Origin of the sequence: Brevundimonas sp. UBA7664, assembly GCF_002483305.1 — a bacterium.
Classification (GTDB): Bacteria; Pseudomonadota; Alphaproteobacteria; order Caulobacterales; family Caulobacteraceae; genus Brevundimonas.
In genome coordinates, this window is sequence record NZ_DLHQ01000063.1 from 1 (window position 1) to 45,595 (window position 45,595).

The 45,595-nt window shown below is 69.5% G+C and carries 42 protein-coding genes, 1 pseudogene and 1 riboswitch; of the genes and pseudogenes, 25 read left to right on the forward strand and 18 right to left on the reverse strand.

Going from position 1 to position 45,595, the window contains the following annotated elements; translation table 11 throughout:
* Positions 1–236: pseudogene (locus B2742_RS14630) on the reverse strand (hypothetical protein); the annotation flags it as partial.
* Between the two features lie 57 nt (positions 237–293).
* On the opposite strand from B2742_RS14630, the gene B2742_RS14635 reads away from it, so the two are divergent.
* The 3 genes from B2742_RS14635 to B2742_RS14645 all read left to right on the forward strand — a co-directional run bounded on the left by B2742_RS14635 (position 294) and on the right by B2742_RS14645 (position 2,898).
* On the forward strand, positions 294–641 hold the full coding sequence (locus B2742_RS14635; protein ID WP_292067726.1) for a DUF1491 family protein: 348 nt from the start codon (positions 294–296) through the stop codon (positions 639–641).
* Between the two features lie 232 nt (positions 642–873).
* Entirely contained in the window at positions 874–1,254 is a 381-nt protein-coding gene (locus B2742_RS14640) for a hypothetical protein (protein WP_292067729.1), read from the forward strand.
* 69 nt (positions 1,255–1,323) lie between these two features.
* Positions 1,324–2,898 (forward strand): tetratricopeptide repeat protein, encoded by a 1,575-nt coding sequence (locus B2742_RS14645; protein WP_292067731.1) that lies wholly within the window; start codon positions 1,324–1,326, stop codon positions 2,896–2,898.
* A 3-nt stretch (positions 2,899–2,901) separates the two neighbouring features.
* Here the strand turns inward: B2742_RS14645 and B2742_RS14650 are convergent, their stop codons facing one another.
* Positions 2,902–3,036, reverse strand: a complete 135-nt coding sequence (locus tag B2742_RS14650) for a hypothetical protein (RefSeq protein WP_292067734.1) — start codon at positions 3,034–3,036, stop codon at positions 2,902–2,904.
* Between the two features lie 160 nt (positions 3,037–3,196).
* Between B2742_RS14650 and B2742_RS14655 the strand changes: the two genes are divergently transcribed.
* The 3 genes from B2742_RS14655 (at position 3,197) to B2742_RS14665 (ending at position 6,617) form a co-directional block, all read left to right on the forward strand.
* Positions 3,197–4,828: a peptide chain release factor 3 gene (locus tag B2742_RS14655; protein WP_292067736.1), complete on the forward strand. Its 1,632-nt coding sequence runs from the start codon at positions 3,197–3,199 to the stop codon at positions 4,826–4,828.
* A 97-nt stretch (positions 4,829–4,925) separates the two neighbouring features.
* The gene (locus B2742_RS14660) at positions 4,926–5,267 is read left to right on the forward strand and encodes a hypothetical protein (protein WP_292067739.1); all 342 of its coding nucleotides are present in this window, start codon (positions 4,926–4,928) and stop codon (positions 5,265–5,267) included.
* Positions 5,268–5,375: 108 nt separating this feature from the next.
* On the forward strand, positions 5,376–6,617 hold the full coding sequence (locus B2742_RS14665; protein ID WP_292067742.1) for a hypothetical protein: 1,242 nt from the start codon (positions 5,376–5,378) through the stop codon (positions 6,615–6,617).
* A 3-nt stretch (positions 6,618–6,620) separates the two neighbouring features.
* Here the strand turns inward: B2742_RS14665 and cysQ are convergent, their stop codons facing one another.
* Positions 6,621–7,406, reverse strand: coding sequence for a 3'(2'),5'-bisphosphate nucleotidase CysQ (gene cysQ, locus B2742_RS14670; protein WP_292067744.1), 786 nt, complete (start codon positions 7,404–7,406; stop codon positions 6,621–6,623).
* A gap of 90 nt (positions 7,407–7,496) precedes the next feature.
* Here cysQ and chpT point away from each other — a divergent pair, with 90 nt between their 5' ends.
* The 5 genes from chpT (at position 7,497) to B2742_RS14695 (ending at position 11,870) form a co-directional block, all read left to right on the forward strand.
* Positions 7,497–8,150, forward strand: coding sequence for a histidine phosphotransferase ChpT (gene chpT, locus B2742_RS14675; RefSeq protein ID WP_292067746.1), 654 nt, complete (start codon positions 7,497–7,499; stop codon positions 8,148–8,150).
* A gap of 100 nt (positions 8,151–8,250) precedes the next feature.
* A complete protein-coding gene (locus tag B2742_RS14680; protein ID WP_292067749.1) occupies positions 8,251–8,622 on the forward strand; it encodes a response regulator in 372 nt (123 codons plus the stop codon).
* A gap of 4 nt (positions 8,623–8,626) precedes the next feature.
* The gene (locus B2742_RS14685) at positions 8,627–9,442 is read left to right on the forward strand and encodes a CheR family methyltransferase (RefSeq protein WP_292067751.1); all 816 of its coding nucleotides are present in this window, start codon (positions 8,627–8,629) and stop codon (positions 9,440–9,442) included.
* A gap of 98 nt (positions 9,443–9,540) precedes the next feature.
* Positions 9,541–11,421 carry a M20/M25/M40 family metallo-hydrolase gene (locus tag B2742_RS14690; protein ID WP_292067755.1) on the forward strand — a complete coding sequence of 627 codons (1,881 nt, stop codon included), beginning with the start codon at positions 9,541–9,543 and terminating at the stop codon, positions 11,419–11,421.
* 8 nt (positions 11,422–11,429) lie between these two features.
* Positions 11,430–11,870 carry a MaoC family dehydratase gene (locus B2742_RS14695; protein WP_292067756.1) on the forward strand — a complete coding sequence of 147 codons (441 nt, stop codon included), beginning with the start codon at positions 11,430–11,432 and terminating at the stop codon, positions 11,868–11,870.
* Positions 11,871–12,118: 248 nt separating this feature from the next.
* Here B2742_RS14695 and B2742_RS14700 read toward each other — a convergent pair whose 3' ends face one another.
* The 4 genes from B2742_RS14700 to B2742_RS14715 form a co-directional block, all read right to left on the reverse strand.
* Entirely contained in the window at positions 12,119–13,666 is a 1,548-nt protein-coding gene (locus B2742_RS14700; protein ID WP_292067760.1) for a bifunctional GNAT family N-acetyltransferase/carbon-nitrogen hydrolase family protein, read from the reverse strand.
* Positions 13,667–13,739: 73 nt separating this feature from the next.
* Positions 13,740–14,351: a DUF1190 domain-containing protein gene (locus B2742_RS14705; protein ID WP_292067762.1), complete on the reverse strand. Its 612-nt coding sequence runs from the start codon at positions 14,349–14,351 to the stop codon at positions 13,740–13,742.
* A gap of 4 nt (positions 14,352–14,355) precedes the next feature.
* Entirely contained in the window at positions 14,356–14,769 is a 414-nt protein-coding gene (locus B2742_RS14710; protein ID WP_292067764.1) for a DUF350 domain-containing protein, read from the reverse strand.
* 21 nt (positions 14,770–14,790) lie between these two features.
* Entirely contained in the window at positions 14,791–15,435 is a 645-nt protein-coding gene (locus B2742_RS14715) for a YjfK family protein (RefSeq protein WP_292067767.1), read from the reverse strand.
* Positions 15,436–15,581: 146 nt separating this feature from the next.
* On the opposite strand from B2742_RS14715, the gene B2742_RS14720 reads away from it, so the two are divergent.
* From B2742_RS14720 to recA, 4 genes are all read left to right on the forward strand, one after another.
* Positions 15,582–16,238: a YjfI family protein gene (locus tag B2742_RS14720; RefSeq protein ID WP_349681135.1), complete on the forward strand. Its 657-nt coding sequence runs from the start codon at positions 15,582–15,584 to the stop codon at positions 16,236–16,238.
* Positions 16,239–16,253: 15 nt separating this feature from the next.
* A complete protein-coding gene (locus B2742_RS14725) occupies positions 16,254–16,997 on the forward strand; it encodes a PspA/IM30 family protein (RefSeq protein ID WP_292067772.1) in 744 nt (247 codons plus the stop codon).
* A gap of 6 nt (positions 16,998–17,003) precedes the next feature.
* Entirely contained in the window at positions 17,004–18,167 is a 1,164-nt protein-coding gene (locus tag B2742_RS14730; protein ID WP_292067773.1) for a glutathionylspermidine synthase family protein, read from the forward strand.
* Between the two features lie 272 nt (positions 18,168–18,439).
* On the forward strand, positions 18,440–19,522 hold the full coding sequence (gene recA / locus B2742_RS14735; protein ID WP_292067774.1) for a recombinase RecA: 1,083 nt from the start codon (positions 18,440–18,442) through the stop codon (positions 19,520–19,522).
* A 269-nt stretch (positions 19,523–19,791) separates the two neighbouring features.
* Here the strand turns inward: recA and B2742_RS14740 are convergent, their stop codons facing one another.
* The gene (locus B2742_RS14740) at positions 19,792–20,139 is read right to left on the reverse strand and encodes a DUF393 domain-containing protein (protein ID WP_292067776.1); all 348 of its coding nucleotides are present in this window, start codon (positions 20,137–20,139) and stop codon (positions 19,792–19,794) included.
* Between the two features lie 165 nt (positions 20,140–20,304).
* Between B2742_RS14740 and alaS the strand changes: the two genes are divergently transcribed.
* The gene (gene alaS / locus B2742_RS14745; RefSeq protein ID WP_292067778.1) at positions 20,305–22,971 is read left to right on the forward strand and encodes an alanine--tRNA ligase; all 2,667 of its coding nucleotides are present in this window, start codon (positions 20,305–20,307) and stop codon (positions 22,969–22,971) included.
* On the opposite strand, the gene B2742_RS14750 is transcribed toward alaS, so the two are convergent.
* The 3 genes from B2742_RS14750 to B2742_RS14760 form a co-directional block, all read right to left on the reverse strand.
* Positions 22,968–23,528, reverse strand: coding sequence for a DUF2939 domain-containing protein (locus B2742_RS14750; RefSeq protein WP_292067780.1), 561 nt, complete (start codon positions 23,526–23,528; stop codon positions 22,968–22,970). The genes alaS and B2742_RS14750 overlap by 4 nt on opposite strands.
* 77 nt (positions 23,529–23,605) lie before the next feature.
* Positions 23,606–24,211 (reverse strand): DUF2939 domain-containing protein, encoded by a 606-nt coding sequence (locus B2742_RS14755; protein ID WP_292067782.1) that lies wholly within the window; start codon positions 24,209–24,211, stop codon positions 23,606–23,608.
* Positions 24,212–24,355: 144 nt separating this feature from the next.
* Positions 24,356–25,567: an NADP-dependent isocitrate dehydrogenase gene (locus B2742_RS14760; protein ID WP_292067784.1), complete on the reverse strand. Its 1,212-nt coding sequence runs from the start codon at positions 25,565–25,567 to the stop codon at positions 24,356–24,358.
* 414 nt (positions 25,568–25,981) lie between these two features.
* On the opposite strand from B2742_RS14760, the gene B2742_RS14765 reads away from it, so the two are divergent.
* The 3 genes from B2742_RS14765 to B2742_RS14775 all read left to right on the forward strand — a co-directional run bounded on the left by B2742_RS14765 (position 25,982) and on the right by B2742_RS14775 (position 29,364).
* A complete protein-coding gene (locus tag B2742_RS14765) occupies positions 25,982–27,064 on the forward strand; it encodes a DUF1176 domain-containing protein (protein ID WP_292067785.1) in 1,083 nt (360 codons plus the stop codon).
* A complete protein-coding gene (locus tag B2742_RS14770) occupies positions 27,061–27,972 on the forward strand; it encodes an NAD(P)/FAD-dependent oxidoreductase (protein ID WP_292067787.1) in 912 nt (303 codons plus the stop codon). Before B2742_RS14765 ends, B2742_RS14770 begins: the two co-directional genes overlap by 4 nt.
* 465 nt (positions 27,973–28,437) lie before the next feature.
* Positions 28,438–29,364, forward strand: coding sequence for a LysR substrate-binding domain-containing protein (locus tag B2742_RS14775; protein WP_292067789.1), 927 nt, complete (start codon positions 28,438–28,440; stop codon positions 29,362–29,364).
* Positions 29,365–29,376: 12 nt separating this feature from the next.
* Here B2742_RS14775 and B2742_RS14780 read toward each other — a convergent pair whose 3' ends face one another.
* The 6 genes from B2742_RS14780 to B2742_RS14805 form a co-directional block, all read right to left on the reverse strand.
* On the reverse strand, positions 29,377–31,218 hold the full coding sequence (locus B2742_RS14780; protein WP_292067791.1) for a M61 family metallopeptidase: 1,842 nt from the start codon (positions 31,216–31,218) through the stop codon (positions 29,377–29,379).
* Positions 31,219–31,293: 75 nt separating this feature from the next.
* Positions 31,294–33,348: a cell cycle histidine kinase CckA gene (gene cckA, locus B2742_RS14785; RefSeq protein ID WP_292067793.1), complete on the reverse strand. Its 2,055-nt coding sequence runs from the start codon at positions 33,346–33,348 to the stop codon at positions 31,294–31,296.
* 75 nt (positions 33,349–33,423) lie between these two features.
* A complete protein-coding gene (locus B2742_RS14790; protein ID WP_292067816.1) occupies positions 33,424–34,515 on the reverse strand; it encodes a Glu/Leu/Phe/Val family dehydrogenase in 1,092 nt (363 codons plus the stop codon).
* 104 nt (positions 34,516–34,619) lie between these two features.
* Positions 34,620–35,636 (reverse strand): alpha/beta fold hydrolase, encoded by a 1,017-nt coding sequence (locus B2742_RS14795; RefSeq protein ID WP_292067794.1) that lies wholly within the window; start codon positions 35,634–35,636, stop codon positions 34,620–34,622.
* Positions 35,636–36,238 carry a uracil-DNA glycosylase family protein gene (locus tag B2742_RS14800; protein ID WP_292067795.1) on the reverse strand — a complete coding sequence of 201 codons (603 nt, stop codon included), beginning with the start codon at positions 36,236–36,238 and terminating at the stop codon, positions 35,636–35,638. Before B2742_RS14800 ends, B2742_RS14795 begins: the two co-directional genes overlap by 1 nt.
* Positions 36,222–36,542 carry a DUF3253 domain-containing protein gene (locus tag B2742_RS14805; RefSeq protein ID WP_292067797.1) on the reverse strand — a complete coding sequence of 107 codons (321 nt, stop codon included), beginning with the start codon at positions 36,540–36,542 and terminating at the stop codon, positions 36,222–36,224. Before B2742_RS14805 ends, B2742_RS14800 begins: the two co-directional genes overlap by 17 nt.
* Before the next feature lie 47 nt (positions 36,543–36,589).
* Here B2742_RS14805 and B2742_RS14810 point away from each other — a divergent pair, with 47 nt between their 5' ends.
* On the forward strand, positions 36,590–37,024 hold the full coding sequence (locus B2742_RS14810; RefSeq protein WP_292067799.1) for a PaaI family thioesterase: 435 nt from the start codon (positions 36,590–36,592) through the stop codon (positions 37,022–37,024).
* A 3-nt stretch (positions 37,025–37,027) separates the two neighbouring features.
* Here B2742_RS14810 and B2742_RS14815 read toward each other — a convergent pair whose 3' ends face one another.
* Positions 37,028–37,597: a TetR/AcrR family transcriptional regulator gene (locus B2742_RS14815; protein WP_292067802.1), complete on the reverse strand. Its 570-nt coding sequence runs from the start codon at positions 37,595–37,597 to the stop codon at positions 37,028–37,030.
* A gap of 149 nt (positions 37,598–37,746) precedes the next feature.
* On the opposite strand from B2742_RS14815, the gene B2742_RS14820 reads away from it, so the two are divergent.
* The 5 genes from B2742_RS14820 to B2742_RS14840 form a co-directional block, all read left to right on the forward strand.
* Positions 37,747–38,946 carry an efflux RND transporter periplasmic adaptor subunit gene (locus B2742_RS14820; protein WP_292067804.1) on the forward strand — a complete coding sequence of 400 codons (1,200 nt, stop codon included), beginning with the start codon at positions 37,747–37,749 and terminating at the stop codon, positions 38,944–38,946.
* Positions 38,947–38,950: 4 nt separating this feature from the next.
* A complete protein-coding gene (locus tag B2742_RS14825) occupies positions 38,951–42,199 on the forward strand; it encodes an efflux RND transporter permease subunit (RefSeq protein WP_292067806.1) in 3,249 nt (1,082 codons plus the stop codon).
* Positions 42,199–43,629, forward strand: a complete 1,431-nt coding sequence (locus B2742_RS14830; RefSeq protein WP_292067808.1) for an efflux transporter outer membrane subunit — start codon at positions 42,199–42,201, stop codon at positions 43,627–43,629. Before B2742_RS14825 ends, B2742_RS14830 begins: the two co-directional genes overlap by 1 nt.
* A gap of 66 nt (positions 43,630–43,695) precedes the next feature.
* Positions 43,696–43,817, forward strand: a riboswitch (SAM riboswitch).
* A gap of 103 nt (positions 43,818–43,920) precedes the next feature.
* Entirely contained in the window at positions 43,921–44,907 is a 987-nt protein-coding gene (gene metX, locus B2742_RS14835) for a homoserine O-succinyltransferase MetX (protein ID WP_292067810.1), read from the forward strand.
* On the forward strand, positions 44,904–45,595 hold a 692-nt coding region (locus B2742_RS14840; RefSeq protein ID WP_292067812.1), incomplete at its 3' end, for a PLP-dependent transferase. The genes metX and B2742_RS14840, both read left to right, overlap by 4 nt.

Consider the following 45,595-nt stretch of genomic DNA (forward strand, 5'->3'; position numbering starts at 1 on the left):
AGATCGGCCGCGCCGGAGCCCGAGCGCAGGGCCGCGCCCCGGGCCTGGGCCGTGGCGGCCGCGAGGGCCGCCTCGATCTGCGGCGCGAACAGGTGGCAGCGGGCGTCGGCGGCGAGCACGAAGGCGCGCTCATAATAGGTGTCGGCGGCCTCGGCCCAGGCGACGTTCGGCACGACCAGCATGGCGGCGGCCAGCAGGCAGGCTTTGGTCTTCGAGGCGGTCTGGCCTATCGTCATGAGGCCGCACCTTACGCATCACGCGTTCCGGTCCGGTTTCCGAGCAGGGTTATCAAAGTGCTTCTGTCGAGCGACCTGTGGGTCTCCGCCCTGATCCGCCGCGCCGAGCTGGGCGGAGCCTTCGCCACCGTCGCGCGCAAGGGCGACGCGCGCGCCGGCACGGTCATCGTCAAGGCCTTCGACACGTCCAACCGCCGCGCCCGACTCTATAGTGAGGCCTTCGGACCCGACGGGGAGCGGCTGTGGATGCAGCCCGTCGAGAGCGAGTTCGAGAGCGAACTCGACGCCTATATCCAGCGTCAGATCGGCTACGACCCGGACCTGTGGGTGGTCGAGATCGAGGACAGGGAGGGGCGGCACTTTATAACGGAGAAGGTGGCGGGGGAGGGAGGCAACAGGCAGTAGGCAGCAGGCAGCAGGCAGCAGGCAGCAGGCAGCAGGTCGTTCGGCACCCTGCCCGCCAGCCCCAAGCTTGTCCGCTGCTGCCTGCTGCCTCCTCCTCCCTAACCACCTGTGACCACCCCCCGCCGCCAGTGCGAAATCCTTAACTGCGTTCGCACACGGAACCTCAAGCGCAGGCGCCTATGGTCAGCTTCAACGGGCCGCAATGAGCCCGGAGCGATGGTGGGTGTTGTCGATGCTCTTTCTTCTCAACGACGTGGTGTTCGACCTGGACGAGGCCTCCCCGGTCACGCCCGGCGACGCGCGCCGCTTTGAGAGCCTCGAGCTCGACTATGTACTGGAACTCGGTTGCGAACTGTTTTCCGAGGATCCGCTGCTGCACCTCAACGACCCGCAGCGCGCGCGCCGGCTGGCCTGGCTGATCCACGACCGCTCGCCGGAAGTGAACGCCGCCCTGTTCGCCGCCCCCGCCGCCGGCTGTGACCCGACCCTGGTCGAGCCGCAGTTCTGCGCCCTCCCCGACGCCATCATGCGCCAGCTCAAGACCCGCGCTGCCAAGGGCCGGCTGACGCCGCTCGCCGCCGATCGCGCGGTCTGGATGCGCATGGCCGCCTGAGAACGACCGTCGCTTGAAGTCGGGCGACACCCGACTGTAGGTTGTCCGGGTTGTCCCGGAGAAAACGTCATGTCGATCGGTTGGGTGCGTGCGCTGGCGGCGAGCCTGTCGCTGCTGGTTTTCAGCCTCGCTGGCGCGGCCAACGCCGAATGGCGGCGAGCCGAAAGCCCCAATTTCGTGGTCTATTCTCAGGGCAGCGAATCCGACCTGCGGCGCTACGTCCGCAATCTCGAAATCTACGACTTCACCCTGCGCGCCCGGATGGGGCTGCCAGCGGCCACGGCCGGTCGCAAGCTGCCGATCTATCTGGTCGGCAATCGGGCTGGCCTCGTCCAGATCAATCCGAACACCGGGCTGAACGTCGCGGGCACCTATTATCCCGCCGGCGAGGACATCTTCGCCGCCGCACTCCGGGACAGCGACGAGGACTATCTGCTCCACGAGTATTTCCATCACTTCAGCCTCCAGATCGAAGCGACGTCCGGCTACCCCGCCTGGTTGATCGAAGGGCTGGCCGAGTATTTCATGACGGCGGAAATCTCGGAGACGACCGTCAAGATCGGCGGCTACAACGAGGGGCGGGTCTACGGCCTGTTCAGCAACAGCTGGCTGCCTCTTGAAGACCTCGTGTCCAAGCGCTTCGGCGAAGTGCGCTCAGGCGCGCACCGGGACTCTTATTACCCGATCTCCTGGCTGCTGACGCATTGGTTCATGAGCGACGAAGTTCGCCGTCAGCAGCTGTCCGCCTACATCCGCGACATGCGGCAAGGCGAGGAGTCCGTTGTCGCAATGGAGCGCGCCACCGGCCTCACGATGGATCAGATCCGTCAGCAGTTGCGGAGCTATCGCCGGTTGACCGTCATTCACTATACGGCGGACTTCCCGGAGACGCCGATCACGGTCACGCGGCTGCCCCGGTCCGCCGACGACCTGCTGCTCATCGGCCAGCGCCTCAAGGTCGGCGTTGGGGATGACCAGCACGCTGAAACCGCCGCTCTCGTTCGCCGGCTCGCCGCCCGCCACCCCGATGACCCCTTCGCCATGCTCCAGCTTGGACATGCCGAACTGCATTTCGGCGACCCGGACGCGGGCGAAGCCATTCTGAATCGCCTGCTGGAGCGGGAGCCTGAAAACGTCGAGGCGCTGCAACTGATGGCCTCGCGCTTCATGCGACTCGCCCGGGACCAGCCCGACGAGGCCCTGCCGTTGATGCGCCGCGCACGCGGCTATCTCGGCCGGGCCTACCGGGCGGACCCGGCCCAGTACTATACGCTGCAGCTTCTGGCCCAGACCCGGGAGCTCGAAGCCGACTACCCCACGGAGAATGATCTGGTGACCTGGGACCAGGCCTCCCAGCTCGCCCCCCAACTCGCGTCCATACGCCTCGGATACGCCAACGCCCTGATGCGTGCGGAGGAGTTCGATGACGTTGCGGTCCTTCTTCGCCCGCTCGCCAACGCCGCGCACGGGGGCCAGGCGGCCGAGATCGCGACCGGATTGATGGAGAGGGCGAGAAATCGGCAGGGGCCGATGAGCGCCGAGGAGCTCGAGTCGGCGACCCAAGCGAGCCAGCCGGATGCGGATCCCTCCGGAAGCGAACCGTCCGCGCCGCCCGAACCGGAGGCCGCGACCGACGACTCCTGACCGTCAGATCAGCTTGTTGAACAGCCCGTGCACAATCATGGCGCCCAGCACGATCACGCCGAAACCGACGACCGGGCTGAGGGCGGGATGCGGGCCGTCGCGATGGGGCGGGGGCGTTTCAGGCAGATCGAGGGCCATGGCCGTTCCTTGCGTTTCCAAGGCGGCGCCCGATTGCGTGACCGGATCGTCTCGCCGGGCCGGGCGATGACTCCGATATCCCTTCATGCCCAGGGGCTATTCGCCGACGGGTGACTTTCGGCCCCGTCCGCGCTACCTCGCGCGGCCCAACGGATAGAACATGTCGAAACTTCCCCTCGAACAGGAGGCCCTGCGCCGCAGGACCTTCGCCATCATCGCGCACCCTGACGCCGGCAAGACCACCCTGACCGAGCACATCCTGCTGGCCGGCGGCGCCATCCGCGCGGCCGGAGCCGTGCGCGCCCGCGGCGAGAACCGGCGCACCCAGTCCGACTGGATGAAGATCGAGAAAGAACGCGGCATCTCGGTCAGCGCCTCCGTCATGACGTTCGAGCACGACGGCAAGATGTTCAACCTGCTCGACACGCCGGGCCACGAGGACTTTTCCGAAGACACCTACCGCACCCTGACCGCCGCCGACTGCGCCATCATGGTGCTGGACGCCGCCAAGGGCATCGAGCCGCAGACGCTGAAGCTGTTCGAGGTCTGCCGCCTGCGCGACATCCCGATCATCACCTTCATCAACAAGCTGGACCGCGAGGCCCAGGACCCCATGGCCCTGCTGGACGAGATCGCCTCGCGCCTGCAGCTCGACCCCGCCCCGATCTGGTGGCCGGCGCAGAGCGGCAACCGCCTGCGCGGCATGGTCGAGATGGGCACCGGAAAGTTCCAGCCCTACGCCCGCAAGCCCGCGGGCGCCGCCGAGGACGTGCCTCACCCGGAGGCCCTGCCCCTGGCCGACGCCGCGCAATACTTTGAGGAAGGCGAGCACGAGGCCCTGCTGGAGGCGCAGGAACTGGTCGAGGGCGGCTATCCGGCGTTCGACCGCCAGTCCTTCCTCGAAGGCCATATGACCCCCGTGCTGTGGGGCTCGGCCCTGCGCCATTTCGGCATTGACGAACTGCTGGCCGCGATCGGCGAATGGGCCCCGCCGCCCAAGGTGATGAAGGCGCACAAGGCAGCCCCCGCCGGCACCCGCAACGCCGCCGAGCCGGTTGCGATCACGGTCGAACCGGGCGCGGCCGAGGTCACCGGCTTCGTCTTCAAGGTCCAGGCGAACATGGACCCCAACCACCGCGACCGCATCGCCATGTTCCGCATGGCCTCCGGCAAGTTCCAGCGCGGCATGAAGCTGAAGGTCCAGAACACCGGCAAACAGCTGTCGGTCAACGCGCCCATCATGTTCTTCGCCAGCGACCGCGAACTGGCCGAGGACGCCTATGCCGGCGACGTCATCGGCATTCCCAACCACGGGGTCCTGCGCGTCGGCGACAGCCTGTCCGAGAGCGGCCTGATCCGCTTCGCCGGCCTGCCGAATTTCGCGCCCGAAATCCTCCAGCGCGTGCGGGTCAAGGATCCGCTCAAGGCCAAACACCTGAAGAAGGCGCTGGACGGCCTGGCCGAGGAGGGCGTCACCCAGCTGTTCCGGCCCGAGATGGGCTCGGACTTCATCGTCGGCGCCGTGGGCCAGCTGCAGTTCGAGGTCATGGCCGACCGGCTGGGCGAGGAATACGGGCTGGAGGTCATCTTCGAACCCTCGCCCTGGGCCGAGGCGCGGTGGATCGGCGGGACGAAGGCGGACCTCGAGGACTTCATGGGCAAATACCGCGGCCAGATGGCCCGCGACATCGACGACGACCCGGTCTTCCTGGCCAAGTCGAGCTGGGAGACCGGCTATGTCATGGAGCGGTTCCCGAACGTGGCCTTCACGAAGACGAAAGAGCGGGGATAGGCGCCGCGTTCGCGCCCGATCCGTCTTCCCCCTGCCCCACGCGCGTGGTTCTCTGTCGGCCAGCAAGGCGGCGCGGGGGCGCGTCGTGGAGGTTCCAATGATCGCGATGACGCTCGTGGCGTTTCTGTCGCTCAGCGCCGCGCAGGCTGCGTCGCAACCCCCGTCCTATGACGAGGCGGTGCGCTGCGCCGGCCTGACCCAGGCCGCGTCCGAGCTGGAAGGCGGCGAGAGCGGCGAGGGGCGCAGCCTTTACGACGCGGCCCTCTACTGGTCGCTCACCGCCATGCAGATCGCCCAGCGCGCCGCCCGGCCCGCCGCGACCACCGACGCTGACCAGTCCCGCGCCCGGATCCGCGCCGTGCGCGAGCTCATCACCGATGATCCGGACGCCCGGACCACCCTGCAACGCTGCCGCGCCCGCACCCCCGACCTGGGCTGAATCATCGTCGCGGACCGGCCGAACCTCCGGCGCGGCGTCGCGTTTGCTAGTCACGGACCGAGGGACGCGTATTGGTCCCGAAGCGGGACGACCGGAGCGCCAGCCCCCATGTTCGAATTCGGCCGGGATCTGAGAAAGCTGTTCGAAAAGGCGCGCGAGAGCGACGACCTCGGCTGGCTGGAGCTGATCGGCGCGGACCTGGTCGCGGCCGAGGCGCAGTCGCTCGGCGTCGACGCCGGTCGGGTCTCCTGTGCTCATCCCTTCGATACGTGGATGCGGGCCTCGGCCCTGTGGCGTGAACATGCCCGGCGCTCGGGACACCGGACCAGCCTGGACCGGGCGGCGGCGGCGGCTTCGGAAGCGGCGCGGCACACGGCCACGCCCGACCAGACCGCGGCCGTGGCGATCGAGTCGGGCGAGATCCATCTGTTGCGCTTCGATCTGTTCGGCGGCCCCGAAAAGCTGACGGCGGCGGTGGCGGACGTGCAGTCGCTGACAGCGGAGCGGCCGGCGATCCGGTCCGCGGCGGCGGCCCTGCACGCCCGGCTGACGGCGCGTCGGGCGCGGCTGACCGGTGAACCGTCGGCCATGCTGGACGCGGCCGCCCTGCTCGACGCGGCCCTGCATGGGGCCAGGGGCCTGCCGCCGACCGTCGGCGATGATCTGAGGCTGGATCGGGCGGCGCTCGGGCTCGAAGCCGGGGTGGCCCGTCGCGACGGACGGTTGCTGGACCAGGCCGGTCGCGACCTCCGGGTGCTGGTCGAATCCGCCTCGCCCGACTATCGGCCCCTGACCCGGGCCCGCGCCCTGGCCCTGGCCGGCGCCGGGCTGATGGCCCTCGCCCGTCTGGCGCGGAACGAGGCCGCCACGGCCCAGGGCCAGGCCCTGTTCGCCGCCGCCGCCGACCAGTTCACGCCCGACCACAGCCCGCTGGACTGGGTGGCCGTGCAGCTGGCGCCCGCCGACGCCGACACGCCCCTGGCGCGCTTGATCGAGGCCGAGGCCCTGACCCGTGAACCCGGCCTGATCCTCGGCGCCCTGGCGCGCGAGCGGCGGCTGGCGGCCGAGGCGGCCCTGGCCGAGGCCATGGGCGACGTCGAAGGTCTGACCGGGCTGGAGGCGATCGTAAGGCGCGGACTGGCCGAGGCCGCCGGCGCCCAGCCTCTGGAATGGGCCGCCGACCAGATCGGCATGGTCCATCTGGCCCTGGCCAAGGGCCGTCTGACGTCGACCGAACCCCGCGCCGTCGGCCTGATGCTGGCCGAGGCGATGGAGACCGCCCGCGAATGGGGCGCGCCGGCGCTGGCCCGGCGGGCGGCCGTGCTGCAGGTGCAGGCGGCGAACGCCTAGGTCCTAACCGCCCAGCGCGACAAACCCGCCATTGCCGAAGCCCGGCTTGCCATAGCGCATCGGCTGGCCGTCCTCGGACATGACCCGGCCGCCGGCGGCTTCCAGCACGGCCTGTCCCGCGGCCGTGTCCCATTCCGAGGTCGGGCCGGTGCGGGGATAGGCGTCGAACCGCCCCTCGGCGATCAGACAGAATTTCAGCGACGAATCCATCCCCTGCCACTGGATGCAGCCATGGCGCGAGGCGAGGCGTTCCGCCTCGACGTCGGTCATGGAGTGGCTCATCACCGCCATGGGCGAGGCGGGCCGGTTGCGCACCTTGATGGCCTGCCAGACCTCGCCGAACCGGCGACGGAAAGCGCCCGCGCCGGGCGCGCCGCTGCGCCAGGTGGTGGCCGTTGCGGGCGCCGTCACCACGCCGGCGACCGGCGATCCCTTGTGGATCAGGGCGATGTTGACCGTGAAGGCCTCGCGCCCCTCGATGAAGCCGCGGGTGCCGTCCAGCGGATCGATCAGCCAGAACCAGTCGTCGGCCGACGTCGGCGCCCCGTCGGCGGCGCAGGCCTCCTCGGCCACCGTCTGGACGCCAGGATACAGGGCTTCCAGCCGGGTCAGGATCAGGGCCTCGGCTTCCTGATCGGCCAGGGTCACCGGACTGTCGTCGGCCTTGGCCTCGGCGATCACGCCGTTGCGCCAGTAAGGCAGGATGACCCGGGCGGCGTCCTCGGCGATCCCGGCCAGGGCCTCGGTCAGGGCGCCGGACGCGAGGTCGGCGGTCAGTCGTTTGCTCATGCCCGCCCGATTAGAGCATCGGACCGGTTTCGCGAACCGGCAAATCAGGTCAGCGTCCGGCCAGTTTCCGACTGTTGCGCGCAAGGCCCGATGACCGACACCGCTCCCGCCTCTCCCCTTCCCGACGGCCAGGCCCTGGCGGCGTTGATCGCCGGCAAGCTGTGCCACGACTTCATCAGCCCGGCCGGCGCGATCAGCTCGGGCCTCGACCTGCTGAAGGACCCGACGGCCCAGGACATGCGCGACGACGCCATGGGGCTGATCGAGGCCAGCGCCCGCAAGATGGTGGCCCTGGTCGCCTTCGCCCGCGTGGCCTTCGGCGCGGCGACCTCGGCCGAGCGGTTCTCGGGCGCCGAACTGGGCGAACTGGTCTCAGGCCTGACCGAAGGCGGGCGGGCGACGCTGGCGTGGGCGGTCGCGGACACGACCTATTCGAAGGCCCAGTCGCGGGCCCTGGTGAACCTGGCGTATCTGACCATGGCGGCGCTGCCGTCGGGCGGCGTGGCGACGATCGCCACACGCACAGACGACGGTCTGGTGATCGAGGGCCGGGCCGAGGGCGCGCGGGCGCGGCTCAAGGGCGAGGCCGTCGCCGGACTGGCGGGCCTGCCCCTCAGCGAAGGCCTGCCCGGCCAGTGGATCCAGCCCTACTGGCTCTGGCTGACCGCCCATGACGCGGGTGGATCGCTGAACGTCGAGACTGAAGAGGGGCGGGTCGTGCTGACCGCCCACATGCCTAACTGACGCTTAAGCCGGTTTCCCAAGGAGTCATTAACCGGCGCGGGCCGATTATGTGACTTACGTACACGCGGGCGTTGTGCGCTTCTGATTTGGAATCCTGACCTTGACCCCCAGAACCTGTCTGATCGTCGACGACAGCCGGATCATCCGGAAAGTTGCGCGACGCATCGTCGAGGGGCTCGGCTTCGAGGTCGACGAAGCCGCTGACGGCTCGGAAGCGCTGGCCTTCTGCGGCGGCGTGATCCCCGAGGTCATCCTGCTGGACTGGTCGATGCCGGTCATGGACGGCATGACCTTCCTGCGTCGCCTGCGCGCCCTGCCCGGCGGCCTGGCCCCCAAGGTTCTGTTCTGCACCATCGAGACCCGCGCCGAACGCATCGCCGAAGCCCTGTCGGCCGGCGCCGACGACTATGTGATGAAGCCCTTCGACGGCGAGATCCTGTCGTCCAAATTCGCTGAAGTGGGGGCCGTCTGACTCCATGACTCCGGACGATTTCGATCGCCTCCAGTCCTTGATGGCCTCGCGCGCGGGCTTTCGGCTGACGCGCGACCGGATGAAGCTGGCCGAGCACCGGCTGGGGCCGGTGGCGCGGCGCGAGGGGTTCGATACCGTCGACGCCATGCTGGGCTCGCTCTGGGCCAAACCTGTCGCCGCCCTGGGCTGGGCCGTGATCGAGGCCCTGCTCAATCCCGAGACCTGGTTCCGCCGCGATCGCGTCAGTTTCGACACCTTCGGCAAGGAGTTGCTGCCCGCCCTCGGCAAGGCCCGCGGCGGCCAGCCGGTCAGGGTCTGGTCCGCCGGCTGTTCGACCGGCCAGGAGGCCTGGTCGTTGGCCATCGCCGCGCAGGAAGCCGGCGTCGTGGTCGAGATCGTCGGCACCGACCTGTCGCAGCGCGCGCTCGAAAAGGCCCGTTCGGGCGCCTACACCGGTTTCGAGATCCAGCGCGGCCTCAAGGCCGAGACCATGCTGCGCTGGTTCGACCAGGCCGAGGACGCCTGGATCGCCCGGGCCGAGCTGCGCGCCATGGTCCATTTCGCCCGCGCCAATCTGGTCGACGCCCCGACCGACGCCCACCGGTTCGACATCATCTTCTGCCGCCATGTCCTGGGCGACGCCGATCCCGGGCGGCGCGGCGAGATGTTCGACAATCTGGAGCGGCGGCTGGTCGATGACGGCTGCCTCTTCCTCGGCCCCGACGAACAGCCCGACGGCGACAGCATCGCCTTCCGCCCCGTCGCCGGCCGCAAGGGCCTGTTCGTGAAGTCCCCGGCGGCGCTGCGCCGGGCGGCCTAGCAAGGCCGCCAAGGTCGACAGCTGCTCTTCGATCGAACCCCGGGATGACGGAACTGAAATGGCCCGCTAGCCTGCCCCCTTATCGGGGAGGATGGATCATGCGGCTGCTCTGGCTGGTCGGGTCGTTGGCGGTGGCCCTGTTGATCGCGGTGCTGACGCTGCAGGTCCCCGCGCCCGTCGGGACCGGCGCGCCGGCCACCGCCTTCTCCGCCGAACGCGCCATGGCCGACGTGCGCGAGATCGCGCAGCGCCCTCACCCGGTGGGATCGGCCGACCATGCACGGGTCCAGGCCATCCTGTTGCAGCGGATGGCCGCGCTCGGCCTGCAGACCTCCATCCAGCCCGGCCCCCTGTCGCCCGCCGCCGTCCAGCGGATCGAGCGCGGCGGCGGTTCGGCGGCCGGGATCGAACTGACCAACCTGATCGGCGTCCTGCCCGGGCGCGATCCGCGCCTGCCGGCCGTGGCCCTGATGGCCCACTATGACACCGTGCCGGGCTCCGCCGGCGCGGCGGACGACACGGCGGGCGTGGCCGCCATTCTCGAGACCGTCCGCGCCGTCCGCGCCCGCGGTCCGGCCGACCGCACCCTGGTCGTCCTGCTGACCGACGGCGAGGAGCTCAACCTCGACGGGGCCCGCGCCTTCTGGGGCGGCCATCCCCTGCGCGACCGCATCGGCGCGGTGGTCAACCTCGAGGCGCGCGGCGGCGGCGGCCGGGCCATGATGTTCGAGACCGGACGCGGCAACGCCGAGACCATCCGCCTGTTCGCCCGCGCCGGAGCCCGGGCGACCGGCGGCGTCTCGTCCAACTCCCTCGCCGTCTTCGTCTATGCGCTGATGCCCAACGGCACCGACTTCACCATCCCCCGGGACCGCGGCGTCCAGGGCATCAACCTGGCCTTCATCGGCCGCCCCGAACAGTATCACGCCGCCGCCTCGACCCCCGCCGCGCTCGACCGGGGCAGCGTCCAGCACATCGGCGCCCAGGCGCTGGAGATGGCCGACGCCCTGCTCCGCGCCCCGACCCTGCCGGCCCGGACGGACAACCTCGTCTACGCCGACCTGTTCGGCGGGGTGGTCGTCGGCCACGCGCCCGCGACCGGATGGGGGCTGCTGGCCCTCGCGGTCCTCGGCCTCGGTCTTGCCGTCTGGCGCGCCAGAGCCCGCGTGGGCCTGACCTTCGCCGACGCCGGGCGCGGCGCGGTCGACGGCCTGTGGTTCCTGTCGGTCGGCATCGTCCTGACCCAGGCCGTCCGGCTGCTGGCCGGGCCGCTGTCGGCGCGGGCGGGGAACGCCGACACCTACTATGCCCTGCTGGCCCGCCTGCCGTGGATGGAGGCGGGCGCGACCCTGACCGTCCTGGCCGTGACCCTGGCGCTGCTGGGCGGACGGACGCGGCCGGACCGCCGCGTCAGTGCCGGGGCCATCGCGGCGGCGACGGCCCTGACCGTGATCCTCGGCGGCGTGGATGTCGTGGTCGTCGGCGCCGGCGTCATCGCCGCCGGCCTGTCGCTGGCGCCCGGCCTCGCCGCGCGCTCGGCCTGGGGCGGCTGGACGGGGTTGATCGGCCTTGTCCTGATCGTCGCCACGGCGGCCCAGGCGGCCGCGCCCGAGGCCGCCTTCCTGTTCGTCTGGACCGGACTGCTGGCCGCCGCCGTCGCGGCGCTCGCCGCCTTCGTCGACCCCGGCCTGACCCGCGCCCGATCGCTGGCCCCCGTCGCGATCGTCGCGGCGCTGGGCGGCGGCTGGCTGGCGGCCCTGACGCATTCGGTCTTCCTCGGCGTCGGCATGGACCTGCCCGCGGTGGTGGTGCTGATGGGCCTGCTGGTGCTGATGCTGGTGCGGCCGCTGAGCCCGGAGCGGGCGCTGGTCCGTCCCCTGCTGTTGGCGGGGCTGGCCGTCCTGCTGGTCGGCGGCGGCCTGTCCCTCGCCGCCCGCTTCGTCGAACCGGTCCCCGCCGCGGCCGACGCCGGAGCCTGACCCCTCGCATGCCCCTGTACCTCGAGGACCTCCACGTCGGTCAGACCTTCGTCAGCGACCCCGTCGCCATCACCACCGACCAGATCAAGGCCTTCGCTGCGGAGTTCGACCCCCAGCCCTTCCATCTCGACGAGGACGCCGCCCGCGACACCCTGTTCGAAGGGCTCGCCGCCAGCGGCTGGCACACCGCCGCCCTGACCATGCGCATGCTGGTGCAGTGTTTCCCCCTCGCCGGCGGCCTCGTCGGCGCCGGCGGCGAGACCACCTGGCCGCGCCCGACCCGGCCCGACGACACCCTGACCCTAACGGTCGAGGTGCTGGAGATCACGCCCTCCCGCTCCCGCCCCGACCGCGGCATGATCCGGACCCGCAGCACGACGCGGAACCAGCACGGCGAGGCGGTCCAGATATCCACCGTCCGCATCGTCGCCTGGCGCCGCCCGGCGTAGGACGACGGGCGGCGCCGGGAGGTTCATCACAAAGGACTCCAAGAAGGCACGAAGGACACGAAGGGACCGGGGTTGTGTCCGCCTCCGCGCAATTCCTGTGTCTGGTGATCGCGGCGTACGCCGCATTTCTGGATCACCTCGGAGGCGAGCCCACCTCTATCCTTCGCTCAGCCCCCTTCGTGTCCTTCGTGACCTCTTCGTGCCCTTCGTGATGAACCAGCCATCTCCAAGCCAAGGTCCGCCAGCCCTCAGCCGCCGTCCGTCCACACCGTCTTGTACAGATCGAACCGCCGGTCCCGCAGGTTCCGCACCGTCCCCTGCGACTTGGCCCAGGCCAGGTCCGACAGGTCGAGGTCGGCCACCGTCACCGTCTCGACGTTCTCCGACGCCTCGGCCGCCACGCCATCCCGCGCGAACGGGAAGTCGCACGGCGTCAGGATGCAGGACTGGGCGTACTGGATGTCCATGTTCTCGACGTTCGGCAGATTGCCGACATTGCCCGACAGGATGACGTAGCACTGGTTCTCGATGGCCCGCGCCTGCGAGCAGTAGCGCACCCGGAGATAGCCCTGCCGGTTGTCGGTGCAGAACGGCACGAACAGCAGCCGCGCCCCTTCGTCGACCAGCCGCCGCGCCAGCTCGGGGAACTCGGAGTCATAGCAGATCAGCACCCCGATCGGGCCGCAGTCGGTCGGAATGGCGTGCACCCGGTCGCCGCCCTTGATGTTCCACCAGTGGCGCTCGTTCGGCGTCGGGTGGATCTTCTCCTGCTCGTGCACCGAGCCGTCGCGCAGGAAGACATAGGCGACGTTCTGGATGTCGCCGTCGTCCGTCTGCGTCGGGTGCGAGCCGCCGATGATGTTGATGTTGTACTCGACGGCCATCTTGCGCATCGCCTCGACGAAGCGCGGCGTGTAGCGGGTCAGGGCCTCGATCGACTCCACCGGACTGAGCTTCTTCTTCTCCAGCGACAGCAGTTGAAGCGTGAACAGCTCCGGAAACACCACGAAGTCTGAGCGGTAGTCCGAGGTCACGTCGACGAAATATTCGATGTTGGAGATGAACTCCTCGAAGCTGGCGACCTTGCGGGCCTGCAGCTGCACCGTCGCCACCCGCACCGTCTCCTTGACCGCGAAGGCCGCGCCGCGCCCGTGCGTCTCGGTATAATAGGGGTTGCGCCACACCATGTGCGCCGCATGCCCCATCGAGGCCGTGTCCGAGCTCAGATAGTTCTCCAGCACCCCGATCGGCTCGAAGCCGCCGCGCATGTGGAAGCCGATCACCGGGTCGTTCAGCTTGCGCGCCGTGACCGCGTCCAGATATTCGCGGGCGTCGGGATAGGCCGCCTTGCGCCGCGCCAGCCCCGGCATCCGCCCGCCGAAGACGATGCCGCGCAGGTTCTCGGCCTCGCACAGGTCGCGCCGGGCGTCATACAGCCGCTGGCCGATCCTCAGTCGCCGCCGGTCGGGATCGACGCACACCTCCATGCCATAGAACCAGTCCCCGACCGGATCATGCCGTGCCGCATAGCCGCCGCCGGTGATCTGGGTCCAGGTGTGCGGCGCCATCGCCGTCTTCTCGTCGATGCGGAAACCGGCGGCGTAGCCGACGATCTCATCGGCGTATTCGACCACGAACTGGCCATCGGGGAAGGCGGCGATCTGGCCGCGCAGCATGCCCGGCGTATAGGCCGGCATGTCCTTGTAGACCTTGGCCACAAGGGCCGAGATGGCGGTCACATCGCCGATCCTGGCGTTGCGGATGGAGAGGACGGCGGGCTTGGAGGGTTTTGTCATGCGGTCTGAACGCATGGCGAAGCTTGGGGATCAAATGCTTTCTGGCGGGCCGCCGCCCTGAGCCCTCGACAGACTACCCCCCGTAGCCGCGGCCGCCGCCGCCGAAGCCGCCGCGCGAGACCACGGCGGTGCGGCTCTGGGCCCGGACCGGGGCCTTGCGGGCGACGTCGACGTCGTTGCGGTTGGCGACGGTGCGGCCGGTCCGGTAGTCGCGGGACAGATAGCCGCCGCCGTAGCCGTTGGAGAACTGGCCGTCGCGGTCGCGATAAAGGGCCCCGCCGCCGCGATAGCCGCCGTTCATCAGCTGGCCGATGATGAAGCCGGTCGCCAGCGGGCCGAAGAAGGAGCCGCCGCCGCTGTTGTTCAGCGGCCGGCACTGTTCGGGACCCCACTGGCCCTCGCACTCTTCCCGGGTCGCATAGCGGGGCGCGCTCTCGGAGGCCTGGCGCTGGGCCTCGGCGTAGGCCGTGTCGCATTCCGCGTCGCTGACGTCGTTGGCCGCCTTGCACTCGGCCGTCGAGGTGTAGGCCAGGGCCGGGTCGGGCTCGGGCAGGGGCGCGCGCTGCGGCGAGCCGCAGGCGGCCATGGAGAAGCTCACGGTGGCCATCAGGCTGGTGACCTGAAGCGTCCGCGACCGTTTCATCCGGCGCAGGGTGGTGGTCTCGGGGAGGGTTTGTTCGCTCATCGGATCAGGCCGTCATGCAGGCGGCGTTGAGCAGGCCCACGCCGATGGAGATGGAGGCCAGATAGACGCCCGCCGCCGTTTCGCCGGCCTCGATGCGGGCCGCCAGCGCCTTGTACAGCACCCGGCTGACGACGATGAAGGCGAGGATCTGGATGACGCCGGCCAGCAGGGCCCAGGCGGCGAACTCGGCCAGGCTGACGGTGTGTGACAGGGCGGAGGCGAGCGGCAGGACATAGCCGATCAGGGCCCCGCCGAGGGCGATGGCCGCGGCCGTATTGCCCTGCCGGATCAGCTCGCGCTCGCTGTAGGGCGTGGCCATCTGGTAGAGGAATTTGAACGCCGAGAAGAAGGCGATCGCCGCCGCGAAGGCGATGAGGAAGGCCGTCGCCCCCGTCTGAAATGCGAACCAGTCGAGCATCTTGATATCCCTCAGGCGCTGTCAGGCGCGGAATTCGGCCATGTCCAGCGGGATGCCGATCATGATCTCATGTGTGGCTTCGCCGCCCTCGGGCTCCTGCTCGAGGGCGATCATCAGTTCGCGGCCGCCGGCCAGGTCCCGCGCGTACAGCATGCAGGTCTGGTAGATTTTGGCGTAGGGCTCGGTCGCGGCGCGATCGTCGTAGATCGTCTCCCACAGCTTCACCGGCGGCTGACGGGCGTCGGTTTCGGAGAACCAGAAGCGGGGGTATTCCGGCAGGCCCTCGGGTGCGCCCTTGAACACCGGTTCGGACAGGCGGTCCTGCCAGGCCCGGCGCGCGCCGTCGTTCGGCGGATAGGCCGAGGACCACGGGGTAAACAGGGTGAAATCATAGGCCACAGCGCCGTCGGCGTCGTCGCTCATGGCCTGCAGCATGACGTGGTCGTCGGTGTAGAAGCGATGCACGAACGGGCCGTCGTCCAGCTGGACCACGCCCTGGGCGGTGATCTCCAGCGCATCGCGGTCGAGGCTGAAATGCGTCTCGTCGCCCAGCCGGCGCCAGGCCAGCGGGTCAAGGGCCACGGTGCGGCCGACCGTGATGTTGCGCACCACGGCCAGCTGGCTGACCGGTTCGGCGTCGCGCTGTCCGAAGAGCCGCTTGAACATTCGCCTCCCTTACGCGTCCGCGAGGTCGCCCGCGAGCGTCTGGCGGTAAAGACATCGTCAGGTTTGAAATTCAGCTCCGGAGTGGCCAAAGTCAAGCGTACCTGTTACGCGTTACATGAAACATGCATAATCCTGACCCGTCCTCCTTGTCGCCGGCCAACGAACGCATACGTGCGTGGCGCAAGGCCCGTCGCGAGGCGGGCATGGTCAAGCTGGAGTTCTGGGTTCCCAACGCCGCCCGTGACGACGTGAGGGCGGCGGTTCACGCCATCGTCACCGAGTCCACCCGCGGACCTGACATCCTCAGACGCCCGCGTCGAAGCCTTTCAACCGATCCTTCTGGAGCAAGCCCCCTTATGGACGCCGTGATCGAAACCGCCTGGACCGTCCCGTCCATCAAGGCCGCGCTGGACGCGTCCGAACTGGTCCGCGAAGGCGAGCTGACCACAAGGGTGCTGGAAGGGGCCGAACCGGTCCTGCTGGCGACCATGCACGAGTATGGCGACCTGCCGATCTATCTCAGCGTCGGCGGGGCCCAGATCGTCTGCTCGGTGCTGCTGTGGCCCGTGGCCGAACAGGCCGACCGGCACGCCTTCAACGAATTCCTGCTCAAGGCCCAGCGCATCGTGCCGCTGTCGAATTTCGCCATCACCTCGGTGAACAACGAGGACGTCTATGAACTGATGGGCGAACTGTCGTGCAAGACGACGCTTCAGACCATATTGATCGAACTGCGCACCCTCGCCGAGAACGCCATCGACGCGACCGACCTGCGCGAAACCTTCGGCGCCGACGCCGCCTGATCCGGGAGAGAAATCATGTCCATGCTCGCCAAACTCTCCGCCCTGTTCCGCGGCACCGCCCGTGAAGCCGGCCAGGCCGTGGTCGACGCCAACGCCCTGAAGATCCTCGATCAGGAAATCCGTGACGCCGACACCGCCCAGGGCAAGGCCCGCGACGACCTTGCCGGTCTGGTCGCCCGCCGCCGGATGGCCGAGAACGAACTGAAGAGCTTCGGCGAACAGATCGCCAAATACGAAAGCTCGGTCCGCGCCGCCATGTCCCAGGGCAAGACGGACCTCGCCCGCGAGGTCGCCGGCCGGATCGCCGAGCTGGAAACCGAAATCGGCACCCGCGGCCCGATGATCGAGGGAATGAAGGAGGCGGAGGCCCGCCTGCGCACCGCCATCTCGACCACCGACCAGAAGATCGAGACGCTGCGGCGCGAGATCGACATCGTGAAGGTCAATGACTCGGTCCAGAAGGCCCAGACCTCGGTCGCCCTGCAGTCCCAGGGGGCCCATTCGCGTATCGGCTCGGCCGCCGACAGCCTGCAGCGCATCAAACAGCGTCAGGCCGTTCAGGAAGAGCGTCTGCGCGTCGGCCAGGAGCTGGAGGACAAGCGGTCCGGCGCCGACCTCGACGCCAAGCTGCGCGAGGCGGGCATCCTGCCGGGCCACGCCTCGGCCGACGACGTGCTGGCCCGACTGACGGCGCAGGAGGTCAAGGTGGTGACGCCGCTGATCGAGAGCTCGGTTCCCGCGTCCAAAGACCCGGCCTGAGGCGGCATGGAACGTCTGTCGCTGGTTCCGCGCCCCGACTGGCAGGCGCGGGCCGAAGCCGTGGGCTTCACCTGGCACCACGATTCCGGCGAGCGGTACTGGGATGAAAGCGCCGCCTACGCCCTGTCCCTGACCGAGGTCGAGGACGGGCTGGAGGCGCCGACGGCCGAGCTGCACCAGATGTGCCTGGACCTCGTCGACGAGGCGTCAGGGTCGGAGCGGCTGATGTCGCTGCTCGAGATTCCGGAGGCGTCGCGCGACTATGTCGCCGACAGCTGGGCCCGGCGCGAGCCGTCGCTCTACGGCCGGTTCGACTTCGCCTATGACGGGACGGGGCCGGCCAAGCTGTACGAATACAATGCCGACACCCCGACCAGCGTGTTCGAGACGGCGGTGTTCCAGTGGCTTTGGCTGGAGGACAGCATCGCCAGCGGCGTGCTGCCGCCCGACGCCGACCAGTTCAACAGCCTGTACGAAAAGCTGGTCGACCGGTTTCGGGCGATCTTCCCGGAAGGCGGCTTCGTGCATTTCTCGTCGGACCCCGAGTTCGTCGAGGACCGGCAGACGGTGCGCTTCCTCGAGGATCTGGCCCGGCAGGCCGGGCTGGATCCGAAATTCGTCGCCATCGACCAGATCGGCCTGAATGCCGACGGCCGCTTCGTCGACGACGAGAACTGGCTGATCCAGGCCATGTTCAAACTCTATCCCTGGGAGCAGATGCTGCGCGACGACTACGCCGAGCCGCTGCCGAAGGCCGAGGTGACGGTGCTGGAGCCGGCGTGGAAGGCCCTGCTGTCGAACAAGGGACTGCTGCCCCTGCTGTGGGAGCGGTATGCGGGGCACCCCAATCTGCTGGCGTCCTTCTTCGAGAGCGATCCGGCCCATGCGAGCCTGGGCGACGCCTATGTGCGCAAGCCGCTGTTCTCGCGCGAGGGCGCCAATATCTCGATCGTCGAGGGCGCGGCGCGGGAAGAGGGGCTGGACGCCGGCTATGGCGCGGGAAGCCACATCCGTCAGGCCCTGCACGCCCCGCCGCGGTTCGACGGCCAGCATGTGATCATCGGCTCGTGGCTGGTCGGGGACGAACCGGCCGGGATCGCCCTGCGCGAGGATACGGGCCGGATCACCCGCAATACCTCGCGGTTCGTGCCGCATTTCATCCGGGATTAGGGTCCGCCTCAAGGGCCGGCCCCACGCGTGATCGACTGAAGGCACGCTCGGGGTCACGGCTTCCGGCGCGAACCCATCGAAGGGCCCACCGCGAGCCCGATACGTCAAAATCGGTCGCACCCCTCCACCGTTCCGAAAAGAACATATTGGCAACCAGAACAAACCATGCACATAGTGCCGCTCACAAAGGGAGTGGGTCACGGTCATCGGACCGAAGGCGGGCCTCTCCTCCAGAGTACCCAACGGGAATCATGGCAAGGGAGAGTGGCAAGGTGGCAGCTCAGGCGAATCTGAAATTGGTGACCCGGGACGACGGCGACAAACAGCGGGCTCTGGAGGCGGCGATCGCCCAGATCGACCGCGCCTTCGGCAAGGGCTCGGTCATGAAGCTGGGCAAGAACGGCGTGACCGAGGCCATTCCCTCGGTCTCGACCGGCTCGCTGGGCCTCGACATGGCGCTGGGCATCGGCGGCCTGCCGCGCGGTCGGGTGATCGAGGTGTTCGGGCCGGAAAGCTCGGGCAAGACGACCCTGGCCCTGCACACCGTGGCCGAGATCCAGAAGGCCGGCGGCACCGCCGCCTTCGTCGACGCCGAACATGCGCTCGACCCGGGCTATGCCCAGAAGCTGGGCGTCAATCTCGACGACCTGCTGGTCTCCCAGCCCGACACGGGTGAACAGGCGCTCGAGATCGTCGACACCCTGGTGCGTTCGGGTGCCGTGGACATCGTGGTGGTCGACTCCGTCGCCGCCCTGACGCCGCGCGCCGAGATCGAGGGCGAGATGGGCGACAGCCTGCCCGGCCTGCAGGCCCGTCTGATGAGCCAGGCGCTGCGCAAGCTGACCGCCTCGATCAACAAGTCGCAGTGCATCGTCCTGTTCATCAACCAGATCCGTCACAAGATCGGCGTCATGTACGGCTCGCCCGAGACGACCACGGGCGGCAATGCGCTGAAATTCTACGCCTCGGTTCGCCTCGACATCCGCCGCACCGGCGCGATCAAGGATCGCGACGAGGTCGTCGGCAACACCACCCGCGTGAAGGTGGTCAAGAACAAGGTCGCCCCGCCGTTCCGCGAGGTCATCTTCGACATCATGTACGGCGAGGGCATCTCCAAACTGGGCGAGATCATCGACCTGGGCGTCAAGGCGGGGATCGTCGAGAAGTCCGGCAGCTGGTTCTCCTACGACAGCCAGCGCATCGGCCAGGGCCGCGAGAACGTGCGCGCCTTCCTCAAGGCCAATCCGGACATCGCCGACTCGATCGAAAAGGCCGTCCGCGCCTCGACCACCAAGATCGCCGAGGAACTGCTGGGCACCCCCGAACCCGACGAGGGTCAGGACCTCGAGGGCTAGGGCCGGCCATTCCTTCCCTTCAGGGGAGGGGGACCGTCGAAACGACGGTGGAGGGGCGTGTCCCTCACACCGAGCCGGTGGTCAAAAACCCCTCCACCACGCTGCGCGTGGTCCCGTCGGCGGATCGGCTCCGCCGACCCTCCTCCACCCCCCTGCGGGGGAGGAATGAACCTTCTCCGGCCGGGTCCCGCGACCCGCCACCGACCCCGTGTGGGCCGGGCCGGACGGAGCGGGCCGCCTGGTCTCCACCCGGACCGGGCGGCCCTTTTTTATCGCCGAAGCCAACGCGTCAGGGCCGGCCGCACGCGCAGGAAGGCGACATACAGCCGCTCCAGCAGGCCCAGCACCGCGCGGTTCCGGGCCGCGAGCCCCAACGGTCGCAACAGGGGAATGGCGCGCCACATGGCGGCGAAGGCGGCGGCGCCCGACAGGATCACCCCGTCCTCCCGCGCATGGAACCGGGCCAGCAGTTCGACCCGGTCGAGCGGGCAGCTGCCCTGCCCGTTCGCCACGTCGGTGAACACGATGGCCCCGCGCCGGTCCAGCCCGCGCATCACGGCGATCTCGCGCCGGCAAAGCGGGCAGTCACCATCGAACCAGACTTCAAGCGCGGACATGGCGGCACCCTACACCCCGCCGGGCCGTGATGCCCGCCGGTGCGGCGATCCGTCCGCCCGCGGCCTCCCGGTCCCGGCCGGATCACGGGCGGGTGATGCATTGGGGCTCAAACCCCTATATGAGGCCCGTTCCCCGTTTCTCCCCCCGACCGAACGCGCACCGTCATGTCCAGCCTCAAACAGATCCGCTCGACCTTCCTCGACTATTTCGCCGCCGATGGGCACGAGAAGGTCCATTCCGCGCCGCTGGTGCCGCAGAACGATCCGACCCTGCTGTTCGTCAATGCGGGCATGGTGCCGTTCAAGGACTATTTCACCGGCGCCTCCACCCCGCCGTACCCCCGCGCCACCAGCTCGCAGAAATGCGTCCGCGCGGGCGGCAAGCACAACGACCTGGACAATGTCGGCTACACCGCCCGGCACCTGACCTTCTTCGAGATGCTGGGGAATTTCTCCTTTGGCGACTACTTCAAGGAACACGCGATCGATCGCGCGTGGAATCTGGTCACCAAGGATTTCGGTCTCGACGCCAAACGCCTGCTGGTCACCGTCTACATCGACGACGATGAGGCGGCGGCGATCTGGAAAAAGGTCACCGGCTTCGGTGACGACAAGATCATCCGCATCGCCGGCTCGGACAATTTCTGGGCCATGGGCGACAACGGCCCCTGTGGTCCCTGCACCGAAATCTTCTGGGACTACGGCGACCACGTCCCCGGCGGCCCTCCCGGTTCGCCGGACGAGGACGGCGACCGGTTCGTGGAGATCTGGAACAACGTCTTCATGCAGTTCGAGAAGGAGAACGACGAGATCGTCCGTTCCCTGCCGAAGCCCAGCGTCGACACCGGCATGGGCCTGGAGCGGATCGCCTCGGTGCTGCAGGGCAAGAACTCCGTCTTCGACACCGACCTGTTCCAGACGCTGATCGCGGCCTCGGCCGACGCCACGGCGACCGATCCGAACGGCGCCATGGCGGCCAGCCACCGGGTCATCGCCGACCACCTGCGCAGCTCGTCCTTCCTGATCGCCGACGGCGTGACCCCGTCCAACGAGGGCCGCGGCTACGTCCTGCGCCGGATCATGCGCCGCGCCATGCGCCACGCCCACCTGCTGGGCGCGGCCGATCCGCTGATGCACCGGCTGGTGCCGACCCTCGTCGCCGAGATGGGCGAGGCCTTCCCCGAGCTGAAGCGCGCCCAGGCCTTCGTCGAGGACACGCTGAAACAGGAAGAGATCCGCTTCCGCACCACCCTCGGCCGCGGCATGGGCCTGCTTGAAGATGCCTCGCGCGACCTCGGCGAGGGCGGCGTGCTGTCCGGCCAGACGGCCTTCACCCTCTATGACACCTACGGCTTCCCGCTCGACCTGACCCAGGACGAGGCCCGCCGCCGCGGCTTCACCGTCGACACCGACGCCTTCGACGCCGCGATGAACGAACAGAAGGCCCGCAGCCGCGAGCACTGGACCGGCTCGGGCCAGACCGCCTCGACCGGCGAATGGCTGGCCCTGCGCGACCGCCTCGGCCCTACCGTCTTCACCGGCTATGACGCCGTCGAGGGGTCGGGCGAGGTTCTGGCCATCGTGCGCGACGGCGCCTCGGTCGACGACCTCTCGGCCGGCCAGACCGCCCAGGTCCTGTTCGACCAGACCCCCTTCTACGGCGAGGGCGGCGGCCAGGCCGGCGACCGCGGCGAGATCGAATGGACCGACGCCTCGGGCCAGCAGGGCGCCGCCACGGTGCTGGACGTCCAGAAGCACGCCGGCGACCTCTACGCCCACCGCATCGAGGTGATGTCGGGCACGCTGTCCATCGGCGCCCGGGCCCAGCTGCGCGCCGGCGCCGACGCCCGCCTGACCACCCGCGCCAACCACTCGGCCGCCCACCTGCTGCACAAGGCCCTGGCCAATGTCCTCGGCGGCCACGTGGCCCAGAAGGGCCAGCTGGTCGACGCCGAACGCCTGCGCTTCGACTTCAGCCACAACGCCCCGGTCACCGAGGACGAACTGGCCCGGATGGAGGATGAGGTGAACGCCGTCATCCGCCAGAACCTGCCCGCCGAGACGAAGATGATGGGCCCGCAGGAGGCGATCGCCGCCGGCGCCGTCGCCCTGTTCGGCGAAAAATACGGCGACGAGGTTCGCGTGCTGACGCTCGGCCGCGACCTGGCCGAGGCGGACAAGCCCTATTCGGTCGAACTGTGCGGCGGCACCCATGTCGCCCGCACCGGCGACATCGCCCTGTTCAAGATCGTCTCCGAGAGCGGCATCGCCGCCGGCGTGCGCCGGATCGAGGCCCTGACCGGCGAGGCCGCGCGCCAGTTCCTGCTGGCCCAGGCCGGGGTGGCGAAGTCGTTGGCCCAGTCGTTCAAGGTCCAGACCGCCGACGTGCCGGCCCGCGTCGAGGCCCTGACCGCCGACCGCCGCGCGCTCGAGAAACAGGTCGCCGAGCTGAAGAAGCAACTGGCCCTCGGCGGCGGTGGCGCAGCCGCCAATGCCGCGCCGGAGGAGATCAACGGCGTCAAACTGATCGCCCGCGTGCTCGACGGCGTCGACGGCAAGGGTCTGCGCGGCGTGGCCGAGGACTTCCGCAAACAGGTCGGCTCGGGCGTCGTCGCCCTGATCGGCGTGACGGAAGGCAAGGCGGCCATCACCGTCGCCGTGACCTCGGACATGGCCGGAAGGGTCAATGCGGCCGATCTCGCCCGCGTCGCCGTGATCGCCATGGGCGGCCAGGGCGCCGGCGGCAAGCCGGACTTCGCCCAGGGCGGCGCGCCGGACGGGTCGAAGGCGGAGGAAGGCCTCGCGGCGGTGCGGACGGCGCTCGCCGGCTAGGCTGCCGGCGCCGTCTCCAGGTCCACCGCCGCCAGCTTCCAGTCGAACAGGCCGCGGCGCTCCAGGATCAGGGCGAGGTGGTCGTCGGGCTGGTCGCGGTCGGTCAGGGTGACGGCGAATTCGTTCAGGCTGCGATAGCCCCAGGCCTGATGGATGTCGTCGCCGTCGGCCTCGTCTCCAGCGGGCTCCGGGGGCGGCCGCCGGGTCGGATCGGGCGCCTCGGCCGTATTGACCATCCGGGCCACCGCCTCCGGCGTCACCAGCGTATCGACCGCCCCGGACAGGATCATCGGCGCCAGCATCATGCCGAGGCCGCTCAGCCCGCTGTCCGCCATGCGCGGATCGCGGTTCATCCGGGCCAGAAGCTCGGCGTTCAGCTCGGACTTCAGGCTGTCGCGCAGCGAGGGGAAGTCGACCAGCCGCTCGATCTTGTCCTCATCCCCCGCCTTGGCGGCCCGGATCAGCGCCTGCGCCGCCAGCACCGGCGCGGCCGCCCAGGCGATGCCGAACAGGCTGACGGCTCCGGCGACGACGCCGACGATCAGTGATTTTTTCATTCGACCCTCTGGCGTCGTAACGCCTCCCCACCGCTACGGTTGCCCGAGTCGCGCGGGGTCGCCAAGAGGCGGCGCCGTCAGCCGGCCTTGCGGCCACTCTGGCCGACGACCGGCGCGCCCTCGGCCGCCGGGACCGGCGCGACGCCTTCGGGCAGGCCGATGTGGACCAGTTTCCATTCGAACGGCCCCTTGCGCTCGAAGGTGAAGATGGTCTCGGACCCGCCTTCGTCGGCGACGCTCATCCGGGCGCGGTTCATGCCCCAATAGACCGGCCGGGGCATCGGTCCGCCCGTGGTCGCGGCGTCGGCCGAAGGCTGGAGGCCGCTCGCGCGCTGCGAGGCGTAGCGGCCCTCGCCCCGGGTCAGGGCCGCGAGGGCGGCGGGGCTCAGATAGGCCTCGACATCCGGCGCCTGGGGCGCGGCCGCCTGTTCGATCTGCCGCCGGACCGCGCCGATGGGGTCTTCCATGAAGGTGGGCGCCGGCGCGAGGGCGGCGGGGTTGCCGTCCAGCTGCGGCCGCAGCGACTGGCGCACGGCGGCATAGTCGACCAGCCGCGCCAGACCGGCGGCGTCGTTCGAGTCGGCCGCCGACCGCAGGCCGAAGAAGGCCACGCCGGGCGCCGCGAAGAAGGAGATCGCCGCGAGGACGACCAGAATGACGATGAGCCTGCCGATCAGTTTCATGGAACGCCTCCGCAACAGCGCATCAATGCACGAACGTCGGTCCCGCTCAAACGAAAGGCTCGCCGGACGCGAGTCCGGCGAGCCTCTTTGGTTGGGCCGCGGTCACAAGGCTCCGCCTTTTCGACCCGACGCGGTCTCAGTCTTCTACTTCATCGCCGCGGTCAGGTTCTCGGCGACCTTGTCGAGGAAGCCCTCGGTGGTCAGCCAGCCCTGCTGGTCGCCGACCAGCAACGCCAGATCCTTGGTCATGAAGCCGGCCTCGACCGTCTCGACCACAACCCGCTCCAGGGTCTCGGCGAATTTCGCCAGCTCGGCGTTGTCGTCCAGCTTGGCGCGGTGCGAGAAGCCGCGCGTCCAGGCGTAGATCGAGGCGATGGAGTTGGTCGAGGTCGCCTCGCCCTTCTGGTGCTGGCGGAAGTGGCGGGTGACGGTGCCGTGGGCGGCTTCCGATTCCAGCACCTTGCCGTCCGGGGTCATCAGCACCGAAGTCATCAGGCCCAGCGAGCCGAAGCCCTGCGCCACCACATCGGACTGCACGTCGCCGTCGTAGTTCTTGCACGCCCAGACGAAGCCGCCCGACCATTTGATGGCCGCGGCCACCATGTCGTCGATCAGACGGTGCTCGTAGGTCAGGCCCGCCGCCTTGAATTTGTCGGCGAACTCCTTGTCGAAGACGTCCTGGAAGATGTCCTTGAAGCGGCCGTCATAGGCTTTCAGGATGGTGTTCTTGGTCGACAGATAGACCGGGAAATTGCGGCCCAGACCGAAGGCGAAGCTGGCGCGGGCGAACTCGGTGATCGAGTCGTCGAGGTTGTACATGCCCATGGCCACGCCGGCCGACGGGAACTGGAACACCTCGTGCTCGATGACCTTCCCGTCGTCGCCGGTGAAGGTCATCATCAGCTTGCCGGGGCCGGGGACGAGGAAGTCGGTGGCCTTGTACTGGTCGCCGAAGGCGTGACGGCCGACCACGATCGGCTGGGTCCAGCCGGGCACCAGCCGCGGCACGTTCGAGCAGATGATCGGCTCGCGGAAGACCACGCCGCCGAGGATGTTGCGGATCGTGCCGTTCGGCGACTTCCACATCTTCTTCAGGCCGAACTCCTTCACCCGCGCTTCATCGGGGGTGATGGTGGCGCATTTCACGCCGACGCCATGCTTCTGGATCGCGTGCGCCGCGTCGATCGTCACCTGATCGTCGGTGGCGTCGCGGTGCTCCATCGACAGGTCGTAGTAGTCGAGCTCGACGTCCAGGAAGGGGAAGACCAGCTTGTCCTTGATCATCTGCCAGATGATGCGGGTCATCTCGTCGCCGTCGATGTCCACGATGGGATTGGCGACCTTGATCCTGGTCATGCGGGTTCGCGCCTCTGAATGGGAATGGGAGTGAGGCGGGCGGTATAGCGGCGGCGGGGCGCGGGCGCAAAGGGCGGCGGGCCACGGGTTAACCCTGCCCCGAAAAAGTCTCCCACGGTCAAGGTGAACCGCCACGACGCGGGGCGGTTCTGGCAGCCGGAAGTATGCGTTGGGGGTCCCTGTCTTGGATATCGAAACGAGAACGCTGGTGCAGCGCTGGATCGTCGCGTTTTGCGAGCCACCCGTTCTGATTGATGCGGACCTGATGCGGCAGGTGCTCGATGAGGTCGAAGGGCGGCCCGACGACGGTCAGGCGCGGTAGCGACAGGCCGGCCGCCGTGGTTATTGTAGCCGCGGTCAGACACGGCGAGGCTGCCGGGGGCGACGCACATGAGACGGACAGGACTACTGGCGATGGCGGGCCTTCTGGCCGCCTGCGGCGGCGAAGCGCCGGCGGACCCGGGGGCCGCACCGGCGGCGGCGCCCGCACAGTCCGTCCCGGCGGCGTCCGGACCATCGGCAGGACCGGCCTCGAGCCTGCCGTCCGAAAGCCGCGCCTTCCGCGACTGGCGGGCGGTCTGCGACAATACAAACGAGTGCGTGACCTTTGGACCGGCCTCGGACGGGACGGGCTGGATCCGGGTCGCGGCGTCTCCCGGGCCCGGGGGGCGGCTGACCGTCGCCCTGGGCGTGTGGGGCGACACCAGCGCGTCTCCGAACGCCGTGACCTTCAACATTGACGGACGCAGTTGGGTCGCCCGCCCCGAACAGGGGTCCGACGACTTCAGGGTCGCCGCGCGCGACGTCCCGGCCGTGATCGCCGCGCTCGGCGCCGGCTCGACCATGACGGTCGGAACCGCGGAGCCAACCGCCATCTCGCTGTCCGGCGCTGCGGCCGCCCTGTTGTGGATCGACGAGCGTCAGGGCCGACTGGGAACCCCGGCGGCGCTCGTACGGCGAGGCTCGCGTCCCGCGTCCGCCATTCCCGCCCCGCCCCTGGCGCCGGTGGTGACGCCGGCTCCGGCGGTCTCGCAAGCGGGCTTCGGCGAGTCCGGCCAGACCTTGCCCGCCGCGCTGGAGGCGCTGCCCGCCGTCAGGGCCTGCCGCGAGGAGACCGGTCACAGCGACTGGATCCAGAAGGAGGTCATGTCCGCGCGGCTGGACGCCTCGACCGAACTCTGGGCCGTCCCCTGTTTCGCGGGCGCCTACAATATCGGCCACGACTGGTATCTGACGGGACCCAGCGGGCGGAACCCGCGCCCCTTGCGGCTGGCCTCGGCTGACGGGGAGGTCTCGACCGGCACGATCAACGGCGGCTATGCGGCCGACGCCCGCACCCTGGTCGCCTTCGCCAAGGGCCGGGGACCGGGCGACTGCGGCCTGGCCCAGACATGGACCTGGACCGGGCGCGACTTCGTCCTGACCGCCGAGTCGGAGATGACCGAGTGCTGGGGCGTCCCGCCCGACCAGTGGCCGACGACCTGGAGGACCCGTTGACCGGGCGCGACCCCGAAATCCTGATCGTCGGCGCCGGCCCGGCGGGCCTGACGGCGGCGACCTATCTGGCGCGGTTCCGGCGGCGGGTCCTGGTCGCTGACGGCGGCGCCCCGCGCGCCTGCTGGATTCCGGTCAGCCACAATATGCCCGGCTTTCCCCAGGGCATCACCGGCGACGCCATCCTCAAGCGCATGACCGACCAGGCTGTCGAATACGGCGCGGTCGTCGAGGCCGGACAGGTGGAGGCGCTGAAGCGCGACGGTGATGGTTTCGTGGCCAAACTGAACGGCCGCGAGGTGCGCGTGCGGGCGGTTCTGATGGCCACGGGGGTGATCGACCACCACCCCGACCTGCCCGGCGTCGAGCGGGCCATCGAGCGGTCGCTGGTTCGCATCTGCCCGATCTGCGACGGCTATGAGGCGATCGACAAGGCGGTGGCGGTGATCGGCCATGACGGCAAGGGCGTGCGCGAGGCCGCGTTTCTGCGCACCTATTCCGACCGGGTCACCCTGATCCATATCGGCCCGGCCGATGCGCTGGACGAAATGGCCGAGCTGACGCGGCTGGGGATCGAGCTGATCCGCGCGCCGATCGACAATGTCCGGCTGGACGGCGACCGGGTCACGGCGCTGAGCTGGGGCGGAGCCTTCCGCACCTTCGACCTGGTCTATTCAGCGTTGGGAACGTCGCCCAACGCGGGCCTGGCCGATGGCCTGGGCGCGCGGACCGGCGACGACGGCCGGCTGTTCGTCGATCCGCACCAGCAGACCAGCATCGCCGGCCTGTATGCCGCCGGCGATGTGGTGCGGGGGCTGAACCAGATCGCCGTCGCCTCGGCCGAGGCGGCCGTGGCGGCGACGGCGATCCACAACAGCCTCAGGGAGGCGGACGGCTGGACCGTGGCCTGACCCCGCCCGGCGAGGCCTCAGCGCGTTGAGGGCCGGGCGGCAGGGGGCGGCGTGCGGAGACGCTGGCGGGTGCGGCTCCGGCGCCAATCGTCCAGGACCGAAACCCAGCCCCATGCGGGTTCCTTATGCGTACGGTGCATTTCTTCCATCGAGGCCTCCTCTGGCCGTTCGTTGATGACAAGGGCCGGACGGGTCCGGCCGGGGCGGGGGTCAGGCCGACCAGCCGCCGGGTGAACGTCCGCTCCAGGGGGTCACGACGTAGCCGCGCGAACCCTCGGCGGACGCTCGCCTGATCCGGGACGCCGCGCCGATCAGGGCGTCGAGCCAACCTGATGTGTGCGCCTTGTGAGCGCCATGTGCATCTTCCATCACGACCTCCTTTGTTGTCGTTTCGATGGTGCATATTTGGGCTTGACGAACTCGGTTCACAAACCAGATGATCCGATCGAACCACAAGGGCAGCTTATGGCCGATCCCCTCGCTGGCATCCCCCTCGCCTCCATCCGGGTGTTCGAGGCCGCCGCCCGTCTGAAGAGCTTCACCCGCGCCGCCGAGGAGCTGGGCATGACCCAGGCCGCGGTCAGCTGGCAGATCAAGGCGCTGGAGGGCCGGCTGGGCCAGAGCCTGTTCCGCCGCCTGCCGCGCGAGGTCCAGCCGACCGAAGGCGGCGAACGCCTGTCCAGCGCCGCGACCGAGGCCATGACCCTGCTGCGGCGCGCGGTCAGCGACCTGACCGAGGCTGACGAGCACGTCCTGTCGATCACCACCCTGGCCTCTCTGGCGTCGCAGTGGCTGGCCCCCCGGCTCGGCGCCTTCCAGGTGGCCAATCCCGGCCTGGCGGTGCGGCTGGACACCAATCCGGTGCTTCTCGACCTGTCGCGCGAGGGGTTCGACGTCGGCATTCGCTCCGGCCACGGCGACTGGCCGGGCATGGAGAGTCAGTCGCTGATGCCCAGCGTCTTCACGCCGGTGTGCAGCCCCGCCATGGCCGAGCGGCTGAAACTGGTCGAGCCCGCCGACCTGCTCGACGCCCCGCGCATCGGCATGGAGAAAGAATGGGCCGCCTGGTTTGCCGTCGCCGGCGTCATCGGCGGCGCCCAGCCCATGATCCGCCTCACCGCCGACTATCAGGTGCTGGAGGTCGCGGCGGCCCTGGGTGATCAGGGCGTCGCCCTGGCCTCGCCGATCCTGTTCGCCCGCGAGCTTCGAAACGGCCTTCTGGTGCGGCCCTTCATGCAGTGCGTGTCGTTCCACACCGGCTACTATCTGGTCTGGCCCGAGGGTCGCCGGCGATCACCCAAGATCGCCCGCTTTCGCGACTGGATGATCGCCCAGGCCGACGCCGATCCGACGGTGGTCGAGGCCAGGGCGACGGTCGCCGCCTCGGCCTGACCCGGGCGGCGGTCAGGTCGCCGCGCCGAGCCAGGCTTCGCGGAAGGCGAGCTGTTCCGGCGAGACGGCGCCTCCGGCCGCTTCCGAGCGGACCAGTTCGATTTCCGGATCACTGGCGAACCGCAGGGTAGCGGTGCGTTCCTCACCGCGTTGACGGAAGCGCAGCTGCGCCTCATCGCCGGCCTTGGCGCCTGCCAGAACGCGGTCCCAGTCCGCCTGGCTGTCGATGTCGACGCCGCCGACGCTGACGATTTCATCTCCGCGATCCAGGCCCGCGGCATAGAGCGGCGTTCCGGGCGCGGGGGACGCGCTGATCGTGGCGGTCGTGCCGGCGATCTGAAGACGTGACACACCGGCGAAGGCCGCGGCCGCATCCTTCTGCCGCACGATAACGCCCGCGCGTGCGAGCAGGGGTGCGAAATCGGGTAGTTCGCTGCGGTTGACCGTGGCGGCGAAGAAGTCGTCGGCGAACCGGGCATCGCCCGTCACCGCCGCCAGCCCGGTACGCAGGTCGTCCGGCGTATAGGGTCGCTCGCCCAGACCGTGGGTCCGCCACATGTGCCGCATATAGTCATCCAGCGTGACCCCGTCGAACCGCTCGCGCAGCGTCAGGTCCAACGCCAGGGCGATGACCGCGCCATAGGGATAGTAGGAGGCGAAGATGTTGGGGTTGGTCGGGTCAATCGAGGTCGCCGCGTCCACGAACGGCGCACGCAGACTCATCTCCTGCGGCGAGCCGTATCGCCGCGCCGACGCGTTCTGGATGAAGTCGAGCTGACCCCCCATCTCGGCGAGGAAATCGTCCACCGAAGACACGCCGGCGCGCCGGACGGCCAAGGGTCCATAGTAGCTGGTGAACCCTTCGGCGAACCACAGGGACGGCGTGGGATTGGCGCGGGTGAAGTCGAACGGCTCAAGTTCGGCGGGCCTCAGCCGCTCCACATTCCATGAGTGGAAGAACTCGTGGCTCAGAGTGCCGATCTGGCCGAATTCGGCGTCGCTCAGCGAGCGCGTGCTGCTGATCACGGTCGAGTTGCGGTGCTCCATCCCGTCGCCGCTGACCCAGGGCAGGTAGTCGGCGAGGAAGGTGTAGCTCCCGAAGTCATAGTCCGGCACGTCGCCGAAGATGGCGATCTGTTGCGCCACGACCCGCTTCGCCATGTCGGCGAACCGGTCGGCGTCCGCCTCCGTGCCGCTGTGGTGGAGGGCGAGGCGGATGGTGCGGGCCACGCCGGCGTCATCGACCTGCCACTCGCGCACCATCTGGTCGCTGAGCTCGGCGGGACTGTCCATCAGGTACTGAAGGTCCGGCGCGGTGAAAACGTGTGGATCGGACGTCGGCGCCAGCTGGGTGGCGACCCGCCATTGCGGATCATGGGGCCGGAAGCGGACCGTCACCGGCCGGTCGTCGTAGCCCCGCGCCCACATCAGGGTGGCGGGCATGTTCAGATGGGCGTGGGTCGTGTCGATCTGGGAATAGGTGCCGTCGGCGCGGTCCCCGTAGAGCGTGTAGGTCAGGCTGACGACGCCGTCGTGTCCGCTGACCGTCCAGCCATAGGGATCCGACCGGTCGATCGTCAGCGGGCGACCGGCGCCGTCCACGGCCGAGACGGAATAGACGTTCTTGGCGAACTCATGGACGGCGTACCGACCGGGCGAGGACCGGGACATCTCGAAGCGAACCGGCTCGCGTCCCAGCGCGCCGTAGGTGACGGTGACCCGCGCCTCATGGTGGACGGCGTTGTCGAAGCTCAGCTCGTAACGGACTGTGCGGTCCTCCACCTGCTGCGCCAGGACCGGGCTGCTGGCCACAAGGAGAGCGGCCGCGCAAAGCCCCAGAACCGTCCGTCTCATACCGCACTCCTCGTCCATGCCGATTTCGGCGCGGACGGTTGCGCGCGTCGGGGGCCTTGGCAAGTTACGGATGATTCAGCCGGCGTGCAGTTCCTGCTTCACCCGCTCGGCCAGAGTCTTGATGTCCAGCGGCTTGGGCAGGAAAGAGACGCCGACCTCGTCCTGAAGCAGGTCCGAAAAGTCGCTCTCGGCATAGCCGGAGATGAACAGGACCGGCGCGTCGCCGAGATATTGCCGCGCCTTCTTCAACAGGGCCGGACCGTCGAGCCCGGGCATGATGACGTCGGAGATCATCATGTCGATGGTCCCGGCATGGAGTTCCGCCAGCTCAAGCGCCTGCTCGCCGTCCTCGGCCTCGATCACCTCATAGCCGCGCTGGCGCAGCAGGCGGGCTGCGATACCGCGCACGGCGGCCTCGTCCTCGACGAACAGGATGCGGCCCGCGCCTGACAGGTCGCGCGGCGCCTTGGCGACCTTCTCGATCACCGGAGTGGCGGCCAGTTCGGCTTCGGCCGCCTCGGGCAGGAAGATGCGGAACACCGCGCCGCCGCCGGGCGCGTTTGAGACGTTGATGTGGCCGCCGGCCTGTTCGACGATGCCGTAGACGGTGGCCAGACCCATGCCGGTGCCCTCGTTCACCGCCTTGGTGGTGAAGAAGGGCTCGAAGATCTTGTCGAGCAGTTCCGGCGGCACGCCCGGCCCGCTGTCGGCCACCTCGATCAGGGCCACGGCCGCGGTCGGGGCGGCGCTCCAGCCCAGCAGGCGGGCCTCGTCGGCGGTCAGGCGGGCGGTGCGGATAGTGACGACGCCGGCCCCCGGCTCGACCACGCCGCGCATGGCGTCTCGCGCGTTGACGGCCAGGTTCATCACCGCGGTTTCCAGCTGGCTCTTGTCGGCCAGCACCACCGGCAGATCGCGGCCGTAGTCGGTTTCCAGCCGCACGTCCTCGCGCAGCAGCCGGCGCAGCAGGACCGCGAACTCGCCGACCAGTTCGCCGAGATCGAGCCGCTCGCGTCGCACGGTCGACTTGCGCGAGAAGGCCAGCAGCTTGCGCACCAGATCAGCGGCGCGGATGGCGGTCTGGCGGATTTCGTTGAGGCCCTCGTACGAGGGATCGCCGACGGGATGGCGCTCCAGCAATCCGGACAGCTGCAGCTGGATGGCGGTCAGCAGATTGTTAAAATCGTGCGCCACGCCGCCGGCCAGCTGGCCCACGGCCTGCATCTTCTGGGCCTGCGACAGCTGCAGCTCCATCGACTTCTGGGCCGAGACGTCGAACAGCCAGATGCGGCGGCGATCGCCTTCGGGGGCGACATAGAGGTGCAGCATCCGGTCCGGATGGGCGCGGGCGACCAGTTCGATCGGGCCGGACGATCCGCCGTCCAGCTTCAACCGCGCCTCGGCCACGCCCGCCGGATCGAACAGATGGCCGAAGGCGGCGTCGCGGGCGGCGGCGGGACCGGTCAGGACGGCGAGGGCGGCGTTCGGCTCCTCGATCTTGCCGGAGAACAGGTCATCGGCGGCGATGACGGCCGAGCCGAACGGCGCGCCGGCGGCCATGGCGCGGCTCTCGCCGGCGTTGGAGGCGGCGGCCTGGCGCGCCGGCATGGCGGAACCGATCGGCAGCACGGCCTCCGGCGCGGCGCGGACGAGGAAGCGCCCCTCCCCGGCCTGGCCGATCAGGACCTCCTGTTCGCGCTCGCCGATCACGACGATGGCGCGGCCCTGTTCGCCCGCGCGGGCCTGGGCGAAGGCCATGTAGAGGGCGGAGGCGGACTTGCCCTTCGGCAGGGCGACGGTGGCGCCGTTGGCCTCGGCCCAGGCGCCGTTGAAGGCCAGCACCTGGCCGGTCGACCAGACCAGGGCCGCGGGCTCGGCCATGGCGTCGAGCAGATCGACGGTGGCGTCGCCGAGGGGCCTGCGCGTCTCACCCCGGGCGAAGGCGAACAGGCCGATCAGGGCCACGGCGCCGACCGTGAAGATCAGCACCAGTCCCGGCGCGCTGGTCGGATCGGCGCGGAACGCGGGATAGGCCAGGGCGCCGACCGCGACCACGAATCCGATCGCCATCACGATCAGCAGCGGGTCGAAGGGACGGCCCCTGGTGGAGGTCACGGCGGTTGCGGTCATGGCGCCTCAGCCCGAATCAGCACGGGAAGCATCCGCCATAGTGTTCCGTATGCGCCCGGTGCGCGAATCCGGCCGTCAGGCCGCCTTGCGCTGTTCCGCCTTGGCGTCGCGCGCCGCGTTGATGCGGGCTTCGGCGATGGCGTCGGCGATCTCATGGGTCGGGCGTTTCTCGACGGCCGACCGCTCCATGATCTCCTCCAGCGTCTCCATCAGGCGGGAGAGCTTGCCCTCGACCCAGGCCGGGTCATAGGCGCCGCCCGTGTTGCGGGCGTTCAGCTCGGAAGCGACATTGATGATGCCGCCGCCATTGACGACGTAATCGGGCGCGTACAGCACGCCGCGCTCGAACAGCTGCTGGCCGATGTCCGGCGTGGCCAGCTGGTTATTGGCAGCGCCGACCACGGCCTTGACCGTCAGCCGGTCGAGCGTCTGCGGGTTCAGCGTCGCGCCGAGGGCGCAGGGGGCGTAGATGTCGGCCTTGACGTCATAGATGGCGTCGGGGGCCACGATCTCGGCGTTCGTCCGGGCGGCGACCTCGGCCAGCAGGGCCGTGTTGACGTCCGTCATGATCAGTTTCGCGCCGGCGGCGTACAGCTTGTCGGCCAGATAGCCGCCGACGTGGCCGATGCCCTGGACCGAGACGGTCAGGCCGGTCAGGTCGTCCTGTTTCCACAGGCGCTTCGCCGCCAGCAGGGTCGAGCGGAATACGCCCTCGGCGGTGACGGGGCTGGGATCGCCCGAGGCCTCGGGGCCATCGCTCAGGCCCAGCACATAGGGGGTGACCTTGCGGGCCTCGGCGATGTCGGCGACCGACACGCCGACGTCTTCCGCCGCGTAATAGATGCCGCCCAGGGTGTCGACGGCGCGGCCGAAGGCGCGGAACAGCTCGGGGTTCTTCTGGGTCCTGGAGTCGCCGATGATGACCGACTTGCCGCCGCCCATCTCCAGATCCGCGACGGCGTTCTTGTAGCTCATGCCCCGCGACAGGCGCAGGACGTCCTCCAGGGCCTCGGCGCTGGACGCATAGTTCCACATCCGGGTGCCGCCGACGGCCGGGCCGCGCGCGGTTGAGTGAACAGCGATAATGGCGCGCAGGCCGGTCTTTTCATCAAAGACCGCGTGGACGCCTTCATGGTTCGCGAAGGACGGGGAATCAAACAGCGTCATGCTCACTACGGCGTCTCCCGGGGTATTTTTTATTTGGGCGGCTGATACGCCGGGACGCTTAACACGGCAAGCGTGGCCGTTTCGCGTCAGCAAGGGGCCCGCTTTCAGGTTCCCGGAGCGGCGGGCCGCCCTTGCAGCGCCGGAAGCACCGGTCCCGCGCCGGACGGCAGCGGCGCGGCGGCATCCCTCAGCCACGCCTCGACATCGCGGTACACGGTCCCGGCCTGGAGATCGCGGTTCAGGATGTGCCAGCCGTCCGGATAGAAGCCGGTCCTCAGACCGGGCCGTTCCGCAGCCCGTTCCAGCGCGCGGCGCATCGGATCCCTCCGGATGACATTGTCGTGCGCGCCGTACAGCAGCAGCGTCGGGGCGCGGATATCGCCCAACCTCCCCGACGCCGTCTCCATCAGGTCGACCAGCCCGTACAGGGCGTCGAACCGCGTCGAGATCAGGCTGTTCGGATCACGCCCGTTGCGGAACAGCTCCAGCCGGTTGTCCGAGGCCGGGAGCGCGCGGACGGCCCATTCGGGCGCATCGACGGCGCGGTCGCCCATGGCGCGCGCGGCGACCCACAGGCCGGCCGAATTGATCGGGCCCTGCGCCGTCCAGCCCCAGACAGCGGGGGCCAGCAGCACGACCCGGTCCGCGTCCGGCGCCCGGTCCGAGCCGAAGGCGGCGATGGCCACGGCCCCGCCCATACTCTCTCCGGCCACGGCGATCAGGGCGCGGGGATGCCGGGCCCGGGCGAGGGCGACGGCGGTGCGCAGGTCTTCGGTCATCCGCGCCTCGCCGGCCCAGACGCCGCGCCCCGGCGCCTCGCCGAACCCCCGCTGGTCGACGGCCCAGGTCTCGATGCCGCGCTCGGCCCACCACGGCCCGGCCAGCCGGAATGAGGCCCGGCTGTCGTTCATGCCGTGCAGGGCGACAATGACCGCCCAGGGTTCGCCGGTCTCCGGCGTCCAGCGCGCCAACGGCAGGCGCGCGCCGTCGTCCATGAGCAGGGTTCGCGCCTCCAGCGCCGGGCCGGCGAAACCGGACGGCGGCGTCAGCGGCGGCTGGATGGCGGGCGTGGCGCAGGCGGACAGGGCGAGAACCGCGAACAGGGCTGCCGGTGAACGCATCATGCGCCGAGGATGCCACGCACCTTCTGGCGAAGACAGGGCAGGACCTCCGCCTCGAACCACGGGTTCCGCTTCAGCCACGCCGTATTGCGCCATGACGGGTGCGGCAGGGGCAGGATGTCCGGCGCATACTCCCGCCACGCCCGCACGGTCTCGGTCATATTGACCTTCGCCCGATCGCCCAGCGCCCAGACCTGGGCGTAGCCGCCCACCAGCAGGGTCAGCTCGACCCTGGGCAGTTCGTCCAGCAGACGGGGCCGCCACAACTCGGCGCACCGCCGCGGCGGCGGATAGTCGCCGCCCTTCGGCGCCGTGCCGGGGTAACAGAAGGCCTGGGCGGCGACGCCGATGCGCGGGTCGGCATAGAAGGTTTCGTAGTCGACGCCCAGCCAGTGGCGCAGGCGATCGCCGGACGGATCGGTGAAGGGCAGGCCGCTCTCGTGGACACGCCGGCCCGGGGCCTGGCCGCAGATCAGCAGCCGGGTCTCGGGAAAGACGCGGACGACCGGGCGCGGCGTGTGCGGCAGCTGGCCGAGGCAGGCCCGACAGGCCCGGATGTCCGAAAGGACCGACTCAAGCCCGGGATCAGACGAAGTCGTCATCGTCCTCGACGACGGGCGGCAGGGCCGCCAGGGCGGCGGCGGTCTCGGCCTCGGTCGGCAGGCGCAGGCGGATCACGCCCTTGAAGGCGTTCGGATCGACCGGCTTGCCCTTCTTGGTGATGGTCAGCTTGCCCTGACGCATCAGGGCGAGCGCGGCGTGCCGCACCTTGGGCAGCATCCGCTGCCACTGCTCGGGCTGCAGCTCCTTGGCCACGTCGGCCGGTTCAATGCTCTTGCCGCCGACGCCCTTGGGGTCGGCCTTCGCCAGTTTTTCGAAGATGGCGGTTTCGATGGGGTCGCTCATCGCGCCTGTATGGTGCATTGCGGGATCAGAAAGAAGGCGGAGTTTTCATGGTCCAGAAAGTGACAGTCACCGAAGGCGAGTTCGCCGGCTGGCAGATGTACGACCTGCACGGCACCTTCGATCAGGTCGTCGGCCCCTTCTACTTCAAGCCTGACCCCGACGGCGGGATGCGCTGCGCCTTCCGCGCCGAGCCCAAGCACATGAATGCGGGCGACCGGATGCACGGCGGCTGTCTGATGACCTTCGCCGACATCGCCCTGTTCCAGACCGCCTATCAGGAGATGGAGGGGGCCTCCGGCGTGACCGTGTCGCTGGATTCGACCTTCATCGACGGCGCCTATGTCGGCGAACTCGTCGAGGCGACGGGCGAGGTGGTCCGGGCCGGCAAGAGCCTGATCTTCGTCCGGGGCCAGATCCACGCCGGCGAGCGGGTGCTGATGACGTATTCGGGCGTGATCCGGAAATTCCAGCCGCGCGGCTGACGCCTAATTGTCGATGATGTCCTGCAGCATGGCGCCCATCCGGTCGGCCAGTCTTTCGCATTCGGCCGGGGTCAGGCCGAAACCGGCGGTGATCTCGCGGCTGACCGCCATCCCCATGATCGTCGCCGCGGCAAGCCGGGCCCGGACCGCCGCGTCCTCTCCACCGATCCAGGCGGCGAAAGGATCGAAGAAGCTCTCGTTGCCGGTGCGCTGAACCAGTTCCATGGCCTTGGCCGAGCCGATGGAGCGCAGCATGATCAGCAGCTTCTTGAGCTTGCCTTCGTTGCCGCCCTCGAAAATGACGTCACGGGCGACCCGTTGGCCGAACCCGGCGCGGCCTCCGTCCATCAGGTCCCGGCCGTTCGAGCAGCTGTCGAGGACCATCAGGAACAACTCTTCCTTGGACCCGAAATAGCGGGACACCAGGGCGGCATCGACCCCCACGTCCCCGGCGATGTCGCGCATGCCGACGTCGTCATAGCTCTCGCGCGCGAAGCGCTCGCGGGCGGCGGCCAGGATGGCGGCGCGGGTCGCCTCGGCATTCCGGGGCCGGGGCGCGACGTGACAAAACAATTCGTGATCTCCGGAATAGCCCCAGTAACCCTATGGCTTTGTCATCGTCCGTTGACAAGCGAAAGCGTCATCACCATTAAGTCACCGAACGTTGACTACCGGCCTCCTCCCCGTTCGCCCGTCAACAAGAAGACAGGGACCTACCTTCCATGCGCACCGCGAAAATCGTGGCCGCGTCCGTCCTGATGACGGCCGCGCTCTATGGCTGCTCCGGGCCGAGCGAGGCCCAGGCCCCGCCCGCGCCGTCGGTGACGGTGGCCGTCCCGCTGGTCCAGGCCGTGCAGGACTGGGACAAGTTCACCGGCCGGTTCGAGGCGACCCAGTCGGTCGAGGTCCGCGCCCGCGTCGGCGGCTATGTCTCGGGCGTCCATTTCCGCGACGGCGACTATGTGCGCCGCGGCCAGCTGCTGTTCTCGCTTGATCCGCGTCCGGCGCAGGCGGCCCTGGCCTCGGCGCGGGCCCAGCTGTCGCAGGCGCAGGCGCAGCTGGCCCTGGCGCAAAGCGAACTGACCCGGTCCGAGACCTTGCTGGAATCCCAGGCCGTCTCCCAGGCCGAGGTCGACACCCGGCGCGGCGCCCTGCAGACGGCCCAGGCGGCCATCGCCGCGGCCAACGCCAATGTCCGGGCCCGCCAGCTGGACCTGGAATTCACCCGCGTGACCGCCCCGATCTCGGGACGTGTCTCGGACCGCCGCGTCGACGCCGGCAATCTGGTCGCCGGCGGGTCGTCGGCGGCGGATGTGCTGACCACCGTGGTCTCCAGCGCGCCCATCCATTTCGTCTTCGACGGCTCCGAGGCCGTGCTGCTGAAATACCAGCGGCAGGCCCGCCAGGGCGCCGCGCCGATCCAGGTGCGACTGCAGGACGAGTCCGACTTCACCCGTTCGGGCACGCTCGACTTCACCGACAACGCCGTGGACACCGCCTCAGGCGTGATCCGGCTGCGGGCGGTCATTCCCAACGCCGACGGCTTCCTCAAGCCCGGCATGTTCGGACAGGCCCGGCTGGCCGGGTCCGGCAGCTATCAGGCCATGCTGGTGCCGGACGCCGCCATCGCCACCGACCAGGCGCGGCGCATCGTCTATGTCGTGGCCGCCGACGGCTCGGTCGCGCCGCGGCCGGTGCAGCTGGGACCGCTGGTCGACGGCCTGCGCGTGATCCGCTCGGGCCTGCAGCGCACGGATCGGGTCATCATCAACGGGGTCCAGCGCATCCAGCAGCCGGGCATGAAGGTGACGGCCACGAACGGCCAGATCCGCCCCGTCGCGCGCGCCCAGACCGCGCCCGTCACGACCATCGCCCCGGCCTCCAGCGCGACCTTCGCCAACAGCCTGTCCTCGGGCGACTGAGCCCATGAACATCTCACGCTTCTTCATCGACCGGCCGATCTTCGCGGCCGTGGTCGCGGTGTTCATCACCCTGATGGGGGTGTTCGCCTATCCGCTGCTGCCGCTGTCGCAGTATCCGGAGATCGCGCCGCCGACGATCACCATCAACACCGCCTATCCCGGCGCCTCGGCCGAGACGGTGGCCGAGACCGTCGCCGCTCCGATCGAGCAGGAGGTCAACGGCGTCGAGGGCATGCTGTACGTGTCCTCGTCGTCCACATCGGATGGCGCGGTGTCGGTGACCGTGACCTTCCAGCCCGGCACCGATCTGGATGCAGCCCAGGTGCTGGTCCAGAACCGCGTCGCCCTGGCCGAACCCCGCCTGCCGGAACAGGTCCGCCAGATCGGCGTGACCGTGAACAAGCAGGAGAGCGGCTTCCTGATGATCCTGGGGATGACCTCCCCGGACAAGTCGCTCGATAACGACTACGTCGGCAACTACGCCAATTCGACGCTGCGCGACCGGCTGCTGCGCCTCGAAGGCGTCGGCGCGGTACAGATCTTCGGCGGCGGCAACTATGCCATGCGGGTCTGGATCGATCCGGGCAAGGCCGCCGCGCGCGGCCTGACCGGACCCGACATTGTCGCCGCCCTGCGCGCCCAGAACGTCCAGGCCGCCGCCGGCGCCATCGGCCAACCGCCCTTCGCCACCAATGCCGCGGCCTTCCAGCTGCCGGTGCAGGTGCAGGGCCGGCTGTCTGACCCGGACCAGTTCTCGAACATCGTGATCAAGACCGACGCCGAAGGCCGGGTCACCCGCGTGCGCGACATCGCGCGCGTCGAGCTCGGGGCCCAGGACTATGGCATTCGCGGCTTCTTCGACGGCGAGCGCGGCGTCGGCGTGGCCATCATCCAGCAGCCCGGCGCCAACGCCTTGGGCACGGCCGAGCGCGTGCTGGCCGAGGTCGAGGCGATCAAGGCCGACCTGCCGCAAGGCATGGACGTGTCCGTCGCCTACAACCCGACCGAATTCGTCGCCGCCTCGGTGGAGTCCGTGCAGCACACCCTGATCGAGGCCGTGATCCTCGTGGTGCTGGTGGTTATCGTCTTCCTGCAGACCTGGCGGGCGGCGATCATTCCGATCGTGGCCATTCCGGTGGCGCTGGTGGCGACCTTCGCCGTCCAGCTGGCGCTCGGCTATTCGATCAACTCGCTGAGCCTGTTCGCCCTCGTCCTTGCGGTCGGCATCGTCGTCGATGACGCCATCGTCGTGGTCGAGAATGTGGAACGCTACATCCGCGAGGGCCTGACGCCCAAGGAGGCCGCCTACCGCTCCATGCAGGAGGTGTCGGGCGCCCTGATCTCGATCGGGCTGGTGCTGGTTTCCGTTTTCGTCCCGACCATGTTCGTGCCGGGCATTCCGGGCATCTTCTACCGCGAGTTCGCCATCGTCATCACCACCGCCTCGGTGGTGTCGCTGATCGTGTCGCTGACCCTGTCGCCGGCCATGGCCGCGCTGCTACTGAAGCCGCACAAGGAACACGACGCCCGCCGCAAGCCGGGTCTGCTGGGCACGGTCGTCTATTACGGCGGCTATGCCGGGCGGAAGTTCAATGACGGCTTCGACTGGCTGTCGGACAGATACGGCCGGCTGACCGCGCGGCTGGTGCGCACCATCGGCCTGATGCTGGTCATCTATGTCGCGCTGCTCGGGCTGACGACCTGGCGGCTGCTGGACACGCCGTCGGGCTTCATTCCCGAGCAGGACCAGGGTTTCCTGATCGGCGTCATCCAGCTGCCTCCGGGCGCCTCGCTGGAACGGACCGAGGCGGTGATGAACCGCGCCTCCGAGATCATCAAGGGCACCGACGGCGTCGAGGGCATGGTCGCCTTCGCCGGTCTGGACGGCTCCAGCTTCTCGTTCGGCTCGAACGCCGCGACCATCTTCGTCCGGCTTGACGCCTTCGGGGAGCGCAAGTCCGCCGAACAGGCCGCCGCGGCCCTGGCGGGCGCCATCACCGGCGCCACCATGGGTATCGAGGACGCCAACATCTTCGTCATCGCCCCGCCCGCGGTCCAGGGCCTGGGCAACGGCAACGGCTTCCAGATGATGGTGCAGGACCGCTCCGGCGCGGGCTATCGTCCGCTCGAGGGTGCGACCTTCGCCATGATGGGCGCGGCCGCCGGCGCGCCGGACCGGGTCGAGCAGGTCTTCTCGACCTACAACACCGGATCGCCGCGCATCGCCGCCGACGTCGACCGCGACAAGGCCCTGATGATGGGGGTCCAACCCGCGGACGTGTTCAACACGCTCGGCGTCTATCTGGGCTCGTCCTACGTCAACGACTTCAACTTCCTCGGCCGGACCTTCCGGGTCACCGCCCAGGCGGAGCCGTCGGCGCGCGACGACATCGCCGACATCGCCAATCTGCAGACCCGCTCGGCCTCCGGCGCCATGGTGCCGATCGGTTCGGTGGCCACGCTGCGCGAGGACTCCGGTCCGGCGCGGATCGTCCGCTACAACCTGTTCCCGGCGGCCGAGCTGCAGGGACAGGCGGCGGCCGGCGTCTCGTCCGGTCAGGCGATCGCGAGCATGGAGCAGCTGGCGGAGGCTACCCTGCCCCCGGGCTTCTCCTACGAGTGGACCGGCCTGGCGCTGCAGGAGAAGCAGTCGTCGGGCGGCGCGACCATCGTCTTCATCATGGCCGTGGTGCTCGTCTTCCTGGTGCTGGCGGCGCAGTACGAAGCCTTCACCCTGCCCCTGTCCGTCGTCCTGATCGTGCCGATGTGCATTCTGGCGGCGATGGTCGGGATTAACATCCGCGGTCTGGACAACAACATCCTCGTCCAGGTCGGACTGGTGGTCCTGATCGCCCTGGCGGCCAAGAACGCCATCCTGATCGTGGAGTTCGCCAAACAGGCCGAGGACGAAGGCCTGAACCGCTGGGACGCCGCCGTCCGCGCGGCCAAGACCCGTCTGCGGCCGATCCTGATGACCTCCTTCGCCTTCATCTTCGGCGTCGTGCCGCTGATGCTGGCGACCGGCGCGGGCGCGGAAATGCGCCAGTCGCTGGGCACGGCCGTCTTCTCCGGCATGCTGGGGGTGACCTTCTTCGGCCTGATCTTCACCCCGGTCTTCTACGTCCTGATGCGCGGCGTGGCGGCCCGGCTGCCGGGCAAGCCGAAGACGGAGCCCGGCGTTCCGACCACCGGCGGCCTGCCGCCTCACGACGCCGATCCCGCACCGGCCACGCCCCGTCTGGGAGACGCCTGATGACCCCCTTCACCAACCCCCGGGTCCTGACCGCAACCGCCTTCGCCAGCCTTGCGCTGGCGTCGTGCGCGGTCGGGCCGAAGGCGCCTGACGCGACCCTTCCCCCCTCCGCGTCGGGCGCCTTCATCAGCGCCACCCCCGGCGTCACAGCCGAGGCCGCGCGCGACGACTGGTGGCGGCTGTATGACGACCCGACGCTGGACGGGCTGATCGGTCAGGCCCTGACGGAGAACAATGAACTGGAGGCCGCCGAGGCCAATCTGCGCCGCGTTCGCGCGGCTCTGGGCGAGGCCCGGGTCGGGCGCCTGCCGTCCACCTCTGTCAGCGCAACGGGCCAGTACGGCCGCGCCTCGGCCGCGACCGTTCCCGGCGGCAACGGCGGCCAGCCGCTGGACGAGGGCGAGAGCTACGACCTCGGCCTCGACGTCGCCTATGAGATCGACCTGTTCGGCCGCGTCGGAGGCTCGATCCGCGCCGCCCGCGCCGATGCGGACGCGGCGGCCGCCGCCCTCGACGTGGTGCGGGTGACCGTCGCCGCCGAGACCGCGCGCGCCTATGCCGACGCCTGCTCGGCCAATGCGCAGATCGCGGTCGCGGAACGGACCATCGAACTGCAGTCGAACAGCGTTGACCTGACGCAACGTCTTCTGGACGCCGGCTCGGGCAATGGTCTGGACACCGCCCGCGCCCGCTCGGCACTGGAGAGCAGCCGCGCCGGCCTGCCCCCTCTCCGGGCGCAACGGGACGGGGCCCTGTTCCGGCTGGCCACCCTGACCGGCCGCACCCCCGCCGAGGCCAGCCAAGCGGCGCGGGCCTGCCAGCGTCCACCGCAGCTGACCCGACCGATCCCGATCGGCGACGGCGCCCAGCTGCTGGCGCGGCGTCCCGACGTGCGTCGGGCCGAGCGAAATCTGGCGGCGGCCGCCGCGCGCGTGAACGTCGCCACGGCCGATCTGTTTCCGCGCATCACCCTCGGCGGTTCACTGGGATCGACTGCGCTGGACGCCGGGGATCTGTCCAACGACTCCAGCTTCCGCTTCAGCGTCGGTCCGCTGATCAGCTGGTCCTTCCCCAATGTGTTCGCCGCCCGCGCGCGGATCGAACAGGCTTCGGCCGGCTCTGACGCGGCCCTGGCGACCTTCGATCAGACGGTCCTGGTCGCACTGCAGGAGACCGAGACGGCGCTGGCGAACTACGCCAACGAACTGGACCGCCGCGCCGCATTGCAGGCGGCGCGGGATCAGGCTGCGACGGCCGCCCGCCTGTCCCGCCTGCGCTTCGACGCCGGGGCCGACAGCTTCCTGACGGTGCTGGACGCCGAGCGCACCCTGGCCGGCGCGGACGCCCAGCTGGCGGCCTCGGACGCGCTTGTCACCACCTACCAGATCGCCCTGTTCAAGGCGCTGGCGGGGGGCTGGAACGAGGGCTGACAGGGCCTGATTTCGCACCGCAACAAAGGGGATTGACGCCGCCGGAAGTGTTCGCCACCGTAAGGGCACTCATCAAGACCGGCGGAGGGATAGGCCCTTTGATGCCGGGGCAACCTTCCGGGACTTCCCAGTCCCGGAGATGGTGCCAACTCCTGCGAGGCCTCCCCGGAAGCCGCGAGAGATGAGTGAAGCGACGGCCCCCTCACGTCCGGGGTCCGGCTGACTTCACGGGTCTGTCACGCATGAATTGGTTCGCCCCACCGGTTTCGCTGAGCGAAAGCGGAGCGGACCGTGGCGTCCATACAAGTCCCTGACGAACCCGCCGGGCGCGACATCCGCGCCGCCATCCCCGACGATTTCCGGCTCGAATCCGGCCAGCGGCTGGCGGCGACCCAGGTCGTCGGGCGGCTCCACGGCCTCGCCGACGGCCCGCTGGTGGTGGTCGCCGGCGGCATCTCCAGCGGGCGGTTCGCCGCGCGCTGGTGGCCATGGGCGGTCAAGTCCGGCGGGCCGATCGATCCGGACCGCGTCCGCGTGCTGGCCTTCGACCTCCTGCCGGGCCGGGACGCGTTCGGCGTCACCATCACCACCACGGATCAAGCCCGGTTGCTCGCCCTGCTGCTCGACGCGCTGGGCGAGGCGCGCATCGACGCCTTCGTCGGCGCCTCCTACGGCGGCTGCATCGGCCTGGCCTTCGCCGCGGCCTTCCCCGGGCGGATCGGCGCGCTCGCCGTCATCTCCGCCGCCCACCGCGCCCATCCGGCGGCGACCGCCTGGCGGGGGGTGCAGCGCCGCCTGCTCGCCTTCGCCCGCGACTGCGGCCGCGAGGCGGAGGGCGTCGCCCTCGCCCGCCAACTGGCCATGACCACCTACCGCACCGCCGACGAGTTCGCCCTGCGCTTCAGCCCGACGCCGCCCGCCCGGGCCGGCGAGCCCTGGCCGGTCTGCGACTATCTGATCGCCCGGGGCGCGGACTACGCCGACGTGACCAGCGCCGACCGCTGGATCAGCCTGTCGGATTCACTCGATCGCCACAGCGTCGATCCGCGGGCGGTCCGGTGCCCCCTGACCGTGATCGGCTTCACCTCGGACGCCCTCGTGCCGATCGCCGACAGCCGCGAACTGGCGGCCCGCGCGCCGAACCTGCGCCGCCTGATCGAGGCCCCATCGATCTTCGGTCACGACGCCTTTCTGAAGGAGCGCGAGTTGGTCGGCCGCGCGCTCCACGACGTCCTCAATCCCCTCACCGCCCTCCAGCCCGACGAGATCGCCGCATGACCGCCCCCGCCCAGGCCCATCCCTGTACGACCGCCGCGCGCCATGGGGTGAACAGCGACCCGGCGCACGGCGCGGTGATGCCGCCGCTCTATCTGTCGTCGAACTTCAGCTTCGACGGCCTCGATGGGAAGCGGCGCTACGACTACACCCGGTCGGGCAATCCGACCCGCGATGTGTTGGGCGAAACGCTGGCGAAACTCGAAGGCGGTTGTGGCGCGGTGGTCACCGCCACCGGCATGGCGGCGGTCGATCTGGCCCTGTTCTCGCTCGAACCCGGCGACCTTCTGATCGCCCCGCACGACCTGTACGGCGGCACCCATCGCCTGTTGTGCGCACGGGCGAAGCGCGGCCATTTCGACGTGCAGTTCGTCGACCAGAACGACCGCACGGCGCTGGACGCGGCCTTTGCGCTGAAGCCGAAACTGATCCTGATCGAGACGCCGTCCAACCCGCTGATGAGGATCGTGGACGTGGCCGACCTGTGCGTCCGGGCCCATGCCGTCGGCTGCAAGGCGGCGGTGGACAACACCTTCCTGTCGCCGGCCCTGCAGCAGCCGATCGCCCTCGGCGCCGATCTGGTGATCCATTCGACCACGAAATACATCAACGGCCATTCCGATGTGGTCGGCGGCTGCGTGGTGGCGAAGGACGCGGCCGATCTTCAGCAGCTGACCTGGTGGGCCAACTG

What these genes read in the sequence shown, in the direction of transcription:
- B2742_RS14640 (WP_292067729.1), top strand. Translation starts at nt 874, where the DNA reads ATGCTCTTTCTTCTCAACGACGTGGTGTTCGACCTGGACGAGGCCTCC.
- B2742_RS14645 (WP_292067731.1), top strand. Translation starts at nt 1,324, where the DNA reads ATGTCGATCGGTTGGGTGCGTGCGCTGGCGGCGAGCCTGTCGCTGCTG.
- B2742_RS14650 (WP_292067734.1), bottom strand. Translation starts at nt 3,036, where the DNA reads ATGGCCCTCGATCTGCCTGAAACGCCCCCGCCCCATCGCGACGGCCCG.
- B2742_RS14655 (WP_292067736.1), top strand. Translation starts at nt 3,197, where the DNA reads ATGTCGAAACTTCCCCTCGAACAGGAGGCCCTGCGCCGCAGGACCTTC.
- B2742_RS14660 (WP_292067739.1), top strand. Translation starts at nt 4,926, where the DNA reads ATGATCGCGATGACGCTCGTGGCGTTTCTGTCGCTCAGCGCCGCGCAG.
- B2742_RS14665 (WP_292067742.1), top strand. Translation starts at nt 5,376, where the DNA reads ATGTTCGAATTCGGCCGGGATCTGAGAAAGCTGTTCGAAAAGGCGCGC.
- cysQ (WP_292067744.1), bottom strand. Translation starts at nt 7,406, where the DNA reads ATGAGCAAACGACTGACCGCCGACCTCGCGTCCGGCGCCCTGACCGAG.
- chpT (WP_292067746.1), top strand. Translation starts at nt 7,497, where the DNA reads ATGACCGACACCGCTCCCGCCTCTCCCCTTCCCGACGGCCAGGCCCTG.
- B2742_RS14685 (WP_292067751.1), top strand. Translation starts at nt 8,627, where the DNA reads ATGACTCCGGACGATTTCGATCGCCTCCAGTCCTTGATGGCCTCGCGC.
- B2742_RS14690 (WP_292067755.1), top strand. Translation starts at nt 9,541, where the DNA reads ATGCGGCTGCTCTGGCTGGTCGGGTCGTTGGCGGTGGCCCTGTTGATC.
- B2742_RS14695 (WP_292067756.1), top strand. Translation starts at nt 11,430, where the DNA reads ATGCCCCTGTACCTCGAGGACCTCCACGTCGGTCAGACCTTCGTCAGC.
- B2742_RS14700 (WP_292067760.1), bottom strand. Translation starts at nt 13,666, where the DNA reads ATGACAAAACCCTCCAAGCCCGCCGTCCTCTCCATCCGCAACGCCAGG.
- B2742_RS14705 (WP_292067762.1), bottom strand. Translation starts at nt 14,351, where the DNA reads ATGAGCGAACAAACCCTCCCCGAGACCACCACCCTGCGCCGGATGAAA.
- B2742_RS14710 (WP_292067764.1), bottom strand. Translation starts at nt 14,769, where the DNA reads ATGCTCGACTGGTTCGCATTTCAGACGGGGGCGACGGCCTTCCTCATC.
- B2742_RS14715 (WP_292067767.1), bottom strand. Translation starts at nt 15,435, where the DNA reads ATGTTCAAGCGGCTCTTCGGACAGCGCGACGCCGAACCGGTCAGCCAG.
- B2742_RS14725 (WP_292067772.1), top strand. Translation starts at nt 16,254, where the DNA reads ATGTCCATGCTCGCCAAACTCTCCGCCCTGTTCCGCGGCACCGCCCGT.
- B2742_RS14730 (WP_292067773.1), top strand. Translation starts at nt 17,004, where the DNA reads ATGGAACGTCTGTCGCTGGTTCCGCGCCCCGACTGGCAGGCGCGGGCC.
- B2742_RS14740 (WP_292067776.1), bottom strand. Translation starts at nt 20,139, where the DNA reads ATGTCCGCGCTTGAAGTCTGGTTCGATGGTGACTGCCCGCTTTGCCGG.
- alaS (WP_292067778.1), top strand. Translation starts at nt 20,305, where the DNA reads ATGTCCAGCCTCAAACAGATCCGCTCGACCTTCCTCGACTATTTCGCC.
- B2742_RS14750 (WP_292067780.1), bottom strand. Translation starts at nt 23,528, where the DNA reads ATGAAAAAATCACTGATCGTCGGCGTCGTCGCCGGAGCCGTCAGCCTG.
- B2742_RS14755 (WP_292067782.1), bottom strand. Translation starts at nt 24,211, where the DNA reads ATGAAACTGATCGGCAGGCTCATCGTCATTCTGGTCGTCCTCGCGGCG.
- B2742_RS14760 (WP_292067784.1), bottom strand. Translation starts at nt 25,567, where the DNA reads ATGACCAGGATCAAGGTCGCCAATCCCATCGTGGACATCGACGGCGAC.
- B2742_RS14765 (WP_292067785.1), top strand. Translation starts at nt 25,982, where the DNA reads ATGGCGGGCCTTCTGGCCGCCTGCGGCGGCGAAGCGCCGGCGGACCCG.
- B2742_RS14775 (WP_292067789.1), top strand. Translation starts at nt 28,438, where the DNA reads ATGGCCGATCCCCTCGCTGGCATCCCCCTCGCCTCCATCCGGGTGTTC.
- B2742_RS14780 (WP_292067791.1), bottom strand. Translation starts at nt 31,218, where the DNA reads ATGAGACGGACGGTTCTGGGGCTTTGCGCGGCCGCTCTCCTTGTGGCC.
- cckA (WP_292067793.1), bottom strand. Translation starts at nt 33,348, where the DNA reads ATGACCGCAACCGCCGTGACCTCCACCAGGGGCCGTCCCTTCGACCCG.
- B2742_RS14790 (WP_292067816.1), bottom strand. Translation starts at nt 34,515, where the DNA reads ATGACGCTGTTTGATTCCCCGTCCTTCGCGAACCATGAAGGCGTCCAC.
- B2742_RS14795 (WP_292067794.1), bottom strand. Translation starts at nt 35,636, where the DNA reads ATGCGTTCACCGGCAGCCCTGTTCGCGGTTCTCGCCCTGTCCGCCTGC.
- B2742_RS14800 (WP_292067795.1), bottom strand. Translation starts at nt 36,238, where the DNA reads ATGACGACTTCGTCTGATCCCGGGCTTGAGTCGGTCCTTTCGGACATC.
- B2742_RS14805 (WP_292067797.1), bottom strand. Translation starts at nt 36,542, where the DNA reads ATGAGCGACCCCATCGAAACCGCCATCTTCGAAAAACTGGCGAAGGCC.
- B2742_RS14810 (WP_292067799.1), top strand. Translation starts at nt 36,590, where the DNA reads ATGGTCCAGAAAGTGACAGTCACCGAAGGCGAGTTCGCCGGCTGGCAG.
- B2742_RS14820 (WP_292067804.1), top strand. Translation starts at nt 37,747, where the DNA reads ATGCGCACCGCGAAAATCGTGGCCGCGTCCGTCCTGATGACGGCCGCG.
- B2742_RS14825 (WP_292067806.1), top strand. Translation starts at nt 38,951, where the DNA reads ATGAACATCTCACGCTTCTTCATCGACCGGCCGATCTTCGCGGCCGTG.
- B2742_RS14830 (WP_292067808.1), top strand. Translation starts at nt 42,199, where the DNA reads ATGACCCCCTTCACCAACCCCCGGGTCCTGACCGCAACCGCCTTCGCC.